The organism is Amycolatopsis sp. NPDC049253 (genome assembly GCF_040678995.1).
In the GTDB taxonomy this organism is placed as follows: Bacteria; Actinomycetota; Actinomycetes; order Mycobacteriales; family Pseudonocardiaceae; genus Amycolatopsis.
Map to the genome: position 1 here is coordinate 1 of NZ_JBFAQX010000024.1, position 54,169 is coordinate 54,169.

Genomic DNA, 54,169 nt, shown 5'->3' on the forward strand with positions numbered 1-54,169 from the left:
CGGAATCAGCGGCTCCGCGAGCGCCCACAACTCATCCGGCACCAGCCGCCGAGACAGATCATCCACAACCCAAGATCATCCACCAAGACCAGCCAAACCCCTACTGAGACACGCTCTAAGGCACCAGCACAGCCTTCCCCGGCGCATGCCCCTCCGCCAGCAACCGCTGCGCGTCAGCCGCCTGCGCCAGCGGGAAAGTCCGCGCCACCCGCACCGAAAGGGTGCCAGCCTCGGCCAGCTCGACCAAGGTCAGCAGGTCCCGCTGATCAAGCCGGGCGAACACCGGAACCGTACCGGGAAAGGAGAACTCCGCGATCGACGCCACCCGCACGCCGGACGACGCCAAGTTCGAAGTGGACGAAAGAGCGCCCCGCCCGACCGTGTCGAGGACCGCGTCGACGCCGGAAGGAACCAGCGCGCGAACCCGCGACGCCAGCCCCGGACCATAGGACACCGGCGAAGCACCCAACGACCGCAGGTACTCGTGATTGGCCTCCGAAGCCGTCCCGATCACCCGCACGCCACGCGAAACCGCCAGCTGCACGGCGAGTGAACCCACACCACCCGCGGCCGCGTGCACCAGCAGCGTCTCACCCGAGGACAACCCGAGGGCCCGGACCGCCTGCAACGCCGTCAGTCCACCCAGCGGCAGCCCGGCCGCCTCGGCCCACGACAGCCGGGAAGGCTTGCGCGCCAACGTCCGGACGTCGACAGCCACCTTCTCCGCGTACCCGCCGTTGCGGTGCGCGACCTCGCCGCGGATGAACCCGATCACCTCGTCACCCGGCGAGAACTCGGGTGCCGCCGGCCCCGCGCGTTCCACCACGCCGGCGACGTCCCACCCCGGCACCGCGGGAAAGTACGTCTCCTGCGCGTCGGCCAGCACGCCGGCCTGCAGCCCGAGGTCCGCGGGGTTCAAGGCCGCCGCCTTCACCCGCACCAGCACCCCGTCGATGTTCATCTTCGGGTCCGGCAGCTCCGCGAGCTCCAGCACCTCGGGCCCGCCGAACCGGTGGTGCACCACGGCTTTCACGACTGCAGCCCCGGCGGGAGCAGGTCGCCCAGCACGTCGTGGCGCGAGATCTTCCACTCGCCGTCGACGCGGCGCAGCTCGGTGTCGTAGTAGCCCGACTCGATCGGCCGCACGCCGTGTCCGGGCAGGGTCTCGAACACCACGTACTGCGCCGACAGGTGCGCCCGGTCGCCCTCGACCTCGATCAGGTGATCCGAGGTCACGTGGTGCCCGGAACCGCCCTCGGGGTGCGGGGCCATGAAGTTCTCCACCGCGTACCGCACGCCGGCGCCGCCGATCAGCGGTTCGCCGACCGGCTCGAAGCTGTCCGGACCGGTCCGGACGTGGATCCGGACCACGGCGTCGTCGGTGAACAGCGCGCCCTGCGCGGCGCCGTCTCGCCGGTCGGTCGCGCGGACATAGCGGGCCAGGACCTCCTGGACCGCACGTTCGTCACTCACGGAAATGGCCTTTCTCTGGGGGACGGCATCCAGAGAACGCCCCCGTGACCCGCGGAACGATGACCGTCGCGGCGACGATCATTACCCTGGAGGTATGGATCGCCTGGAGACGCGCGAGCTCGCCTACTTCGTCGCGGTGGCCGAGGAGCTGCACTTCGCCCGCGCCGCCGAGCGGCTCGGCATCGCGGCGCCGCCGCTGTCGCGCGCGATCGCCCGGCTCGAGCGGCGCATCGGCGTGCGGTTGTTCGACCGCACGAGCCGCCGCGTCTCCCTCACCGAAGCCGGCAAGGTCTTCCTCGCCGAAAGCCGCGCGGCGCTGGCCGCCGTGGATACCGCGGTGCGGCGAGCCCAACGCGCGGCGCGGCCGGCGCGGCTCGTGGTCGCCGTCCGCTCGGGCACCGGCGCGGGCCTGCTGTCCGACCTGCTCGAGGCCTACGCACGCCGCTCCGCCGCTGCGCCGGTCGAGCTACTGTTCACCACCGACCAGACCCGGGCACTGCGCGAAGGTGCCGCCGACGTCGCCCTCTTCTGCGCGTCCGCCGACACCACCGGACTAGCGACCACGGAGCTCGCCGTCGAATCGCCGGTCGCGCTCCTGCCCGTCTCCCACCCGCTCGCGACGCGCGCGGCCGTCCCGCTGGAGGAGCTGCGCCGGATCGACGCCTACCGCGCGTCGTGCCCGCCGGTGTCGCTCGACGAGATCGTCGACCGCGTCGCGCTCGGCGCGCTCGTGGTGGTCGTCGGCGAGAGCGCCGCGAGCCGGATCGGCGACGCCGTGGTGGCCGTCCCGGTCGTCGGCCAGGCCGGCACCACCCTTGTGCTGGGCCGCGCCGAGGGCACCCCGACGCCGGACCTGAAGGCCTTCGAACGCACCGCGAAGGACGTCGCCGCGCGCCGGCTCGCCACCGCCGGCACGGCGTAGCCCGCACACCCGAAGATCGCCCCACACCCTCCGGACCTGCATCTATGCACGTTCGTCGCGAAATCCTTGACTTCAAATTGAGCAAGTGATTTAGTCAATTCACTCGCAGAACGGAGTCACCGATGACCGAAGCGCACCCGAAACCCGGGCTGTCCGAGCAGCTCGTGGAAGGGCTGCTGGCGCTGATCGCCGACGAGCGACTGGCGCCGGGCGACAGCCTGCCGACCGTGCGCGTGCTGGCCGAGCGATTCTCCGTGACCACGCCGACGATCCGCGAAGCGCTGCGCCGGCTGCAGACCACCGACGCGGTGCGCATGCGCCACGGTTCGGGCATCTACGTGGGCGACGGGATCCACCGCACACTCATGCCGAACCCGAACTCAGCGCCGATGAAGGACGAGCTGATCCTCCAGCTCGTCGATGCCAGGCTCACGATCGAGCCCGGCATCGCGGCGCTGACGGCGGTCAACCGCAGCGAGGAAGGCCTGCAGCGCCTGGAACTCGCGCTCGACACGGCCAAGCGCGACAGCACCGACCACCGGCCGCACCTGAACTTCCACCGCGAGCTCGCCGGCGGTTCGGGCAACCAGGTGCTCTTCGAGGTCGTCGACTCGCTGCTCGCCGCACGTGGCCGGGAGCAGAAAGCCCTGCGCGCCCTCATCGAGGACCGCCGGCGCGACTACGAGGAGCACCTCGCCATCTTCGACGCCGTGCGCTCCGGCGACGCGGCCGCCGCGGAGGAACACACCCGCCACCACCTCGAACAACTCCGCACCGAAGTGGCCCGCCAGCTCGGGCGGGCCGAATGACCGGGAAAGACACCATGCCGATCGCACCACGTTCACATCGCCTCGCCGACCTCACCTGGCCCGAGATCGACGACCTGCGCCCGCACGCCCCCGTGGCGATCGTGCCGCTCGGAGCCACCGAACAGCACGGCCACGGGCTCGCGCAGCGCACCGACACCACCCGGGCCGAGGTCGTCGCAGACCTTGTGGCACAACACCTTTCGCCGAAGGTCGTGGTGACCCCGGTGATCCCCGTCGGGGTCTCCGAGCACCACATGGCCTTCCCCGGCACGCTCACGCTGTCGCCGATCACGCTGCAGCAGGTGATCGTGGAGCTCGTCACCAGCCTGCACCGCCACGGCTGGCGCAAGGTCTACGTGCTCACCGGCCACGGCGGCAACAACGCCACGGTCGAGGTCGCCGTCACGCGGCTGCGCACCGACCTGCCCGACCTGCACATCGCGTGGAGCGGGATCACGCCCGTGGTCTCGGACCTCGTGTCGAAGCTGTCCGAAAGCCGGATCGGAGGCCACTCCAGCGAAATCGAGACCTCGCAGGCGATGTTCGCCGACCCGGGCCTCGTGCTCCCCGGGCGGCTCACGCCCGGCAGCTCGACCTTCGACGACCTCGACCAGGCGGGCAAGCTCAGCCGCTCGCGGCCGGGGATCCACTTTCCACAGTCCTATCACGACCTGAGCAAGACCGGCACGCTCGGCGACGCCACCAAGTCGTCCGTCGAGATCGGTGCTCGGCTGGTGGAAGCCACCGTCGAGCGCATCAGCGGCTTCCTGCAGGAGTTCCTCGACCTGCCGGAACGCCAGTCAGCACCCACCCTCACCCGCATTCCCCAGGAGACGCCATGACCGCCCCGACCCGACGCCGTCTCGGAGTGGCCACCCTCGTGCTCGCGGCCGGCCTCACGCTGACCGCCTGCGGTGGCAGCGACGACCAGGCCGCCAACCCGCTCGGCACCGTCACCCCCGGCAAGGTCCACTTCGCCTTCCGCTCCGACGACAAGCCGACGTCGTTCATCGACGGCGGCAAGCCCGCCGGCTTCCTCATCGAGCTCACGCAGGCGATGGCGCAGAAAATGAACCTGACCGCCGACTACACGGCGACCGACTTCGCGAGCATGCTGCCCAACATCCGCAACCACAAGTACGACTCCGCCGCGTTCGGCACGCTCGTCACGCCACCGCGCCAGGAGGTCACCGACTTCACCACCGCGGTGAACTACGGGCAGGCCCAGCTGATCTCCCGCAAGAGCGCACCGCTGTCCAATGTGGATGCTTCGGGCGGCAAGACCATCGCGATCACCCGCGGCAGCGAGCTGATCCCGCTCGTGAAGAAGCGCGTGCCGACCGTGACGGTCAAGGAGTTCCCGAACATCGCGGCCAGCTCCAACGCGCTCACCGCGGGCCAGGTCGACGGGCTGTTCACCGGCGTCGCGACCACGAACGACCTCCTGGAGAAGCACCCGGACTACCAGGCCTCGCCGGCGATCACCAGCGGCATGACGGCGTTCCCCGTGGCCAAGGACAAGCCCGAGCTGAAGAAAGCGCTCGACGAGGCGCTCAAGGCCGTGATCGCCGACGGCACGTACACGAAGCTGTTCGACAAGTGGAACCCCAAGGGCATCGCGATCCCGTCGGACATGCTCAAGGCCTACCCCGGCATGCAGCAGCGCCCCGGCGTCACCGCTGCCGACGGGTCCTGAAAGGACAGTGCCATGGACGGCCTGAAACAAATCTGGGACACGTTCTTCGACCTCGACCTCATCGGCAGCACGCTCCCCACGCTGCTGAAGGAGGGGCTGCTGAACACCCTGTTCCTCACCGTGCTCGCGAGCGCGATCGGCCTCGTGGTCGGCATCTTCCTCGCCAGCGGCCTGATGTCGCGCTTCCGCGTGCTGCGCCTGCCCTGCCGCTGGTACGTCGACATCCTCCGCGGCCTGCCCCACATCCTGAGCATCTACCTCATCGGCCAGGGCCTGCCGCTGGCCGGGCTCACGATGTTCGGCAACTGGACCTACGGCTACGCGGCGCTCGCGATCGGGCTCATGGAAGGCGCTTACATGGCGGAGATCTTCCGCTCGGGCTTCCAGAGCGTCGACAAGGGCATCGTCGAAGCGTCGCGCAGCCTCGGGATGTCGCACACGAAGACCATGCGGCTCATCGTGATCCCGATCGGTTTCCGCCGCGTGCTGCCGGCGCTCACCGGCCAGTTCATCCTGGTCATCAAGAGCACGGCGCTGGTCTACCTGCTCGGCCTCGCCGCCGGGCAGCGGGAGATGTTCGCGATCGCCCAGGACACGTCCACCAACAACGCTTCGCTTTCACCGCTGGTCGCCGCGGGCCTGTTCTACCTGGCGATCACCGTGCCGCTCACCTACGTGGTGAACCGGTGGGACAAGCGGATGCGCGAAGGCCGGCCCGCCGCGCCCACCGCGCCGGCGGCCGTGCGCACCGAGGAGGCACTGGTATGACCCAGGCGAGCACCGCGGCGGCCGACGCCGTGACCACCACCGGGACGACCGTGCGTTACGAGCACATCGACAAGAGCTTCGGCAACACCCCGGTGCTGCACGACATCGTGCTCGAAGCGCCCGGCGGCACCACCACGTGCATCATCGGCCCGTCGGGTTCCGGCAAGTCGACACTGCTGCGCTGCACCAACCTGCTGGAGATCCCGACGGCCGGGCGCATCTTCATCGGGGACGAGGCCATCACCGACAAGGGCGCCGACGTCGACCGCATCCGCACCCGCGTCGGCATGGTGTTCCAGAACTTCCACCTGTTCCCGCACCACACGGTGCTCGACAACGTGACGCTCGCCCAGCAGCAGGTGCTGGGCGTGTCTCGCGACGAAGCTGTGGAGACCGCGCGGGCGAACCTCGCCGCGGTCGGGCTGGCGGCGTACGAGAACCGCCGGCCCTCCCAGCTCTCGGGCGGCCAGCAGCAGCGCGTGGCCATCGCACGGTCGCTGGCGATGAACCCCGAGGTGATGTTGTTCGACGAAGCGACGTCCGCACTCGACCCCGAGCTCGTGAAAGGCGTGCTCGCCGTGATGCGCGACCTGGCTTCCCGCGGCATGACGATGATCGTGGTGACGCACGAGATGCGGTTCGCCCGTGAGGTCGCCGAGCAGGTCGTGTTCCTCGACCAGGGACGGCTCGTGGAAGCCGCCCACCCCACCGAGTTCTTCGAGTCCCCCCGCAGTGACCGGCTCCGGTCCTTCCTCGACGAGGTGCTCTGAATTGAGATTCGCCAAGCTCGCCGCTGTCGCCGCGCTTGCGCTGACCGCCACGGCGGTCGTGCCGCAGACCGCGTCCGCGACCCCCTCCGTGCGCAACTATCCCAAGGTTTCGACGGGCTGCACCGCGCACTCCACCTCCCTGCCGCTCGGGCAGACGGTCACGCAGACCATCACCTCCGGCGGGCTTTCCCGCGACTACCTGATCCACCTGCCCGCGAACTACCAGCCAGGTCACCCGAAGCCCGTGGTCATGGCGTTCCACGGCCGCAAGGGCGACGGCAGCGACATCGAGGAGTTCTCCGGCATCGACGGCCTCGACACCATCGCCGTCTACCCGGTGGGCGCCAAGGGTCTCGACGACCAGCGCGCCTGGCAGAGCGCCCCGTACGCCGCGGAAGGCGTCGACGACGTCCGCTTCGTCGGCGACCTGCTCGACCACCTCCAGGCGACGCTGTGCGTGGACCCGCTGCGGATCTTCGCCACCGGCAAGTCCAACGGCGCCGGCTTCGTGTCGCTGCTGGCCTGCCAGCTGCCGATGCGCATCGCCGCCTTCGCCACGATCGCCGGTGCCTTCTACCCGGGCACCACGGTGGGCTGCTCGTCGAGCGTCCCCGCCCCGATCGTCGACTTCCACGGCACCGCCGACCCGACCATCGAGTACAACGGCGGCACCAGCCACAGCGAGCCCATCCCCTACCTCATGGACTGGGCCCAGAACTGGGCGAACCACAACCACTGCGCCGCGACGCCGGTCAGCACCCCGATCGGCTCCGACGTGATCCAGTTCTCCTGGCAGAACTGCGCCGTCAACGCCTCGGTCACCCACTACCGCATCCTCGGCGCCGGCCACACCTGGCCCGGCGAGCTCGTGGACAGCGGCCCGGGCTCGGCGACGCAGACGGTGAAGGCTCAGCAGGTGATCTGGAGCTTCTTCAACGCCCACACCCTGGGTTCCGGCTTGTTCCGCTGATCTGAAGAAATGCGCGGCCGGGCGCAGCTGCGCCCGGCCGCGCATTTCGTTTTGTCCGGACCTTTGCCGGCACGGGCGGGTGCTCGGCCAGATCTTCCTTGACTCGCGGATCGGTCGAGGAGGGCACGGTCATGAATTCGGACGACCGACGGGCCGGCGCGGGACGGCCCGGGCAAACGACCGCGTCGACCTGACTGCGGGCACCGCCGATGAGGTGACCGGCCCGTCGGGCAAGGTCCCACGCCGACCTGTCCCAGCGGGAGCCGAACTCGGCGGAGCTACTGCGACGCAACGGCTTCACGATCGGGGCGCCGGTGGCTCCGCGGTTGATGATCGCCTTTTCGTGCGCGAGGGCAGCGCGGCGCGCGCCCTGGTGCTCGAAGAACTCCTGGCAAAATGGATCTTGGCATAAGTTGATCCAGGAGGTTGTCGGTCGGCGCGTGAGGAAGGGACAGCAGCCTCCGTGGATCGTCTCCGACGAGTTGCGGGTGCGGATCGAGCTGCGGCTACCGGTCGTCCCGCGACGCACTGACCATCCAGGCCGCCAGCATCCGGATGACCGGAAAGTCCCGTGCGGCATCCTGTTCGTGGTCTGCACCACGATTCAGTACGAGTTCCTGCGGCTGGAACTGGGCTTCGGTTCCGGTATGACGTGCTGGCAGCGCCTACCGCGCCCGAACTGGCTCGACAACACCATCTGATCACCGAAGCGCACGGTATCCCGTTGCAGGTGTCGCTGACCCGGCGGCAACCGCAACGACGTCACCCGGTTTTATACCCCTGATCCAGACGATCCCGCCGGTTCGGGTCCGTCGCGGACGGCCCCGACAGCGACCGGACGCACTGCATGCCGACCGTGGGTATGACCACGACGAGTACCGCAAGCAGGTCCGCGAAGTCGGGATTACGCCGGTCATTGCTCGACGCGGTGAGCAGCACGGCTCCGGACTGGGCGTGTACCGGTGGGGCGTCGGGCCGACGGCAGCCTGCGCACTGACGTCACCCCCGACGATGTGCTGATCCTCATGGGCGGCATCGCCTATTCGGTGCAGCACGGCACCAAAGAACAGGCCGGTCGACTCGTCGACCTCTTCATGGACGCGCTGACCAAAGGCGCGACAGCGAGCTAAACCCACCACCCTGCCCGGCCGGCGCGTCGAACGCACGCACAAGTGCGCCACGCCGGCCTCTCTTCGTCGAGCGGTTCTGCCCGCACTCGTCAGTTCCCCTCCGAGTTTCTGACTCGGCTCCGCCGAGGCGCGCGAGATCGCCGCCCCCTCTCGGTTTTCGCTCGGTCGTTCGGCCGCGCGAAACCGCTCAGTCCAAGAAGCCGGCGCGATCTCGTAACCGCGGTAACCAGGCTGACCTGACCTCGCGGGGGGTGGCCAGGCCGCCACCCCCGCCATGGCTCAAGCCATCAGGTCCCGCACCATCGGCGCCACGCGGGTCCCGTACAGCTCGATGTTGCGCAGCACCGAGCCCCGCGGCAGGCCGGCCAGCCCGTACTTCAGGTCGAACCGCGTGGCCCCCACCGTCTTGAGCGACGCGGCGATCTTGCGTGCGACCGTCTCCGGCGAGCCGACGTGCCAGGCGCCCCGCTCGGAGATCTCCTCCAGGAACTGCTCCCGCGACGGCGGCCGGAACCCCCGTTCGCGCGCGACGCGGGTGAGCACGTCGACGTAGTGCGGGTACAGCTCCTCCATCGCGTCCTCGTCGCTGTCGGCGATGTGACCGGGCATGTGCAGCCCGACCGCCTTCTGCGGTTTGTCCAGGCGGCGCTGCACGTCGCGGAACAGGTCCGCGAACGGCTTGAACCGCGCGGCCGGGCCACCGATGATCGCGAGCATCAGCGACATGCCGTACTTCGCCGTCCGCAGCACCGATTCGGGGCTGCCGCCGACGCCGATCCACGCCGGGATCGGGCCCGTCTCCGTGTGCGGGCACCACTTCCCGGCCGCTCAACGAAGGTCGCAGCCGGCCGGACCACGTCACGGGCTTCTCCTCCAGCAGGCGGGAGAACAGGTCCACCTTCTCGTCGAACAGCTCGTCGTAGTCGCCCAGGTCGTAGCCGAACAGCGGGAACGACTCAGTGCTCGACCCGCGCCCCAGGATCACCTCCGCGCGGCCGTGCGACAGCGCGTCGAGGGTCGAGTAGCGCTGGAAGACGCGCACGGGGTCGTCGGAGCTCAGCACCGTGACGGCGGAGCCCAGCCGGATGCGCGACGTGCGCGCCGCGACAGCCGCCAGCACCACGTCGGGCGCCGAGAGCGGCATGTCCACCGTGTGGTGCTCGCCGATGCCGAAGAAGTCGAGGCCCACGTGGTCGGCGAGCACGCCGTGCTCCACCAGGCCGCGGATGGTCTCGGCGTGGCTGACGGGCGCGCCGCCGTCGTCGGACAGCACGTCCCCGAACGTGTCCAGTCCGAGGGTGACCGAATACTTCGTCATGCCCCGATGTTGTAACCACCACGGCAACCGCACCTCGCCACGCGCTGGGTACCCACACGAGGGGACGGCAGCGGGCGAGCCGCCGAAGGAGAATCGGGTTATGAGCGAGCAGCGCAATACCGAACTCGGGGACTTCCTGCGCTCCCGCAGGGCGGCGTTGACGCCCGCGGAGACCGGGGTCCCGACCTACGGCACCCCGCGGCGCGTCCCCGGGCTGCGGCGGGAAGAGGTCGCGCAGCTCGCGGGCGTGAGTGTGAACTACTACACCCGCATCGAGCAGGGCGAGAGCCACCAGATGTCCGACTCGGTGATGGAGGCCATCGCCAACGCGCTGCGCCTCGACGAGAGCGAGCGGACGCACCTGCTGCGCCTGGCCTGGCCCGCCCAGGTGGTGCGGCGGGAGGCAGGCCCGGAAATGGTGCGCGACTCCGTTCTCGCGCTGGTCGAAAGCAACATCGACCAGGCTGCGGTCATCGTCGGCCGGCGGACCGACCTGCTCGGCGGCAACCGGCTCGGTTTCGCGTTGCTCGGCATCGACCGCGACGCGCGGCCCAACCTGACCAAGCACATGTTCCTCGAGCCCGCGATGCGCGACCTCGTGGTCGACTGGGAGCGCCAGGCCCGCAACGCGGCGTCCTACCTGCGGATGGCCACCGGCGAGGTGACCGAAGACCCGAAGATGGCGGAGCTGATCGGTGATCTGAGCATCCACAGCCCCGAGTTCGCGCGGATCTGGGCCTCGCACCCCGTTGCGGAGTGCCTCCACTCGGTCCGCGAGTACGACCACCCGCTCGTCGGGCGGCTCACCCTCAACGAGGAGAGCCTGCGGATGCCCGACGACTCGGGTCAGCGCATCATCTTCGCCGGCGCCGAGCCCGGCTCGCCGTCGGCCGAGCGCCTGAAGCTGCTCGACTCGCTGGTCTCCTGAGGCCTCACAGCTCGTCGAAGACCAGCACGGTGTGCGTCGAGAGCACGTCCGGCATCGCCTGAAGCCGTTCGAAGACCAGGTGGCGCAGGCTGTCGGCGTCGCTCGTGCGCACGAACAGGATGAGGTCGTTGTCCCCCGAGACGAGCCCGCCATGCTCGATCTCGGGGATGCTCTTGAGCGCGGCGCTCACGGTGCGCCACGAGTTCTGCGTGACCTTGAGGTAGACGTACGCGGCGAGTCCCTGCCCCATCCGGCGCGGATCGGTGACCGCGGCGTACCCGGTGATCACGCCTTCGCGGTGCAGCCGCTCCACCCGGGTGTAACAGCCCGCTCGCGAAATGTGCACGCGCTCGGCCAGCGCGCGCATCGACGCGCGCCCGTCGGCCTTCAGCTCGGCGATGAGTTTCAGGTCGACCTCGTCGAGGGCCGCCGCCATTCGTCCACCCGGCTCGGACATCCCGGCACCTCCCGAAGCCAATAATCCGGCCCAATCTAAGCAGAAGAGCCATTGTTCCACACTTGTCGTCGATACCTGGATCCCTGATCGGCACACAGCGAAGATCGGCGTTAGACGTCTTCCCTGTCCCCCGTCGATCGGAGCTGCCGGTGACCACCACGGAACGCACCGCCGCGTCGTTCTTCCTCCCGAGCGACGAGCCGCTGGGCCTCATCACCGCCGACGGCGCGCCCGTCGCCGACGCCGCCCTGGAGATGCCCGCCGACGACGTGCTGCTGCGCCTGCACCGCGCGATGGTGTCGGGCCGCCGCTTCGACGCACAGGCCACCGCGCTCACCAAGCAGGGCCGCCTCGCCGTGTACCCGTCCGCGCGCGGCCAGGAGGCCGGCGAGATCGGCTCGATCCTCGCGTTGCGTCCGCAGGACTGGCTCTTCCCGACCTACCGCGACTCGATGGCCGTGGTCGCGCGCGGCGTCGACCCGGTCGAGGTCCTCACGCTGCTGCGCGGCGACTGGCACTGCGGCTACGACCCATACCAAACCAACGTCGCGCCCCAGTGCACGCCGCTGGCCACGAACACGCTGCACGCCGTCGGGTTCGCCCACGCCGCCAAGACCAAGGGCGAGGACACCGTCGCGCTCGTGCTGCTCGGCGACGGCGCCACCAGCGAAGGCGACACGCACGAGGCGCTGAACTTCGCGGCCGTGTGGCAGTCGCCGGTGGTGTTCCTGGTGCAGAACAACTGTTACGCCATCAGCGTGCCGCTCTCGAAGCAGACCGCGGCGCCTTCGCTCGCGCACAAGGGCGTGGGCTACGGCATGCCGTCGGTGCTGGTGGACGGCAACGACGCGGCCGCCGTGCACGCCGTGGTGGAGCAGGCTGTCGCGCGCGCCGCCGCCGGTGGCGGGCCGACGCTGATCGAGGCCCTCACCTACCGCATCGAGTCGCACACCAACGCCGACGACGCGTCCCGCTACCGCGACCGCGCCGAGGTCGAAGCCTGGCTCACCCGCGACCCGATCGCACGGCTCGAGCGCTACCTCACCGACCGCGGCCTGCTCGACGACGCCGCGCGCGAAGAGATCGCCGCGCGCGCCGAGACCGAAGCCGCGTCCTTGCGCGAGCGCATGAACGTGGACACCGTGCTCGACCCGGCGGACCTGTTCCGCCACGTATACGCCGAGCCGACGGCCGCGTTGCGCCGCCAGGCCGAGGACCTCACCGCCGAACTCTCCTTCGGAGCCGAAGAATGACCGCGACCCTGGAGCCCGCTCAGGCTCTGAAGCCGGACACCGTGACCATGGCCGGCGCGCTCAACCGCGCCCTCGCCGACGCGCTGGCCGAGGACGAGCGCGTGCTCGTGTTCGGGGAGGACGTCGGCACGCTCGGCGGCGTCTTCCGCGTCACCGACGGGCTCGCCGCCCGCTTCGGCGAGACGCGCGTGTTCGACACCCCGCTCGCCGAGTCGGGCATCGTCGGCACGGCCATCGGCATGGCGATGAACGGCCTGCGGCCCGTGGTGGAGATGCAGTTCGACGCGTTCGCCTACCCGGCGTTCGAACAGATCACCAGCCACCTGGCGAAGCTGCGCAACCGCACGCGCGGCGCCGTCGAGCTGCCCATCGTGATCCGGATCCCCTACGGCGGGGGCATCGGCGGCGTCGAGCACCACTGCGACTCCTCCGAGGTCTACTACACGCACACGGCCGGCCTGCGCGTCGTCACGCCGGCTTCGCCTGCCGACGCGTACGCGCTGCTGCGCCAGGCGATCGACAGCCCGGACCCGGTGATCTTCCTGGAGCCCAAGCGGCGGTACTGGGAGAAGGAGACCGTGCTGCTCGACCACCGATCGTCCACTCTGGACCGTGCGGTCGCGCGGCGCCCGGGCACCGACGTCACGCTGATCTCCTACGGCGGCGCGCTCGGCACCACGCTCGAAGCCGCCGCGGCCGCCGAGGAAGAGGGCTACAGCGCCGAGGTGATCGACCTGCGCAGCCTCGCGCCCTTCGACCTCGACACGGTCGCCGCTTCGGTGCGGCGCACCGGACGCGCGGTCGTGGTGCACGAGGCGAGCCGGTTCTGCGGTTACGGCGCCGAGGTCGCGGCCCAGCTCTCGGAGACGTGCTTCCACTACCTGGAGGCACCCGTGCTCCGCGTCGGCGGGTTCGACATCCCTTACCCCGCACCGAACCTGGAGAAGCACCACCTGCCGAACGTCGACCGCGTGCTCGACGCGATCGAGCGGCTGCAGTGGGACGACGCCGCTCCGCTCACGAACACGGAGGCGTGATGGCCGTCTTCAAGCTGCCCGACCTGGGCGAGGGCCTGACCGACGCCGAGATCGTCGCGTGGCACGTGGCCGTGGGCGACACCGTGACCGTCGACCAGACGGTGGTGGAGGTCGAAACGGCCAAGGCGAGCGTCGAGGTACCGGTGCCGTTCGCCGGCCGGGTCACGACGCTGCACGGCGCGGCCGGCGACGTGCTGACCGTCGGCAGTCCGCTGATCACCGTGGAGGAGGCACCGGCGTTTCTCGAGCCGGGAGTGGTGACACCGACGCCGTCCGCGTCCTCTTCGGAGGGCAGCGGCAATGTCTTGATCGGGTACGGCACCGGCACGACCCAGGCGCGGCGGACCCGTCGCGCGCGGGGCACGCGACGGCCGGCGGCTGCCGCCGTGCCCGCGCCGCGGCCGGTGAACGAGCGCGTGCGCGTGGTGTCACCGCTGGTGCGGCAGCTCGCCAAGCAGTCCGGTGTGGACATCCACGCGCTCGCCGGTTCGGGTACCGACGGGCTCATCAGCCGGGCCGATGTCGAGCGAGCGATCGCCGCGACCGTGGAGCCGGCCGCTCCTGCCGCCGCTGACGAACGCCGCATCCCGTTGCGCGGCGTCCGCAAGACCGTCGCCGACAAGCTCACCCGCTCGCGCCGCGAGATCCCGGAGGCCACGGTGTGGGTCGACGTCGACGCGACGGCCCTGCTCGAAACCCGCGCCGCCCTCAACGCCGACACCGCCGCCCCGAAGATCAGCCTGCTCGCGTTGCTGGCCAAGTTCACCGTCGAGGGCCTGCGCCGTTTCCCCGAGCTCAACGCGCACCTCGACGGCGACGAGATCGTGATCCCCTCGGCCGTGCACCTCGGGTTCGCCGCGCAGACCGACCGCGGCCTCGTGGTCCCCGTCGTGCCCGGCGCGCACGAGCTGTCCGTGGAACAGCTCTCCGGCGCCCTCGCCGAACGCACCGAGCGCGCCCGCTCCGGCTCACTCGCCCCCGCCGAGCTCACGGGCGGCACCTTCACGATCAACAACTACGGCGTGTTCGGCGTCGACGGTTCCGCCGCGATCATCAACCACCCCGAGGTCGCGATCCTCGGGATCGGCCGGATCATCGACCGCCCGTGGATCGTCGAGGGCCAGGTCGTGCCGCGCAAGATCACCGAGCTGACGCTGGCGTTCGACCACCGCGTCTGCGACGGCGGCACGGCGGGCGGGTTCCTGCGGTTCATCGCGGACTGCGTGGAGTCACCGCTGCGGCTCCTGCGCGGCTTGTAGCACTGCTCAGGCGAACTTGATCTCACTGAGGTCGATCGACACCAGCAGCGGTTCCGGAACCGGCTTGCCGTCCTCCCCGGCGGGGTAGACGCGGCGCTTGGTCGGGACCACGATGCCGTCGACCTCGCGGTGCTCCGAGGAGTAGTGCGCCGCGGGGCCGCCGGCGACCACCTCGGCGTCGTAGTCGTGGCGGCGGATGAGGCCGTCGGCGTCGAAGTAGAACGTCTGCACCTTGCTGTGCGTGGTGATGTCGTCGGGGAACTCCACCCGCAGGCCCCGCACAAGCGTGCCCACCCCAGCACCCATGACCGACCACATCCCCGGCCGAAGCAGCGTCCCTGCCGCCTGGCGCCCCGGCCCGCCCGGGGCCGCCGCCCGGCGTGCGATCGCGGAGCCGGCCGCGTTCACCGGCGCCGAACGCGTCGACGTCTCCGGTCGCGTACCCGAACCGTGGCGGGCCACACTGATCCGGAATTGACGTTTTCCTTGCGCGACTTGATCATGCGCCGAGCCTCCCCCTCGCCGTACCGTAAAGCTTAGCTTTGACAAGTATTACCGCGAGAAAGGACCATCCGCCATGTGGGCGCCCCTCACCGTTGCGCTGCTGATCGGCTTCGTCGGGAACCTGACGCTGGACCGGGCCGGGGCCGCGATCGTGTTCCTCGTGCTCGCGGCGGCGACGGTCGCCACCGCGGTCGGGCTGCGCCGGCGCACTGCGGCCTGAGTCAGGCGCGCACGGGCTTGCCCGGCAACGCGCCGGGAACGATCGAGCCGGCGCGAACCACCGGGGCGCCGTTCACGAGCACGTGTTCGATCCCCACCGACGGCCGCGTGCCGTCCACATAGGACGCCTGGTCGGCGATCCGCGCGGGGTCGAACACCACCACGTCGGCGTCGCTGCCGGCGCGCAGGCGGCCCTTGCGCCGCAGGGCGGGCACGGCTTCGTCCAGGACCTGCGCGGGCAGCAGGGAGCAGCGCGCCACCGCTTCGGACAACGTCAGCTTCCCGCTTTCGCGGTGCAGCCGGCGGATGGCGCGCGAGAACGTGCCCGCGCCGCGCGGGTGGCCGAGCGCGCCGGGCGGAAGGGGCCACGTCAGCGGATCCGGCCGCGCACCCGTCCACGTCAGCGGCATGGCGTCGCTCGCGATGGCGGTGCCCTCGAAGAGCAGGGCGCGCTCCAGCGCCGGGTCGTTCGCGTCGAGGAAGTGCAGCAGCGCGAGCGCGCCCGGCGTGCTCGCGCGGACCTCGGCGAGGCGGGCGGCGTCCGCGATGCGCTCCCCCGTGCCGACGAGCACGAGCGAGTCGGGCCGGATGCCTTGGCGCGCCAGGACTTCCGGAGCCAGGAACGCCGCGCCGACGGCCGTCGAGCCGGCACCGTAGGGATACGCCTCGGTGGTCACCTCGGCGCCTTCCATCCGGCAGCGCTCCACGAGCCCGAGCACGCGGTCGACCTGGCGCCCCGACGTGCTGTTCACGTGGCAGTAGTGCAGGTGCACACCGGTTTGCCCGGCGACGCGTGCGATCTCCTCGGCGCCGTCGACGGGCACGTCCGGGTCGGCTTCGACGAGCGGGCGCGCGTGCGTGAACGCGGGCAGCCCGGCCTCGGCGGCCAACTCCGCCACGGCGACGAACTCGGCCGGGTCCAAGTGCGGCGCGTAGCCGGCGAGCACACCGATGCCCAGCGCACCGTCGGCCAGGTCCCGCGACAGGTGCTCGAAGATCCGCGCGCGCTCGGCCGCCGACGCCTCGGCGCGCCACGCGGGCACGCCCAGGTACGTGAGCACCGTGTCCGGCGGGCCGTCGAGCGGCGCGCCCGCGAGCACGGCCATGCGCGCCAGCGCCCACGACGTCGAGTAGCCGTAGTTGATCGGCCGGCCCTCCGCCGCGGCCCGCGCGTACGCCGCACCGACCGGGGTGATGCCGGCCTCCAGCTCCAGCGCCGTGGTGACGCCGTCGAGCGCCTGCAGCCGCTGTTCCGGAATCGCCTGGCCGTGGCTGTGCAGATCGACGAAGCCCGGCGCGACGACGAGGCCGGTCGCGTCGATCGTCTGCTCGCCGCGAAGCGGTGTTGCGGACACCACACTCACCGTGCCGCCGGTGATTCCGACATCGGCCACCGAATCGAAGCCGCTCTCCGGGTCGAGCACGCGACCGCCGCTGATCACGAGCGGATAGCTGTCCTGCGAGGTGGTCACGATTCGCTCCTGGAAGTGGGCGACGGCACGCACAAGGTACTGCTCTTCACCCGACCGTGGGAATGACCCTCACCCCAGGTTTGTTGACATGTCCGCAGAGCGGTGACTAAATTGCGGACGCGTCATCAAATACCTCTGGATCAAGACCTGACCAGTGCGACTGAACCGATGACCACCCCTCGAACCAGGAAAGTCGGACATGACCAAGATTGCGATCATCCTCGGCAGCACCCGTCCGGGCCGCAACGGCGAAGCCGTGGCGAAGTGGGCCCTCGACATCGCGAAGCAGCGCGGCACCGCCGAGTACGAGCTCCTCGACCTCCTCGACTACGAGCTCCCGCACCTCGACGAGCCGCTGCCGGCGGGCATGAACCAGTACTCGCAGGCGCACACCAAGCGCTGGGCCGAGAAGATCGCCGAGTTCGACGGCTTCGTCTTCGTGACGGCCGAGTACAACCACGCCGTCCCGGGCCCCCTGAAGAACGCCATCGACTTCCTGGCCGCCGAGTGGGCCAACAAGGCCGCCGGTTTCGTCAGCTACGGGGCCAACGGCGGCGTCCGCGCCGTGGAGCAGCTGCGTCTCGTGCTCGGTAACCTGCAGGTCGCCAGCGTGACGAGCCAGGTCGCGCTGTCGCTGTTCACCGACTTCGAGAACATGTCGGTGTTCAAGCCGGCCGAGATGCACACCGGCTACCTCAACACGACGCTCGACCAGGTCGAGGCGTGGAGCAAGGCGCTCGCCACCGTTCGCACCGCCTGAGTCCGCGTGTTTGGCCTCCCGCCCACGGGGTAGCCAGTGGGCACCAGCCGACAAGCAAGGGAGGCGACACCATGACCGACAAGGCCGAGAACAAGGCGGAAGAGCTCAAGGGCCGAGCCAAGGAGGCCGTCGGCGACGCCACCGGCAACGAGCAGTGGCAGGCCGAAGGCAAGGCGGAGCAGGGCAAGAGCAACTTGAAGCAGGCCGCCGAAAAGGTCAAGGACGCCGTGAAGGGCGTCAAGGACTGAGTTCCGGGAAAGCCCAGGGTCACGTGGCCCTGGGCTTTCTTGTGCCCACCGAACTTGCGCATCACGCAGACTTTGCGTGTTGCGCAAGTTTGCGCTAGCTTGGGGACATGACCGAACGGCCGAGCCTGCGTGAACGGCGCCGCCAGGAGACCCGCTCCGCGATCTCCTGGGCCGCGATCCGGCTCGCCGTCGAACGCGGTCTGGCGCACGTGACCATCGAGGACATCGCCACCGAGGCCGGCGTTTCGCCGCGCACCGTGAACAACTACTTCTCCAGCAAGGCCGAGGCCATCGCGGCCCGGCACCACGACCGCGCCCAGGGCATCGCCGACCTGCTGCGCGCGCGGCCGGCCGGCGAACCGCTCTGGGAAGCCGTCACCGAAGCCGCGCTCGCCCGGTTCGAGGCCGACCGCGCCGAGTCCACTCCGGATCCGCTGTGGACACAGGGCGTGCAGCTGATGATCGCCGAACCCGCTCTGCAGGGCGAGTTCCAGAAAGCCAACGTCGCCGCCGAAATCGCGCTCGCCCAGGCGATCGCGGACCGCACCGGCACCGACGCCGAACGCGACCTCCACCCCGTGCTCGTCGCAACCGCCGCGGGTGCGGCCATCCGCGCGGCCATGGTGCACTGGATGCGCGCCGAACCACCCGTTTCCTTCAGCTCGGTGCTGCGCGCGGCCTTCGGCGCGGTGACCGTCGACCTTCCCTGATCTCCGAGCTTTTCCGATTCGCCAAGGAGAAACCATGCCCGCGATCGACGTCGTGATCGCCGGCGGTGGGCCCAACGGGCTCATGCTGGCGTGCGAGCTCAGCCTGGCCGGCGTCCGGCCCCTCGTGCTGGAGCGCCGCACCGAACGCAGCGAAGAACAGCGGGCCAACGGCCTCGTCGGCCAGGTCGTGCCGCTGCTGCACCGCCGCGGCCTGTACGAGCGGCTGAACGGGGCGGCCGAACCCAAGCCCGCGCCGCACTACATGTTCGGCGCGTTCCCACTCGACCTCGCCCGCCTGCCGGTCAATCCCGTGTACCTCCTGCCGTTGCCGCAGCGTGAGCTGGAACGCGCGCTCGAGGAGCGGGCGCTCTCACTGGGCGTGGAAATCCGGCGTGGGCACGAGGTGGCCGGGTTCGAGCAGGACGATTCGGTGAGCGTCGCCGTTTCGGGACCCGCCGGCGAGTACACTGTGGACACACAGTTCCTGGTGGGCGCGGACGGCGGGCGCAGCACCGTGCGCAAGCTCGCCGGCATCGATTTTCCGGGTGTCACCCGGGAGAACATGGTGTCCTACACCGCGCACGTGAGCGTGCCGGACTCCGTGCGCGACCCGGCGACGGGCGGGCTGCGGCTCGACGGCGTCGGCGCGGTGGCGCCGTTCCGGCACTTCCGCACGGAGACGGGGCTGTTCGTGTTCGCGCCGTTCCCGAACTCCGCGCCGCTGGTGGCCTCGTCCGAACGCGGCCGGCCGCAGGTGCCCGACGACGTGCCGGTGACGCTCGAGGAGGTTCGCGAAAGCGTGCGGCGGGTCTTGGGCGCCGACCTGCCGCTGGACGCGCCGTCCGGTCCCGGGCCGCACCAGCTGCGCCGGGTGTCCAGCGGGAACACGCGCCTGGCGGAGAAGTTCCGCGCCGGGCGTGTGCTGCTCGTCGGTGATGCCGCGCACGTGCACTCGGCGATCGGTGGACCGGGCCTGAACCTGGGGCTGCAGGACGCCGTCAACCTCGCGTGGAAGCTCGCCGCCGAGGTGCGCGGCTGGGCGCCGGCCGACCTGCTCGACACCTACGACGCCGAACGGCGGCCGGTCAGCCGCCGCGTGGTGATGCACACGCAGGCGCAGGGCGCGCTGACCGCGCCAGGCCCGGAGGTCACGGCGTTGCGCGAGCTGTTCGAGGAGCTCCTCGGCCACCAGGACGTGACACAGCACCTCGCGGACCTGTTGTCGGGCGCGGACATCCGCTACGGCGACGACCCGCACCCGCTCGTCGGCCGGTGGGCGCCGGACCTGGCTTCGGATGGCGTCTCGGCGGCCTACCGCGCGGCGCGGCCGGTCCTGGTCGACCTGACCTCGGACGGCTCGGTCTCCTCGGCCGCCGCCGCGTGGGCCGACCGCGTGGACACGGTCACCGCTGCGACGGGTGTCGACGCGACAGCGCTGCTGATCCGCCCCGACGGCTACGTCGCCTGGGCTTCCTCCGACGCCCGGCCGGACGTGAGCGCGCTGGAGAAGGCGTTGACGCGCTGGTTCGGCACCGTCACCGCAGCCGGGTGACGGCGACGTCGACGCACGCGGACGCCGCCAGCCGGCCTTCGGGCGTCACGAGGTTGCGCGTCGCCACGGTGAACGCGGTGCGCAGGCCCTTCCGGTGCGTGTTGTCGAGGGTGGCCATCTGGTAGTAGCTGTCGTGGCAGGTCTGCCAGACCTCGTCGGGCGTGCCACCGAAGTCGACGACCATCCGGTCCCACGCCACGGGTTCGAAGCCCGCCGGCGTGAGCAGCTCGTCCAGACCTTCTCGCGTGCGGGTCCGGGGGTCGCCGGCCGCCGGCACCCGGCGTTCCTCGGGCACCACGGCGAACAGCGGCCGCGCGACCTTGAGGAAGATCTCCAGCGCCTCACGCCCGCCGCCACCGACGCCGATCGCCAGCGTGCCGCCCGGAGCCAGCACGCGGGCGGCCTCCGCGACGACCTGCTCGACGTCGGTCATGAGCATCAACGCCATGAACGACACCACGGTGTCGAACTCGCCGTCCTCGAACGGCAGCTCCTGCGCCCGCCCCTGGCGCAGATCGGCTTCGGCCAGCTCGGGCCGGCGCCCGGCCGACGCCAGCTGCCCGGACGACAGGTCGACGCCCGCGAGCTTCGCCACCCCGCGGCTGCCGAGCTCGGCGAGCAGCGCGCCGTCACCGCAGCCGAGGTCGAGCACAGCCTTGGCGGTGGCGACGCGGTCGGCGAACACCTCGTACACGGTCCGCCCGTCGCCCGTCACGCGGCCGCGCCCGGCCAGCTCGGACGCGGCGTCCGGGCGGGCGTCGTGGTAGCTGCGCAGGAACTCCTCGGCGGACGTCATGGCGAGACGTTAGCGCGGATCGTCACTCCGCCAGGCGCGTTCGGGCGATGTTGAGCCGCACGGCCGCGGGCAGGATCCCGTCGGCGGTCAGCAGCCCGCGCGTCGCCTCGGTGAACTCGGCGCGCAGTCCGGCGAGCTGGGCGTCGTCGAGCGTCGAGGCGGGGTAGAGCGTCTCGCAGCACGTGACCCACACCCGGTCCGGCGGCGCGGCGAAATCGACCACGATCTGTTCCCACGCAACGGGTTCGAACCCCACCGGCGCGAGAACCTCGTCGAACCCTCCGCGGTGCGCGTCCGCCGGTCCCCGTCGATCGGCGGCCTGCGGTCCGGGGGCACCGCGTCGAACCTCGGCTTGGCGAGCTCGAAGAACACCTCCGTGGCCCCGATCGCGCCGCCCCCGCCGACCACCGCCGCGAACACCCCACGCGGCTCGAAGACCCGCGCCACCTCCGCCACGACCTGCTCGAGATCGGCCATGAGCATCAACGTCATGTGCGACACGACGGCGTCGAACGTTCTGTCCGCGAAGGGCAGTTCCTGCGCTCGCCCTTGCTCGAGCCGGGCGGCTCCGAGCTCCGGCCGCTTTCGCGCCAGCTCCAGCTCCCCCGCGGACAGGTCGATACCGGCCAGGTTTTCGGCGCCCTGCCTCGCGAACGTCGCCAGCAGCGCCCCGTCACGGCCTCGATCAGCACCGATTGCGAATCCGGCTTGCGATCGTGGTACTCGCGCAGCCACAGCTCCCCCCGGCGTCGGCATGTTCCCGACGTCAGAGCGGAAGATCCTGGCGTCGCCGCGTTTCGACGATCCGCATGTTCAGCCCTGCGCGCAATCGGCCGTCCTCGGCCAGGTCGCGGGTTTCCTCCAGAAACGCGGTTTCGAGCCGCTTCAGCTGGGTGGGGTCGAGGGTGTCGACCGGGTAGAACATCTCGCAGCAGCGCGCCCAGACCTCGGCCTCGGGCCCGCCGAGGTCGAGGTCGATCAGATCCCACGAGACGGGCTCGAAACCGGCCCCGCCGAGCAGCTCGTCGAGGCCTTCGCGCCGCCGCACGCGCGGGCTGCCACCGATGCGGACTCGGCGCTCTTCGGGAACCTCGTCGAACAGCGGGATCGCCAGTTCGATGAACACCTTCAGCGCTCCCGTGACTCGACCGGCGATGGCCGCGGCGAACAGCCCGCCGGGCGCCAGGACGCGAGCCGCTTCGGCGATGACCGCGTCGGCGTCGGGGAGAAGCATCAGCACCATGTGCGAAACGACGGCGTCGAACGACCCGTCCGCGAACGGCAACTCCTGCACGCGCGCGATCCGCAGGTCGGCCTTCGCGAGTTCGGGCCGGGTGCGCGCCACGTCGAGGTGCGCCGCGGACAGGTCCACACCAGCCAAGATCTCGGCGCCCTCGATCGCGGCCAGCAGCGACCCGTCGCCACAGCCCAGGTCGAGCACGCGCCGCGCGCCCGGCAACCGCGCGGCGAGGACCTCGTAACTCGTCCGCCCGTCACCGACCACCCGGCACGAATCGATCAGCTCGGACATCACATGGGGTTTCCGGTCGTGGTACGCGGCCATGACGGCTTCGGCGGGTGTCGTCACCCCGTGACCGTAGCGGGATTTGATACCTCTCTCCCATGAACGACAACCACGTGGTCCTGGGCATCGACATCGGCACGACCGCCGTGAAAGTCGCCGCGTTCCGGACGGACGGCCGGGCGCGCGCGGTGCACAGCGTGGGCTACCCGATCACCCGGCCGCGGCCCGGCTGGGCGGAGCAGGACCCCGAGGACTGGTGGCGAGCCACCGTCACCGCGATCGGCGCCGTGCTCGCCGAGCTGCCCGGCGTCGGCATCAGCGGGGCGGGAATCGTGAGCCAGGTCAACACCCACCTGCTCGCCACGGAAAACCTGACGCCGCTGACGCCGGCCGTGATCTGGCAGGATCAGCGGTGCGCCGAGGTCGCGAGGGAGCTCGACGCGCGGTTCACCCCTGAGGACAAGCTGCGGATCTGGGGCGGGCCGGTGGCGCTGGACGCGTCGTTCGCCGGGGCGCGGGCGGCGTGGTTCGCCGAGCACGAACCGGACAAGTGGGCGCGGGCGCGATGGATCCTGAGCCCCAAGGACTTCATCGGCGCGCGGCTCACCGGACGCGTGGCCACGGACAAGCTGTCCGGAGTCCGGATCGCGGGCGCCCACGGCTATCTGCCCGAGGCCGTCGCCCTCGTCGACGGGCTGGGTAAGCGGCTGCCGGAGCTCCTCGAGCCCGAAACGCCGCTGGGGCCGGCAAAGCTCCTCAACGGCGCGCCTGTCGTCGTGGGAACGATGGACGCGTTCGGTGCGGTGTTCGGGACACGCACGACCGAGCCGGGCCGCGGCATGATCTCCTGCGGCACGTCGCTGGTCGTCGCGGGCGCGTCACGTCACGGCGCCACCCAGAAGGGCATCGTGACGTTCCCGCCGCGCGGCGACCTCCACGTCCATGCCGGCCCGACGCAGGCCGCGGGCGAGGCCGTCCGGTGGTGGGCCCAGGCGTCGGGGCAGACCGTGCCCGAGGTGTTCACCTCGGGCACCGACGGCAAGCCCGGGATCGTGTTCACGCCGTACCTGCAGGGCGAACGCGCACCGCTGTGGGACGCCGACGTGCGCGGCAGCTTCCTCGGCCTGACCTCGTCGGCGACGCGAGCGGACCTCTCGCGCGCGGTGCTGACGGGCGTCGCGTTCTCCGCGCGACACGTGCTGGAGCAGGTGGAGCAGGCGTGCGGGTTCCGCCTGCCGTCCCTCACGTTCTCCGGCGGTGGCGCGCGCAGCGACCTGTGGACGCAGCTGCACGCCGACGTCCTCGGCCGTCCCGTCGAACGCCTCCGCGTGCGCGACAGCGCCGCGCTCGGGGCCGCGCTGCTGGGGGCCGTCGGCGTGGGTCTGCAGCCGGACGTCGAGACGGCGGCCGCCGCGACCGTCGCCGTGGAGCGCGTGTTCGAGCCGCAGACGGACCTGACGCGGCTGTACGAGGCGTACCGCGCTTCGTACGAGGGGCTCGCGAAGGTGCACGAGCTGCTGCGGTGAACCGTCACCACGCCGGGTCCGTGTCCCCCGGCGTGGACGAAGAACAGCCGGCCCGGACTACGACGTGCTCGCCGCGATCATCGGCTTCCCGCCGCGCGACCCTGATGTAATGGAGGAATGAGGACGATCCGCTACGGCGGCGAACCCAGCCAGTTCGTCGAGCTGCACGGCGACAACCCCGTGCGCGGCACGGCTTTCCTGCTCCACGGCGGCTGGTGGCGCGCCCAGCGCGACCTGCACCTGATGGACCCGCTCGCCGCCGACCTCGGCGCCGCCGGCTGGCTCGTCGCGAACATCGAGTACCGCCGCATCGACGGCGACACCGGCGGCTGGCCCCAGACGCTCGACGACGTCCTCGCCGCCATGGCCGCCGTCCCGGTCGCGGCAGGCCTGCCGACGATCGCCGTCGGCCACTCCGCGGGCGGTCACCTGGCCCTCCTCGCCGCCCCGTCCGTGAAACCGTCCGCCGTCATCAGCCTCGCCCCCATCACCGACGTCCCTCGCAGCGCCGCCGAAGGCCTCGGCGAAGGCGCCGCGAGCCTGTTCCTGCCGTCCCCGGACCCGGCCGCCTCGCCCCTCACGCGCCTGCCGCTCGGTGTGCCGCAGCTGATCGTCCACGGCGACGCCGACGTCCGCGTCCCCGTCGACCACAGCCGCGGCTACGTCGAGGCCGCCCGCAGCGCCGGCGACGACGTCACCTTCACCGAGCTCCCCGGCGTGGACCACTTCCGCGTGATCGACCCCGCCGACGAACCCTGGCAGCACGCCCGCACCTGGCTCACCACGAGGTTCGGCTAGCTAGCGGCCAAAATCGGTGGGCACGACGGCGCCCGACCGCTATCGTTCCGGGGACCGTGACTCGACACCGGGAGGTGAGACCCATGAACGCTGTTTCGATGTGGGTGCTCCCCTCGTCGTCACGGTCGGGCGACTGACGTAGGGGTTGCCGGGAGCGCCTTGATCAGGCACTCCCGAAAGGTGACCACCATGAACACTCTGCGTTTCACCGCGGGCCGACCCGCGGTGGAGATCACCCGCGTCGCGCCGAGGCTGTGGCACGCGCTGGACGACGACCGGGTCACCGGTCGCGCCGAGGCCACCACGCGCCCCGACGGGCGGGTCTTCCTCAGCGTCGACGCCTGGCACCGCTCCGTTTTCGACCAGCTCGTCCGCACGATGCTCACGACGCTGCCGGAACCGCTCCACACCGTGGTCGACGAAACCGATCACGAACTGCTCGCCGCCTGGCGCGAGGCCGGCCTGACGATCCGGCGGCGCGAGTGGGAGTACGTCGTGCCCACCGATCCGCGCGTCACCGGGCCGGCGCTCCCGCCGGAGGGCGTCACCCTCGTGCCCGCCGGAACCGCCGAAGACGGCCCGTTGCGGGAGCTGGACCGCGTCGTCCGCGCGGAGGTCGAAGCGACGGTCGGCTGGCAGGAGATGCCGGCCGAGGTACTGGTCCGGCCCGGCGACACCATCATCGACCCGGCGAAGTACGCCGTGGCCGCCGAAGCAGGCGAGTACGTGGGCCTGGTCCGGGTCGTCCAGGTGACGCGCCTGCCCCGGATCGGGCTGGTCGCCGTCCGCACCGCCCGGCGGCGCCGCGGCATCGCCCGGGCGCTGCTGGTCCATTCGCTCGGCGCGCTGCACGAGGCGGGGATCGAGCGGGCGTCGGCCGAGGTGAACGAGGCCAACGAAGCGGCGACCGCGTTGTTCGAGGGCCTCGGGGCCCGGCGGGCGAACAGCACCCTGGAGCTGGTGCGCCATGGCCGGTAAGGGCGGGATCGAAGTCGAAGGAACCGTGGTGGAGTGCCTGCGCGACGCCCGGTTCAAGGTCGAGCTGTCGAACGGGCACCACGTGCTCGCCCACATCAGTGGCAAGATCAGGAAGAACTACATCAAGATCGTGCCGTACGACCGGGTCCTGGTGGAGCTGAGCCCGTACGACCTGACCCGGGGCCGGATCCTGTTCCGGTACCGGAACTAGGGCCGCGACGTTCCCGTCGGCGAGCCGGCGCATCCGCGCGCCGGCCGCCGCGGGACCGTCCGAAGTGGACTCCGCGGCGCCGGTTTGCCCGAACACACCACCGGCCTGGGCAGGAAGCGCGGAAGGTCAGACGTTCGCTTCCACGAACTGGTGGCCCTCGGTGTTCTCGACCACGATCGAAGCGACCTGAGACGGGTCGACGAGGGCGGATCCGTAGAGGTCCGCACCGTCGTGAGCCGCCTTCTGGGACACGAGCCAGCCGCCGGCGATTTCGCGGTCGCCGCTCTTGCTGATCACGACCAGGCGGCACTTCTCGCCCGCCGGAATGCCGGTGACGGCGGCCTCGACGCGGACCCAGCCGGCGGCCGGGACGATGCTCGCGGTGAGCCGCGTCCCGCCCGAGGCACCGCTGAGGAACTTCGTGCCGGGCACGGTGCTGGACGCGGTCGTCGGCACGGGCGCGGGCGGCGGCGGAACGGCGACGGCCGGGCCCGCGGGCGAACCCGCCTTGCCCACCACGACACCGACGCCCATCGCGGCGGCGGCGACCACGACGGCGGCCGTCGCGGCCAGGAACCGGCCACGGCCGGCCGAGCTGCGAGCTTCCGAACGCACCTGGCGCAGCGTGCGCTGCAGCAGCAGGTCACCGCCCTCCGGCGGCCCGTCGAGCAGCGCCTCGGGCGGCACATCGCCCAGGAACTCCTGCATCTCGCGCAGCGACTCGATCTCCGCGCGGCAGTCCGCGCAGCCGGCGAGGTGCGCCTCGATCGTCTGCTTCTCCTCCGCGGAGACGTCACCGGCGACGTAGCCGGCGAGGTCCGCGTGGTCGGGGAAGTCGCTGAACCCGCTCATCTACGCCGCCCCCACCCGCTGATCCGCGAACTTCTCCCGCAATGCCCGTAAACCGTAGTACGAGCGGGATTTCACCGTGCCGGCCGGGATTCCCAGCTGCTCGGCGGCCTCGGTCACGGTGCGACCGTGCAGGTACATCTGTTCCAGGACTTCGCGGTGCTCGGGCGAGAGGCCCTCGAGCGCCGACAGGACCACCATCGAGTCCACGACGTGGTCGGCGTGGTCGTGCTCCACCGGCACGGTGGTCGGCGACTCCGCGACCTCCGCCGGGCGAGCGTCGCGCGCGCGGACCTTGTCGATCACCAGGTTGCGGACGACGGTCAGCAGCCAGCCGCGCACGGAACCCTTGCCGTTGACGAGGCTCTCCGGGTTGCGCCAGGCGCGCACCAGGGCCTCCTGCACGACGTCCTCGGCGGCCGCGCGGTCGTTGAGGAGTCTCGTGGCGTAGGCGAGCATCGCCTTTCCGTGCTCCTCGAACAACGAGCGGACGAGCGCCTCGTCGGCCACCTGTTGGCGGTGACGAGTCCTCAACCCGGCCATTCCGGACCACCCTCCCCGAACCGGCAAGATCATCCTTGCCCTGCTGCGCAGAACTGTAGGACAGCACCCGAGGCCGTCCACACGAGGTGCACGATCGGCGACCACCACCCACAGTGGCCGCTTCGCACCCCGCGACAGTCAACCCTTCCCCTGAACGGACGATTGCCAACACCGGGGGCAACCGACACCTTCGGCCACGGACGGTGCCCGTTCGTCCCCCGGCGGACCCGGTTTCAACGCGCTCGCCGACCTCGCCACCACGGTGGGTGACGGAAGCGTCCCGCGCGTCCTGTCGCGCCCCGGCCCCGCGCTCAGCCGATCGGACCAGTCACCGGGACGAGCGTCACCGTGGCCGTTTTGCCGCCTTGACCGGCGACCGTGACGCGCAGTTTGTCGCCCGGGTGGTGGGTGTCCATGAGGGCGATCAGCGCCGTCGCCGAGGTGACCGGCTTGTCGTCGATGCCCACCACGAGCAGGTTGGGCTTCAGGCCCAGCTTGGCCGCCGGCCCGCCCGCGACCACGGACTTGATCAGCGCGCCCGTGCCGTTGCCGCCGTCGACCACGGTGAGGCCGACGAACGCGCTGGGTCCGATGTGGATGGTGTCGGACGCCTTGCCCTCGAGGATGCGCTTCGCGATGTCGGCGGCTGTCGTGATGGGGATCGCGAAGCCCTCGTGCGGGCGCAGGCCCTCGTCGAACACGTATCCGGCGTTGGCGGCCGTGTCGACGCCGATCACGTGGCCCTGGGTGTCGGCCAGCGGACCGCCGGAGTCGCCCGACTGGATGTCGGCGTCGACCTGGAGCAGGCCGGTGAGCGTCTCGGTGGCGCCGGTGACCTCGTCCGCCGCCGTGACCTGCCGGTCGAGCGCCGTGACCTTGCCCGGCGACGCGCTGGGCGGCCCGCCCAGGCCGCCCGCGTTGCCGATCGCCACCACTCCGTCGCCGATCTTCACCGCGCCGGACTCGCCCAGCGTCGCGGTGACCAGGCCCGACGCGTCTTTCAGCTTGAGCAGGGCGATGTCGTGACTGCGGTCGTAACCCAGCACCGTGGCGTCGTAGCCGCGGCCGTTGCCGACGTCGGTCACGCGCATCGCGGTGGCGCCCTCGACCACGTGGTTGTTGGTGAGCACCAGGCCGTCGTCGCTGAGCACAATGCCCGTACCCGCCGCGCCGCCGCCCTCGAGCCCCAGCTCCACGTCGATGTCCACCACGGCGGGGCTCACCTTCGCGACCACCGACGCGACGTCGAACGCCGGCTGCGCCCGCACCGGGGCCGGCGGCGGCGCGGGCGGCGTCTTCGGCCCCCACGCGTAGTGGCCGACCGCCACCCCGACGAGCGCCAGCAGCACCACCAGTCCGAGTGAGATCAGCACGGCGCGCAGGGGGCGCTTGCGCTTCGGCGGCTCCTGCGGGGCCGGCGGCGGGGCCGGGACCTGCGGGAGTGCCTCTTGCTGCTGGTGCGCCCACGGCGCCCCGAGGGGGGCGTCGGTGTTCTGGCTCATTCTCGGTTCCCTGCCGCTCGCATCGGACAGCACACGTGCATTGTTCACACCGCCTCGATCGGGGAACAGTACTGGCAGGCCCGCTGGGGTGTGGGTTACGTTCGAAGTGATCTTCCCAGCCTGCTCCTCTCACCAGGTCGGCACACGCCGGCGGCTGTGCACTGGGATCACCGCCCCCGGCGCCCGACCGCCCGGCCGTCGGGAGTGCGGTGCGCTCACCGCACTCCCGACGGCCCTGGTCCACGGCGTCCTTAGTGGACACTTTCGCCGATCCGCTGAATCCGCGGGTCTGGTGCCTCCTCGGGTGCGGACGTACCGTCCGAAGCGAGACCGAGGAGAGGTGGGCCATGCCCGAACACTTCAAGATGCTCATCGGCGGTCGCGCCGTCGACGCGATCAGCGGCAAGACGTTCGAATCCCGCAACCCCTACACCGGCGAACCCTGGGCCGTGCTCCCCGACTGCGCGCCCGAGGACGTCGACGCCGCCGTGCGCGCGGCCCGCGCCGCCCTCGACGGCGAGTGGGGCTCCGCGACGGGCTTCACCCGGGCCGCGCTGCTGCGCCGGCTGGGTGACCTGATCGGCGAGAACGCCGAACGGCTGGCCCGCCTCGAGGTCAACGACTCCGGCAAGCTCCTGCGCGAGATGCTCGGCCAGCTCACCGCCCTGGGCGGCTGGTACCACTACTTCGCCGGCCTGGCGGACAAGATCGAGGGGCGGCAGATCCCGTCGCCCAACCCGAACTACCTCGTGTACACGAAGCGCGAGCCGGTGGGTGTGGTCGCGGCGATCACTCCGTGGAACTCGCCGCTGTTGTTGCTGACGTGGAAGCTGGCGCCGGCGTTGGCCGCCGGGTGCACCGTGGTGGTGAAGCCTTCCGAACACGCGCCCGTGTCGACGCTGGGGTTCGCCGCGTTGGTCACGGAGGCCGGTTTTCCGCCTGGGGTGGTGAATGTCGTGACCGGTCTTTCGCGCGAGACGGGTGCCTCGCTGGCCGGCCACCCGGGCGTGGACAAGGTCGCGTTCACGGGATCGACGGCGACCGGCCGGGCGGTCGCGCGGGCGGCGGCGGAGAACCTGGTGAAGGTCACTTTGGAACTGGGCGGCAAGTCGCCTCAGGTCGTGTTCCCCGACGCGGACCTGGAGGCGGCCGCGAACGGGATCGTGGCGGGCGTTTTCGCGGCCACCGGGCAGACGTGCATGGCGGGTTCGCGGTTGATCGTGCACGCGGACGTCCACGACGAGCTGGTGCGGCTGGTGGCTCGGCGCGCCGCCGCGATTCGGCTGGGCGATCCGACCGCCGCGGAGACCGAGATGGGACCGGTGGCGAACGAGCCACAGTACGAAAAGGTGTTGTCGTACTTGGAAACCGCGCGGGCCGAGGGGGTGACGGTCGCGTATGGGGGTGTCGCGGATCCCGGTTTGGGTGGGCTGTTCGTGCAGCCGACGGTGCTGACCGGGGTCACCCCGGAGTCGACGGTTTACCGGGAGGAGGTGTTCGGGCCCGTTCTGGCGGCGTTGACGTTCACCGAAGAGGACGAAGCGGTGAAGCTGGCCAATGACACGCCGTACGGACTGGCGGGGGCGGTGTGGACCAAGGACGTGCACCGCGCACATCGGGTCGCGGGCCGGATCCGGGCCGGGACGGTGTGGGTGAACGCCTATCGGGTGGTGGCGCCGTCGGTTCCGTTCGGCGGCTTCAAGAATTCCGGGCTGGGGCGCGAGAACGGGGTTCACGCGGTGGACGAGTACCTGGAGGAGAAGGCCGTCTGGGTGGAGCTGACCGGAGGGACGCGGGACCCGTTCACGCTGGGTTGAGTCCATTGTGGACTCTAGCTTGAAAACCCGGTGCGCCGGCGAGTCGGTCCTGGCAGGATGGCGGTGGTGTCCGGGACGATTGCGTGCGACGAGTCCGGCTCCGAGGGCGTCAACCTCATCGGGGCGAACACGGCCGTCTTCGCGCACGCCGGCGTACGGGTGGGCGCTGGGGAGGCTGCGGACTGCGTCGGCGAGCTTCGGTCGCGAATCGGTTCGCCGGCCCTGGAGTACAAGGCGAACCACCTGCTGCGCGCCAAGAACCGCGCGGCGCTGGTGTGGTTCTTGGGCCCGTCGGGGCCCTTGGCGGGGCGGGCCGGGGTCGTACTGGTGGACAAGGCCTTGTTCGTCACCGGAAAGGTCGTGGACCTCCTCGTCGACCGGGTGCCCTACCCCGGCTGCCTCGCCCGCCGACCGGACTCCCGCGCCGTCACCCTCCACCACGACGGCCCCCGACTTCACGGGGCGCGGTGGAGTGAGTTCCTGCGGTCGTTCACCGCTCTGCTGCGAACCTCGCAACGGCGGGGGCCGGGGTTGACGCCGTCGGAGTTCTTCACCCAGGACGAGGTGCTGAGTTCTCTCGCCCGGGTGCCTGAGTGGGGCGCGGACGTGTCCTGTTCGCAGGTGCAGCAGCGCTGGTCGCAGCACCAGCGCGAGTCAAACCACGTCGAGCGCCCACGGATCCGGCCGCCGCAACGCGAGTCGGTCGACCCGCGGATCGACCCACCACCGGCTCGCGAGCACCTGACCGAACTACGAGATCGGCTCCTCGCCGATCCATCGCTGGTCCCGCCACTCGACCCCCTGATGCCGGCCCTCGTCGACACGATCACCCACTGGCACCCCACCACCGTCATCCACGACGAACAGCCCTCACTCACCCCCGCACGCCTCGCCACCCTCCTCGGCCCCACCCGCGACATCCGCTTCGTCGACTCCCGCGCCGACCCGCGCGTCCAACTCGCCGACTTCCTGGCCGGCGTCACCCGCCGCCTGGCCGAAAACGCCCTCCACCACCGCGGGGATCCGGAGCTCACCGCCCTGCTGCGCCCCTACCTGCTCCCGACCTCAATCTGGGCCGGCGCGCTGTGAAGGGCACCGCTACGGCGACTCTCGGACACATCGCGAAGATCAGTGGGCCGCGCGGTGAGTCTGTGGAACACCCGCCGCTGCCGCCTCGGTGGACCGGTCGAGGGGTCCTTTCGCGACGCCGTCGTCTCCACCGAGTCACACCTCGCGCAACGCCTGCCGGGACTCCGCTCACCAACGCGACCGCATCGCCGAGGGCCGCTCGGGGGGACCGACACCAGCCCCTACATCACCCCGACCACCTGCCGAGGTCGGTCCGCACCGCGAGCGCGTCGCGAAGAGACCGACCGTGCTGCCGAGTTCAACGCCGCGAAACCACCCCGGCCACTTGCCGAACCTGGGGCCAGCAACCGAAGCACGTCACCGAGGGACCGCTCGCAACAGCCAAGATCAGCTGCGACACCACCACGACCACCGGCCGCCCCGGACCGACCGGCAACCCGAGCACGTCGCCGCTGGACCGCTCGCGACGACCACCACCCTGTGAAATCACCCGGGTCACCGACCGAGATCGGCCGGCAACCCAAACGCGACGTCTGGAGACCGCGCGCGACGGCCGGCCGTGAAACCACCCCTGTCACCGACCGGCTGAAACCCCGCTCAGCAACCCCAGCTCGACGTGACCAGTCCCGTCACCGCCAGGTTCAGTCTCGCGGCGTGACGATGTGGACGGCGGCCTCCTCGGCGGACGCGGCGCCGCCGTCGATGCCGGCGTCGGAGGCGTAGAGCTCTTCGTCGGTGTCCGGGCCGAAGCCCGCATCCTGGGCGACGAGGCGGCCCGCGCGGGCGTCGCCGACTTCGTCGTCGAGGAGCTCGCCGTCGGTGTCGGTGGTGTCGCCGAGGTCGTCGCCGTCGTCGTAGGCCAGGTCCGGCAGCTCGCGCGCGAGGCGGCCCTCCCAGCTCTCGCCGGCCAGCTCCTCCGCGGCGGTCATGCCCCACTCGCGTACGGCCAGCGGCTTCTCCGGCGGCGAGTAGCCCTCGTCGTACGGGTCGCCGTCCTCGAGGGTGTCTTCGGGGTCGAGCACGCCGGTGTCGGCGTTGTCCTCGATGTCGTCGTCCACGAACGGCTCCTCTCTCCAGGCCTCCGCGTGCAGATTACGCACCGCTGCCAGTGTCCCTCGACCGGTGGGTCGCGGCCAAGATCGCTACCCTCGGGCGCGCCTACGGAGGTGGAGGGGTCAGTGACAGAGTGGAGCGGGCCGACGTTGCTGGCCCTGTTCGGCGGGTTCGGGCTGGCGTTCGTGCTGGTGGTGCCCTACGCCGTGCTCAGCTACCGCCGCCGCGGCGAGTTCGGCCCGGGGCGCGCGATCGCCGCGCTGGGGTTTCTCGTGTACTGCTGCGCGTTGATCACGTACACGCTCGTGCCGACGCCCGTCGTCGACGCCGCCTTCTGCGCGAGCCACGAGTCGCTGCGTCACCCCGTCGTGAACCCGCTGCAGTTCCTTTCGGACATGAAGCAGTTCCACACCGGACTGCTCGGCAATCCGGCGCTGCGGCAGGTGCTGTTCAACGTCGCGCTGTTCGTGCCGTGGGGCGTGTTCATGCGCCGCCTGTACCGGAAGGGCCCGGGCTTCGCGATCGCCACCGGGTTCCTCGTGTCGCTCTTCATCGAGACCACGCAGCTCACGGGCGTCTGGTTCCTCGTCGACTGCCCCTACCGCCTCTTCGACACGGGCGACCTCCTGTCCAACACCCTCGGCGCCGCGGTCGGCGCCCTGGCCGCCCCGGTGCTGGGCCGCCCCCACGAACGCCTCGACGCGAAGGCCCCCCGCCCCGTCCGCAGCGGGCGTCGCCTGTTCGGCATGCTGCTCGACCTCATCGCGGTGACGCTGCTCGGCGTGGCGTTGAACGTCGTCGTGGTCGCCGTCCAGCTCCTGCGCGACCCGGACAGTCTTCGTGGCCCCGGCAATCCTCTCGTGAACGCCGTGCTCGGCGAGTGGCTGCCCGCGCTGGTCCTGCTGCTGGCGGTACCCCTGGCCGGCAAAGGCGCGACACCCGGACAGCGCGCGGTGCTCCTGACGGCGGTGAACTCCAATGACGAAAAGCCTTCGGTGCTGCAGATGCTGGTGCGGTTCGTCTTCGGGTCGGGCGGGTACTTCGTCGCGCTCGGGGTTGCCATGGCCAGCGCTCAACCTTCGACGTTCACCGGGCTGTGGATCGTGGTGAGCGGCCTGTTCGCGATCTTCACACGCGGGCATCGCGGGCTGACGGGGTTGCTGGCGGGGTTGCGGGTTGTGGACGCACGTCGTGAGCGGGAACGGGTTTCAGCCTGACTTCACCGAGTGACGCGGCTCCACCACGTTTCGGCGTAACCTCGCCCACGTGGCGCGGCACATCCTCCTTCCGCCGGCTCTTCCTCGGCAATTCGGTATCACTGCTCGGCTCCAGCGTCACCAACGTCGCGCTGCCGTTGGCGGCCGGGCTGACGTTGCCGGCCTCGTCCGTCCGCATGGGACTCCTCGGCGCCGCGGCTCTCCTGCTGCACTTCCTGCTCGGCCTCCACACCGACGCCTGGGTGGACCGCCTGCCGTACCGGCGCCTGCTCGTGACGGCCGATATCGCGCAACTGGTACTCATCGGCTCGGTGCCCGTCGAGGCAGCGTTCGGGGTCCTGAGCTTGGTGCAACTGCTGGTTGTCGTGTTCCTCGCCGGCGTCGCGAATCTCTTCGAAGTGGTTGCCGCACAGTCCCGACAATGGTGCCACGCGGCCGTGTTTCCCACCGACAACGCCTTGATACCCAGCTCCACCACCATGGGCTGCGCTCTCGACGGCGCCTTCCTTGCGCGGATGTCGTTCCGAGGCAACGTAGCCGCACGAGGAGTCCTCGGAACCTCATGTCAAGGGGTATCCCGCGCTTGTCCACAGGTCCCTCCCGAGCACCCGCAGTTGTCCACAGATTCGCCGTCGACCGATTTTTGGGGCCTGGCAAGGATAGAGGGCGGGGCTTGTCTGGCGAGTCGCGGATGGGATTGCACACGGCGCAGGGTCGAGAACACCGATCGGCTGTTGCGGTTGATGGCAATGGGTCTAGCCCGCGCAACGGTCCGATCAGACTGCGCGCAGTCGTCCGGGGCGGAATTGCGCGCGACGGCGGCCCTCTCGCCGGGGTCCACGGCGTGCACGAGCGAGGGGCGCCCGCGTCGTCGGTTCGGTCATCGCTGCGGGTGGGGCCGCCGCCGCCATGGCGGGACAGGTGATGCGCGGCGTGCGGCTGTACGGCGTGAACCAGCAGACCCTCCGCCAAACCCTCATCGCGCCCGAACTGCTCTCCCGTGCCACCGCGACGTGGCGGTTCCTCGTCTACGGAATGCAACCGTTCGGCGCCCTCGCCGGCGGATTCAACCCTGATCGCCGGCGCGGCGGTGATGGCGGTGGCGACGGCGTCCGCCGCACGGTTGAGTCGTGAGCGGTCAGCTGGAGTATGCCTCCAGTTCCACAATCCGCGAATACGCGTGATCATTCGAATCCAACGTCACGATCTGCACCCCATCGGCCTGCACCGCCGGGAACGTGGACGTCACCGAGCCCGAGGTGTTGCCCCGCACCGAAGCCACCGTGACCCAGGCGCCGCCCACGTGGGCCTGGACGTCGAAGTCGCGCAGGCCGTATTTCGCGGCCGGGTACTTGGTGGAGTCGAGGGTGTCGGTGACGACGCGGCCGACCGCGCCGGCGGCGGGCAGGGTCACGGCGTAGTTGTCCGGGAACACGGACTTCGTGCCGTCGTTCCAGCCCGTGGTGGTGGACCAGTGGTCGCCGTCCGCATCGCCGTCGACGGCGCCGCACGGGGAGAAGCTGCCGTTGGTCGACGACGGCGTGGCTTGTTCGCCGAGGAGGAGGTTGTCGCCGGGGCCCTTGGGCGGCAAGGGAAGGACGTCGACCGGGACGGACAAGCGCGAGCGGTCCACCGACAAGTCCACGGTGTAGTGGCCGGGGCGCGCAGTCCGCGGCACGGTGACCCCGACCCGAACCGACACCGGCTGGCCCACAGGCAGCCACGACGAGAACACCCGCCGGTCGAGCGCCAGCGGCGAACGCGCGGAAAGCTCCATGTCCGCGTACACCGAGCCACGGCCGTTGTTGGTCATGCCGACGGTGAGGGCGCTCGGCAGGCACGGCAGGCCGACGACCTGAACCTGCCCGGGGGTGGCGGACAGCGCCAGAGTCGGCGTGGCCGGGCTGCTCTGGGCGGCGGTCGCCAGTGCCACACCGAGCACGACCGCGCCGGCGGCCACCGCGAGGTGACGTGGCTGCATGGGGGAACTCCTGTCAGTGGACGTGGATGGCGGGGACGCGGTCTTCGACGGTGAGCTTCGCGCGCGTGGTGACCTTGCCGTCGCGGATGGAGACCTTGTCGACCACGCGGTAGTCGGCGGTCCACTCGCGCGGGGTGACCTCGCAGCGCACGTAGCCGCGCTGGAAGTTGCCGAACTTGACGTGCGGGTTCTCGTCGAGGATGGTCTGGCCGCCGGCGTCGAGGTCCATGCCGTCCTGGCCCGACGTGATCGACGTGCCGACGAACTCCGTCGCCACGACCGGCGAGCTCGGGTCCGCGTAGTCGGGCCGCAGCTCCGAAGCGACGCTGCGATGCAGGTCGCCCGCGATGCTCACCAGGTTGCGCACCTTGCGGTCCTGCGCGCCGCCGAGGATGCGCTTGCGGGAGGCGACGTAGCCGTCCCACGTATCCATCGGCACGAGCACCGGCGGGCCCGCGGCGGTGTCGAGCTGCGCGATCGCGGTCTGGTGCGCGAGCACCTCCCAGCGCGCGGAGCGCTGCGCCATGCCGTCGAGCAGCCACTTCTCCTGCGCGGCACCGGTGATCGTGCGGTTCGGGTCGAGCGAGTCCGGGTTCGGGGCCTTGGTGCCGTCGCCCGCGGCCTGGTCGTCGCGGTACTGGCGGGTGTCGAGGACGTTGAAGCGGATCAGATCGCCGTACTGGAAGCGGCGGTACATCTGGATGTCCGGACCGGTCGGCAGCTGCGAGACGCGCACGGGCTGGTGCTCCCACCACGCGCGGAACGCGTTGGCGCGCCGCACGAGGAACTGCGCGACGGGGTCGTTGTTCTCGGAGATGTCGCCGGCCCAGTTGTTCTCGACCTCGTGGTCGTCGATCGTGACGATCCACGGCGCGGCGGCGTGCGCGGCCTGCAGATCGGGGTCGGTCTTGTAGAGGGCGTAGCGGCCGCGGTAGTCGTCGAGCGTCGTGGTCTCGCGCTGGAAGTCCACGGCCATGTCCTGCTTGCGCAGCCCGCCGTCGGCGCCCACGCCGTACTCGTAGATGTAGTCGCCGAGGTGGAAGACCACGTCGTGGTCCTTCGCCGCCATGTCGCGGTAGGCGGTGTAGAAGCCCTCGTACCAGGCCTGGCAGCTCGCGTACGCCAGCGAGACGGCGGCCACCGACTGGTGCGCGGTCGGCGACGTGCGGGTGCGGCCGACCGGGCTGGTGTGCCCGCCGACGTGGAAGCGGTAGAAGTAGTGCCGCCACGGCCGCAGCCCGCGGACGTCCACGTGCACGCTGTGCGACTCCTCGCGCCGGGCGAGCGCGTTGCCGGAGCGCACGACGCGGCGGAACCGCTCGTCCTCGGCCACCTCCCAGCGCACCGACACCGGACGGTCGTTCATGCCGCCGAACGGTTCCAGCGGCTTCGGCGCCAGGCGCGTCCAGATGACGACCGCGTCGGGCAACGGGTCGCCCGAAGCGATGCCGAGCGTGAACGGGTAGCCGGGTACGCGGTCGGTGTCCACGGTCGTGGCGCCGGAGGCGGTGATGCCGGGCAGCGTCCCGGCGAGCGCCAGCGCGGCGGCGGCTCCGGTGACGGTGAGGAACTTGCGTCGCGTCGGGTTGTCCACGTCGCTCCGATCCAGTGCGGTCCCGACGGCGCTCCTGCCCGCGGGAGGGCGGACGGCCGCACGCGTGCGGCACATGGGTTGTGCTCACCGTCGACGGCTTCCCCAGTCATTCTTCGCCGGTGGAGCGGGTGTTGAAACGTCTCAACGCGGGCCGGATCGTGCGTGGTTCGTCCCGCGATGGGCACGTTATCCGGCTGCCGGCGCGCCGTGAACGATCACGGCGGTGAATTCGAGCTGAAGTCTGGGGGAGGTTGTCAGCGGTAGCGCTGAGTGACCATCGGAGACGACGAATAGTGCCACCGGAATTGTTTTCCGGCGGCACTATTCGTGGTTTTCAGGGCAGAAGAACAACACGCAGCTGGCCTTGTTGTCGAAGCCGTTGTTCGAGAAGTCGGTGTCCACCGAATTCTTCTTGGCCTCGTAACCCTGGTCGCCACCGCAGTTGCCGGAGCCGTGGAGCTTCACGACGTGGCTCGTGTTGTTCTTCATCGAACTCGCGCCGTTGGTCACGAAACCGTTGCCTCCCGCCCACTTGGTCCTGGACAGGTCGATCGCGCCCGCGCGGTAGGCGACATCGACGTGCTGCCCCTTGTAGTCGTCGTCCTCGAACAGGCAGAAGTGCGCGGAGGCGCAGGTGCCGGCCGCACTGGCGGACGGGGCCAGCGCGAGCATCGAACCGGCGCCCACGAGCACGCTCAGAACCAGCGAAATATGCTTCTTCATTCAATCGAATTTCGATGGAGAAAACCCGGCCGAAGGACCGGACTCGAACAGGAGGGAACGCCCCCGGACGCGTATGGCGAACTTCCCAGGAATTCCCGCCAGCGCGAAAAACTACAGCGATCGCACTTCGGCACACACCGCCGAAAGGGTGATCATCACCAACCAGTCGGTATGGTTTTTCGATGATCGGGAAAGTGCCCCTTCGCCTTCGCCGAGTGTGACGCTCGGTGGGATGGTGTCGCATTCCCGCCAGGTTTTGTCGGTGCCGCCGGGCAGACTGACGGGCGTGTACGAGGACATCGAACGCTGCGTGCGCGCGGTGCAGTCGAAGGACGCCCGGTTCGACGGGTGGTTCTTCACCGCTGTGGTCACCACCGGTATCTACTGCCGCCCGAGCTGCCCGGTCGTGCCGCCGAAGGTCGAGAACATGCGCTTCTACGGCAGCGCGGCGGCGGCGCAGACGGCCGGGTTCCGCGCGTGCAAGCGCTGCCGGCCCGACGTCACGCCGGGGTCGCCGCTGTGGAACGAGCGCGCCGACGTGGTCGCGCGCGCCATGCGGCTGATCGCCGACGGCGTGGTCGACCGCGAGGGCGTGGGCGGGCTCGCGGCGCGGCTCGGATACAGCGTGCGGCAGGTCGAGCGGCAGGTGCACGCGGAGCTGGGCGCCGGGCCGCTAGCGCTCGCGCGGGCGCAGCGCGCCGAAACCGCGCGGCTGCTGGTCGAGACCACCGAGATGCCGATGGGCGACATCGCGCACGCCGCGGGGTTCTCGAGCATCCGGACGTTCAACGACACCGTGCGCCAGGTGTTCGCCCTGACGCCGAGCGAGCTGCGGTCGCGGGCGTCCGGCGCGCCGTCGTCGCCGGGGTCGCTTTCGCTGCGGCTGCCGTTCCGCGCGCCGCTGTGCCCGGACAACCTCTTCGGCCACCTGGCGGCCACCGCCGTGCCGGGCGTCGAGGAATGGCGTGGCGGCGCGTACCGGCGCACCCTGCGTCTTCCGAACGGCCACGGCATCGTCTCGCTGGCGCCGACGCCCGACCACATCGCGTGCCGCCTCAGCCTCACCGACCTGCGCGACCTGTCGGCCGCCATCAGCCGCTGCCGGCGCCTGCTGGACCTCGACGCGGATCCCATCGCGGTCGACGCTCAGCTCTCCGCGGACCCGGCGCTGGCCCCGTTGGTCGCGAAGAACCCCGGGCGCCGGGTGCCGCGCACGACGGATCCGGAGGAGTTCGCGATCCGGGCGGTGCTGGGTCAGCAGGTGTCCACCGCCGCCGCCCGCACCCACGCCGCCCGCCTGGTCACGGCCCACGGCACCCCCGTCGACGACCGTGAGGGCGGCCTGGGTTTTCTCTTTCCCACGCCGGCCGATCTCGTGGACCTGGATCCTTCGTCGCTCGCGATGCCGCAGTCTCGCCGTCGGACGCTGTTGGGCCTCGTCGCCGTTCTCGCCGCGGGCGACCTCGACCTTTCGCCCGGTGGGGACTGGGCTCGCGCCCGCGCCGAGCTGTCGGCGCTGCCGGGGTTCGGGCCGTGGACGGTGGAGACCATCGCGATGCGGGCGCTGGGAGATCCGGATGCGTTCGTGCCCACGGACTTGGGGGTGAAGCTGGCCGCGGCGGCGCTGGATCTGCCGACGTCGCCTTCGGCCCTGACCCGGCATGCGGCGGCCTGGCAACCGTGGCGCGCCTACGCGGTGCAGTACCTGTGGGCGACGGGTGATCATCCGATCAACTACCTGCCCGCTTAGCTGCCCGGAAACCTGAGCCCTGGGTGTCTAGGCTGCGGGGCGAGGTAATCCAGAAGGGCCGTGGCGACGGCGTCGGGCGCTTCGAGCCAGGGGACGTGACCGACGCCCGGCAGGCTGACGCGCGTCGCCGTCGGGAGGGCGGCGTGGAGGGCGTCCACGGCCCAGCGGGGGCGGATGTCCTGGTCACCGTCGACGATCAGGGTGGGAGTCGGCAGGGCGCGGCAGGCCGCGACGAGCTCGGCTTCGGTCGGGGACCGGCGTTTCTCCTCGGTGTTGATGGCGGCGTTGCAGTCGTAGTTGATCGGGAACCACGGTGTGGCCATCCGCTCGGCGTGGGAGCGGGCGGTCGAGGGGTCGGGGAAGTCCGCGGTCCATTGCAGGACAGCGACTTCTCGGTCCTCGGCCGGCGTCCGGGCGCGAGAGTTCAGCTCCCTGAGCCGCGGCAAGTCCCGGCCGAGACGGGCGTCGAGGTTGCGCTCGTAGGCCGGATGCCAGGCGCGGCCCAGGCCGGTCCCGGACACGTAAACCAGCTTGGTGACGTGGGCCGGGTGGGCCAAGGCGTAGCGCAGCGCCAACGTCGCCCCCCAGGAATGGCCCAGGACAGCGGCGCGGGACAGCCCATAGTAGCGGCGGACGGCGTCCAGGTCGGCCATCGTCTGCGCGACCGAGTACGGCCCGCGGCGCTCCGAGCGGCCGCACCCGCGCTGGTCCCACCGGATCACACGCAGGCGAGTGGCCAGCGCGGCAGCGAGGTCACCGAACATGTCCCACAGGCCCGGCCCGCCGTGGCACAGGATGACCGGCTCGCCCCCACCCTCGCCGACGACCGTCGTCCAGAGGCGACAGCCGTCATCCGCCGGGATCAGATCCCCGGGGTGGTCCGTGCGGTCCGGTTCCGCGGGATTCACCTGGATAGCGGTGGGACGTTCCACCCCGCTCAGCCTCGGGCTATCCGCGCGATACGGCGCCGGGCCACCCACGCTCAGCTCCGCACGGTCCACGCGTTTCGAACCCGTAGGACCAGCGTGGTCCAGCCCCGGCGGCTCTACGCGGTTCGAACCCACGTGGTCCACGCCGTCCGCTCCCGCAGAACCCGGCCCGTTCGAACCCACACGGTCCGCGCCGTCCGCTCCCGCAGAACCCGGCCCGTTCGAACCCACATGGTCCACGCGATCCACACCCACGGCACCCACCCTGCCCGAACCAGCGCCGTCCACGCAGCCCAGTTCTGCGGAACCCCGCCGTCCACGGTCCAGTTCCGCACGGCCCACGCCGTTCGAACCCGCGCCATCCTCGCGATCCAGCCCCCACCGAACCCGCCCAGCCCGAACCGGCGCAGTCCACGCGGTTCAGCTCCGCAGGGTCCACGCGACCCGAACCTGCACCATCCACGCGATCCCGTCCCCTGGACCCACGCGGTTCGAGCCCGCTGTGTCGGCAGGGGTCGGTCCCCGGTGATCCGTGCGGTGCAGTATTGCCCCAGCCGCCCCCGACGCGGCTGGGGCCAGGGCGCGGATTACACGGCACTCACCTCCGCGCCGGCGAGGGCGCTCACTTGAACAAGCCGTTCAGAGCGCCGAAATCCATCCCGGAGGCCAGTTCGTCGTAGGTGCCCGTGCCGAGGATTTCCTGGGTCGCGCGGAGGGCGACGGCGTAGGCGCTCTGGGCCAGTGCCGTGCCGACGGTGACGCGGCGGACGCCGGCGGAGGCGAAGTCCGACACCGACGGAGCGCCGGGCCCGGCCATGACGGCGACCGGGAGAGGGGACGCGGCCGTCAGTTCCCGAAGCACCGCCAGGTCCACCAAGCCCGGCACGAAGATGCTGTCCACGCCGGCCTCGGCGTATGCGTGGGCGCGCGCGACGACGTCGTCGAAGCGGCCCTCCGGCTCGCCGATGCCGAAGAGGTACACGTCCGTCCGGGCGTTGATCCACAGCTCCGGCAAGCCGGCCGACGCAGCGGCCGTACGGCCTGCCTCCAGACGTGCGGCCTGGGCCTCCGGCGAAAACAGCGAGAGCGTGCCCGCCCGGGAGTCCTCCAGGTTGACGCCGACCGCGCCGGCGCCGATGACCTCCGCGACGGTCGCGGCGACGTCCGCGGGGTCCGGGCCGTAGCCGCCTTCGATGTCGGCGGTGACCGGCACCGAGACGGCCCGGGCGATCTGCCGCACCGCGCCGGTCATCTCCGAGCGCGTCAAACCCTGGCCGTCACCGCGGCCGAGCGCCCACGAGACGCCGCCGCTCGTGGTGGCGATGGCCTTCGCGCCGGCGTGCTCGACGACGGCCGCGCTGCCGGCGTCCCACGCGTTCGGCAGCACCACCATCGGCTGGGCGTGCAGCTCTCTGAACGCCTTTGCCTTGACCTGCAACGATTCCATGCGATCCTCCCAGTCGAATACCAACAGGGGAGGACGCTAGCAGCGGGCACCGACAAAAAACTCAGCTCGACCGGGATCTGGCTCAGCCCGATCGGGGTGAACGGGCCGCCGGCGGTCGAAGCCGCCACGGGCCCGGGCCGCCTCAGGCCGCCAGGTCGAGGACGACGCGGAAGCGCGCCTGACCGGACATCATGCGCTCGTACGCCTTCGGGGCGTCGGTCCACGGGACGATCTCGTTCATCGGCCGCACGCCGCGAGCCTCGGCGAAGGCGAGGCCGTCCTCGTTCTCGATGGCCGAACCGGTGAGGCTGCCGGCCACCGTACGCGTGCCGAAGATCAGGTCCGTGGTGCCGATCGACAGCGGGTCGGGCGCCGCGCCGACGACCACCAGCCGCCCGCGCGGCGCGAGCCCCGTGACCAGCAGTGACATGGACGCACCACTCGAGGCCGTCGCGACGATCGCCGCCGCGCCGCCCAGCTTCTGCAGCGCCGCGCCGGGGTCGCCGGCGGTGCTGTCGACGTACTCGTCCGCACCGAGACGCGTGGCCAGCTCGGCCTTGTCCGTGCCGCGCGCGATCGCGGCGACGCGGTAGCCCAGCGCCTTCGCGTACTGCACGCCGAGGTGGCCCAGCCCGCCGATGCCCTGCACCGCGACCAGCGACCCGGGCCGCGCGTCGAGCTTGCTCAACGCGCTGTACGTGGTGATCCCCGCGCACAGCAACGGCGCAGCGTCCGAAGAGGACAGTCCATTCGGGATGCGCACGAGACCGGTGGCGCGGGCGTAGGTGTATTCGGCGTAACCGCCGTCGACGTGCGTGCCGGTCCACGGCTGGTCGGCGCAGTTGACGAAGTCGCCGCGGCGGCAGTACTCGCACTCGCCGTCCTGCCCGCCCAGGTAACCGATGCCCACGCGCTCGCCGACGTGCCACGCCCGCACACCCTCGCCGACGGCGTCGATCACCCCGACGATCTCGTGCCCGGGCACCCGCGGCACATCCGGGTCGGCACGCATCCCCTCGACCGCCAGCACGTCGGAGTGGCAGACGCCGCAGTACTCCACTTTGACCCGGACCTGCCCGTACGACGGCGCGACGAGCTCCCGCTCGCTGAGCGCGAACTGGCGGCTTCCGGTGACTTCCAGAGCTCGGTAAGTTGTCATGAGCTGAATATGACCGGTCGTCTTAGATGCTGTCAAGGACCGCCGGAGAATCAGGCACCCAGGTTTTTCAGGGCAGGTCGAAGCCCAGTTCCTTGGCCGCGTCGGCCGGCGTCGGCTGCGCCCACCGCTGCGCCACGGACTGGTGCGTCGACAGCGAACGCAGCTCCGCGCGGTCGAGGTAGAGGACACCGCCCAGGTGGTCGGTCTCGTGCTGGACGATGCGCGCGGGCCAGCCCGCGAACTCCTCGTCGACGGTCGCACCCGTCTCGTCCTGCGCTTCGAGCCGGACCCGCAACGGCCGTGCGACCACGGCCTGCCAGCCGTTCACGCTCAGGCAGCCCTCGAAGAACGCGACCCGCTCGGAGCCGAGCGCCGTGTACCGTGGGTTCACCAGCACGCGGAACGGCAACGGCCCGATCCCACGCGCCGCCAGCACCTCGGGCGGGGTGTTCGGCCGCTCGTAGTCCTCGATCACGGCGAGCTGCACCGGAAGCCCGATCTGCGGCGCCGCCAGCCCGACGCCGGGCGCCGCGTGCATCGTCTCCTTCATGCCCTCGATCAGCCCGGCGAGCGCGGCTTCACTCAGCTCGCCTTCATAGGGCGACGCCGCCGTGCGCAGCACCGGGTCACCGGCCTGGACGATGGGCCACGGGAGCGGCTGGGCGAGCAGTTCGTCCACCAGGTCGGCGAGCACGCTGGGGGCACCTTCCTACAGCAGGGAGCCGAACACCACGTCGAAGAAGTCGTCCAGCGGGGCGACGCTCTTGGCCACCTTGGTACGGATGATCGCACCCTCCCAAGCGTCGAGCACGAACCGCCCGAGCAGCTCCGGGTCCTTGTCGCCCTTGACCTCGCCGGCGGCCTGCGCCTGGCGGATGGAGTCGGTGATGCTGTCCGACCAGTGCGTGAGGCTCTCCCCGACCTGCTTGCGGATCACGGGACTGTGGTCGGCGCGCTCGGAGCCCATGTTGCCGATGAGGCAGCCGCGGGTGAACTCGTTGTCCACCAGCACGTCGCGCATCACGGTGAACCGCGCGCGCAGCGTGTCGAGCGGACCGAGGTCGCCGTGGCCGTCGCGCCAGCCGGAGCTCTCGGCGTAGCGGGCGACCACCTCGGCGCCGAGGTCTTCCTTGCTCTTGAAGTGGTTGTAGAACGACCCCTTGGGCACGCCGGCCGCCCGGGTGATGGTGTCGACGGAACACGCGGCGAAGCCGTAGCGGTGGAACTCGGTGACCGCGGTGTCGACGATCACCTCACGAACGCTGGGACGTGGCATCTGTCGATTATATGACCGGTCGTCTCGACTGTCGACCAACCGCTCTCGCACCCGCCTGATCGCTTCCGGCATGCTGGGCTGCGTGGCCTACGACGTGAACGCGATCCGCAAGCACTTCCCCGCCCTTGCCGAAGGGGCTGCGCACTTCGACGGGCCCGGGGGCTCGCAGGTGCCGGACGTGGTGGGGGAAGCCGTAGCGGCCGTCCTCTGCTCCGCGATCGCCAACCGGGGCACCGTTACACCGGCCGAGCGGCGGGCGGACGGGGTCGTCCGGGCAGCCCGGCAGGCTGTCGCGGATCTGCTGGGCGCGCAGGCCGAGGGCGTGGTCTTCGGGCGCAGCATGACGCAGGTGACGTACGACTTCTCGCGCGCGCTGGCCAAGACGTGGGAGGCCGGGGACGAAGTCGTGGTCACGCGGCTCGACCACGACGCCAACATCCGGCCGTGGGTGCAGGCGGCGGCTGCGCGCGGGGTCACCGTGCGGTGGGCCGACTTCGACCCGGCGACGGGTGAGCTGCCGGTCGAGGCGGTGACGTCGTTGCTGACCGGCAGGACGCGGCTGGTGGCCGTGACGGCGGCGTCTAACCTGCTCGGCACGCGGCCGGACATCGCGGCGATCACGGCGAAGGTGCGCGAAGCCGGGGCGCTCAGCTACGTCGACGGGGTGCACCTCACGCCGCACGCCACCGTGGACATCGCCGAGCTCGGGGCCGACTTCTACGCCTGCTCCGCGTACAAGTTCCTCGGCCCGCACCTCGGCCTGCTCGCCGCCGCGCCCGAGCTGCTGGAGACGCTGCGACCGGACAAGCTCGTGCCGTCCAGCGACGCCGTGCCGGAGCGGTTCGAGCTGGGCACGCTCCCCTACGAGCTGCTCGCCGGCACCACCGCGGCCATCGACTTCCTCGCGAACCTGGTGCCCGCCGAGGGCACGCGGCGCGAGCGGCTCGCCACGTCGCTGGCCGCGCTCGAAGTGCACGAGCGGGAGATGCTGCAGCGCCTCGACGACGGGCTCGCCGCACTGCCGCAGGTCGTCCGCCACGGCTCCCCCGGCCGCGAACGCACGCCGACCGTGCTGTTCTCCGTGACGGGCCATGAACCCAAGGCCGTGTACGAGCACCTCGCGAGCCACAACGTCAACGCGCCGGCCGCGAGCTTCTACGCCATCGAGTGCTCCCGCCACCTCGGCTTGGGCGACACGGGCGCCGTCCGCGCGGGCATCGCGCCGTACACGACGGCGGCCGAGGTCGACCGGCTCGTCAGCGCGGTGGCGGAGCTGTGACGGCCGCCCCGCGCACGTAGACCGCGCGGATGTCGTGGACGGCCGCCGGGTCGGCGCACGAAGGACATCCGGCGGCCTGACCGGCGGTCCGCGATGCCGAGGGTGGCGCCGATCGTGATGTGCCGCGCGGCGTCGACTACCGGCCGCGGCCGCACTGAGGCGGCGTTGACCGGCTGAGTTCCGTTGTGGAACTCTCGGGGCATGAGCATCGACGTCGTGGCCGGCGAAGCCGTCACCACCGTGACGATCAACCGTCCGGACAAGCGCAACGCGCTGACCACGGCCCTGTACTCGGCCCTGGCCGAAGCGCTGGAGACGGCGGCCACGCCGATCGTCGTCCTCACCGGCGCCGGCGGCACGTTCACCGCGGGCAACGACCTGGGCGACTTCCTCGCGCACGACGATTCCGCCGCCGGCGACGACACGCCCGTGCGGCGGTTCCAGGAGGCGCTGCTCGCCACGCGCGCGGTGGTGGTCGCGGCCGTCGACGGCCCGGCCGTCGGCATCGGTGCGACGCTGCTGCTGCACTGCGACCTCGTGTACGCGACCGAGCGCAGCTACCTGCAGTTCCCGTTCACGTCGCTGGGGCTGGTGCCGGAGTTCGGCAGTAGCTTCGTGCTGCCGCGCCTGGTCGGCCCGCAGCGTGCCGCCGAGCTGCTGCTGTTCGGCGACCGCGTGCCGGCCCCCGAGGCGCACCGACTGGGGCTCGTGAACGAGGTGCTGGCGGACACGGCGGCGCTGGAGACCCGCGTCGCCGACCGGACGGCCGCGTTGGCCGCGCAGCCGGCTTCATCGCTGGCGCTGACCCGCGAGTTGCTGCGCGATACCGAGAGCACGAGTGTGCGCGAGCGGATGGACGTCGAGTCGCAGCACTTCGGGAAGCTGCTGCACGACCCGGCGACGGTCGCCAACCTGCGCGCGAAGCTCGGCCGCCGCTAGCAATCCGACCAGAAGTAGGCGGGAATCCAGCAGGACGTGACCACGTCCGGCAACTGTTCCCGCCGTGACTGTGGTCGGATTGGTAACCGACAACGCATCAGGCGAGCTTGCGGCGGCGCTTGTCCACGGCGCCGTCCAGCAGCGGCCGCAGCTCCTCGACGATCGAGTCGAGCGGGGCGACGTCGTGCTCGGCGCGCGCGAGCACGATCGCGCCCTCGAGAGAGCTGATCATCAGCACGGCCAGCGAAGCGGCGCGTGCGGCAGATACGCCCATCTGCTCCAATGCTTCGACGAGCGGTTTACGCCATTCGGCGAACGCGCCGGCCGCGCTCTCCCGCAGCTTTTCGCTCATCGCGGCGGAATCGGCGACCGTGGCGACGATCGGGCAGCCGTTCCCGAATCCCTGGTCTGCGAATTCGGCGCGCCACGGCGCGACCATCGCGGCGAAGAGGTTGCCCGGCGTCGCGTCTTCCAGCGATTCGGCATTGCGGCGCACGCGGCGCGCGGCGTACCGGCCCGCCCAGGCGACCGCTTCGGCGACGAGCTGCTCCTTACCCCCGGGGAAGTAGTGCTGCAGCGACCCCCGCGGCGCGTTCGCGTGGGCCACCACGTCCCGCAGGCCCGTACCGCCGACGCCCTGCGTCCGCAGCAGCTGCGCGGCGCTGAACACCATCCGGTCCCGCGCCGGCCTCTCCGACTCCGCCACCGACGACCTCCTTCATGACACCGGTCATGCTAGTCGGCACGACCCGTTCGAACTCCTTCTCGCCCCGCTCGAACGTCAGGACCGGGCGGAAGCCGTGCGCGCGCAGCAGGCCCTCGGCCGGCGTGTTGCCGACCTGGACGGTGGCGTGCAGAGTCCAGCCGGCCCAGCGGACGTCGTCGGTCACGCCGCGCACGAGCGCGCTCGCGATGCCGCGGCGACGCCAGGCGTCGGCCACGAGCACGCCGAGCTCGGCCCGGCGCTCGCCTTCCGGCACGAGGTTGACCAAGCCGACCGCGACATCGCCGACCTTCGCGACGAGGGCCTCGCCGGCGAGCAGGAACGCGCGGTAGCGCGCCAGGATCCAGTCCGGCGCCGGGCGCCCGGGCAGCATGAAGCGCCACGCGAGGCTCTCCGGCGAGCACGCTCGCACGAGGCTCTCGACGGCGCCGGCGGTCGCCGGCTCGACGGTCGTTATGACAGCTGTCATGACCCATGGGTAGCACGGTTTCCCTGATCGACTCACTATGACCGCCGTCATAGTGAGCGCTCACGCTGCCGACACGACCGGCCTCGACCGAGACCCACACCGCCCAGCCGAACGGTGGGACATGACCGGTTCCGGGTAATGCGATTTCACTTCCCGTGTCCACCATCACCCGGTGCGCTGAAAAATGCCGGCAATTCATGCGTCGAACACAATCCGTCGAGCCGTGAGCCTTATCGGGTGAAAACCGTTCCCAGAACCTTCCGACCTTGCGATTCTTCCCTATCTTCTAATCGAATCTTCTCGAAACAGTGCACGAAGGGGACGCGGTCATGACCCAGTCGATCGAAGCTCCGGCGAAGGAATTCTGCGTCGACTGGGAGATGGAGGGAAACGACGGCGGCCGCGTGAACGTCACGCTGTCGGGTCAGGTGAGCCTGCTCGACGGCAACCGCTTCTACAAGGTCGACGGCGTGCTCTACATCGCCGAAGGTGCGGAGTACTGCCGCCAGGTCGGCAACCCGCGCCTCCACGTCCGGCGCAACGGAGTGGAAGCGAGCGGCCGGCACTGGGGCTGGGAAGCGATCAGCTCGCGCAAGACCGCCAACCGCCTCTGCACCATGGACGGATACTTCGTGCGCACCGGTTACTGGGCCCCGTCCGACCGGTCGATCCAGCTGAGCATCGTGGCGGAGCACGGCATCACACGACGCAAGTCGTACAGCACCACCGCGACCGTCCGGCTCGTCGACTGACACCGGTTTCCGGGCTCCGCATTCAACGCACGGCGAGCATCGGGCAAGTCGATCACGACGCGAAGTGACGGCGTTCACCCACAAGTGGGGTGACCACCTTGAGCGTGCTGAGGAACACACTGTTTTCCCAGGAAAACCAAAGAAAACGTTGTGCTGGACACAGCGCGCGCGGGCGTGTAAGAGGACCATGGTGTTCATGCGGAACAAGGCCCGGGCTGGCAGACCACCTCTTCTCTTCACTCGTTTCTTGCGACGACTGGGGTTCGCGCGCAATCCGCTCGTGCGGCGCTCCGACCGGATCGAGGGTCTCCTCGCCGGCCTGGCCGCGCTGATCGCGATCTTGGCGCTCCCGCTCGTGGTGCTGCTCGGCAAAGCCGATGCCTCCCACGAGACCGCGGCGTCGGACGCGCAGCTTCAGGCGCGCCACCAAGTGACCGCGACCGTGCTCGCGCCCGCGCCGAAGCCGGCGTCGACGGGCGACAGCGCCCCGATCTCCCACAGCTCTCGCGTGCTCGCCAGCTGGCGGCTGCCGAACGGCTCGCCGCAGACCGGCGTCGTGACGGTGCCCGCGGGCGCCGGCAACCCCGGTTCGCAGGCGCCGATCTGGCTGGACGACAACGGCAAGCAGACCACCGCCCCGCTCACCCACGCCGACGCGGTGACCAACGGCGTGCTCGTGGCCACCTTCACGTGGCTGTGCGCGATCGGCCTGCTGGCCGGCGCGTTCTGGATCGCCCGGCGCGTACTCGACCACCGGCGCGCGGTGCGCTGGGCCGACGAATGGGCGCAGCTCGCCGGCCCGGAGGCAGTTCGCTGAATCCGGCTGCCTCCGGGCCCGGCCGGCGGACCGGCGGAGCGACACCCCCAGCGCCGCCCCGCGGCAGTGCAACGCCTACCGCTAAGCCTGTGTTGGCGAGTTAACTAACAGCTAACTCGCGCTGCTCACAGTCTTGTGCAGGGGAGCTCTGATTGTCAACTGTCAGCTAATCTGGGATAGTCGACCTAGCTGAGAGCAATCAGTCGCTGACCGGAGGGGGCGGACATGTCCAGTGACTCGAGTGATGACACTCGGCCGACGTTGGCCGCCAGGCTCGACGATCTGTTCCGCACGGTGCGTCCGCAGGGCAAGCACTGGACGAACGCCGAGGTGGCCGCCGAGCTGAAGCGCGAGTCGCCGGAGCTGAAGGTCGGCTCGGTGTACCTGTCGCAGCTGCGGTCGGGCAAGCGCACCAACCCGTCGCAGGAGCTGCTGGCGGCGCTGGCGAAGTTCTTCGGGGTGTCCGTCGCGTACTTCTTCGACGAGAAGGTGGCGGGCGACGTGCTGGGCGAGCTGGCCGCCCTCGAGGCGATGCGGCAGGCCGGCGTGCGTGCGGTCGCGATGCGCGCGGCGGGGATGCGTGAGGAGAACCTGCAGGCGATCACCACGATCATGGACCAGTACCGCCAGATGCAGGGCCTGCCGCCGGTCAGCGACGAAGCGGCGGGCTGAGCATGGCGGAGGAGCGTCGAGACCAGCTCAAGCGGATGCGCGAAGAGGGCGCGCGGCGGATCGCCGAGCTGGACCTGCCGGAGGGTTGCGACCTCCCGACGCTGTGCGAACGGCTGGGCACCATCCGCGAACGGCCCATCACCCTCGTGCCGATGCCCATGCCGGCCTCCCACCCGTGCGGCATGTGGGTCGCGGCGCAACAAGAAGACCTCATCTTCTTCGACGCCAACACCACCGGCGCACACCAGGAGCACATCATCTTGCACGAGCTCGGTCACATCATCTGCTGCCACCGCGGCTCGGGCCTGCTCGACGACGAGAGCGCCCGGTCCCTGTTCCCCAACCTCGACCCGGACATCGTCCGCGACATGCTGATGCGCGCCACCTACGACGACGCCCAGGAGCAGGAGGCGGAGATCATCGCCTACCTGCTCTCCGAGCGGATGGGCGTCGCACCGGCTCCGGCTCCGGCCGCGAAGATCCCGGCGGCGGAGGAGAAGCCGATCGACCGGATCGAACGGATGCTGCTTTAGGCGCTCGTGAGCTCCGGGCTGGCTGCGCACTTTGAGGAGCTTGGTTTCGCGCGGCTCCGTGGGTCGGGGATGCCCGGCTCCCGGCGAGTTCGGATGGGCGCAACACCAGTGGCCGCGCCGGCAAGAACCGGCGCGGGCGCTCACCGCTGAGCCCGCAGCCGGGCGAGTTCCGTGGCCACCGTTGTCGTCGTGTACTGCAGTTGTGTGGGGTCGTGGTCGGTGGTGAGGAAGAAGCGCAGGCGGGTTTGGGATTCGTCGACGGCCGGGTGGAGGATCGGGTCGACGATGATGCCGCGGTCGTAGAGGGTGCCGGCCAGGCGGAGGGTCGTGGTGGAGTCGCCGATGACGCAGGGGACGATGGGGGTCGCGGAGGCCGAGCCGGTGGGCAGGCCCGCCGCCTGGGCCAGCCGCAGGAACGAGCGCGAGTTTTCGCGGAGCCGCGCCAGGCGCGAGGGTTCCGCGCGCAGGACGCGCAGGGCGGCGAGCGAAGCGGCGGCGCTGGCGGGCGTGAGGCCGACGCTGTAGACGAAGCCCGGCAGCGAGTAGCGCAGCCACCGGACCGTGCGCGACGAGCCGGCCAGGTAGCCGCCGCAGCCGGCGAGGGACTTGGAGAGCGTGCCCATCCAGAGGTCGACGTCGGACCGCTCGACATCGAAGTGCTCGCCGACGCCGGCGCCCGTGGTGCCGACCGTGCCGATGCTGTGGGCCTCGTCGACCATCAGCAGGGCGCCGTAGCGCTTCTTCACCTCGATCAGGCCCGGCAGGTCGGCGAGGTCGCCGTCCATGCTGTACGCGCCCTCGACCACGATGAGCACGCGGCGGAAGCGCGCCCGCGTGCGGCGCAGGATGTCTTCGAGCTGCGCGACGTTGTTGTGCGGGAACGGGCGGCGCGTCGCGCCGGAGAGGGTGCAGCCCTGCAGGATGCTGTCGTGCGCGAGCGAGTCGTGGACGATGAGGTCGCCGGGGCCGACGAGGTGGCCGATGGCGCTCACGTTGGTGGCGTGGCCGCTCACCAGCGCGAGGCAGTCGTCCGTGCCGAGGAACGCCGCCAGCTCCGACTCCAGCCGACGCGTGAGGTCGCGGTCGCCCGCGAGCAGGCGGCTGCCCGACACCGAGCTGCCATAGCGTTCCACGGCGTCGTGCACCGCAGCCGTCACTGCGGGGTGGCCGGACAGCCCCAGGTAGTTGTAGCTGGAAAACGACAGGTACTGCCGGCCGCCGACGGTCGTCGTGCTGGTCAGCAGCCCCTGGTGCTTGCGGAAGTACGGGTTCGGCACGCCGAGGTCCGAGAACTCCCGCAGCCGCGCGTCGATCGCCGCGGCCTCGGGGAAGTCGTCGATCGACGCCGTGGCCGGGTCGAACGCGAAGGTCTCCGAAGCCGGCAGCGCGGGCACCGGCACCGCCGGCGTGATGAGCCCCGCGACCGCACCGACCGTGACACCGCGTTCCTGCTCGATCCCGAACCGCTGTCCGGGGAAGCGCTTACGGAGGTTGGCTTCCAGCTCCGTCAGCATGAGGGAGTCGAACCCGAGATCGTCGATCAACGCCTGCCCGGCGCACAGGTCACCGACCGGGAACGCACTCGTGCGCGCGACCTCCTCCAGCACCACGGCCAGCACGTCCCGCGAAGCCGGAATCCCCGGTGACTCAACGAGTTCCACCGCCACCGAACCACTCAGAGGCGGCAACGACCGTGCCTTCGCCCGCTTCGCCTCGTCGACGACCCAATGGTTACGCGGGCTCAGCGGGCTCGGCGGCAGCGTGCACGGCGGCGTCCGGCCGATCGCGGGCCGCAGCCCGGCGCCGGTCACCGCCAGCGCGGCCAGCTCCGGCAGCGGCAGCTCCGGCGCGGGCACCTCGGCGCCCGGCGCCACGACACCCGCGTACGTCGCCGGCGCCAGCTCCCCCGTCGACCCGGATTCCAGCGCGACGGACGCCGCCACCAGCTTCGACACCGCATCGGCGGCGTCGTCGGCCACCACGGCGAGCCGTTCGGCGAGCAACGTGCGGCGCGCCAAAGTGGACGCCACCGCGGCCGGCGGCAAGGGCTCGCGCGAGAGGACTTCCGCGACCTCACGCGCGTGCCGGGCCAAGCCCGCGCGGTCGCGCGCGGTCAGCAGCAGCAACTGCGGGACGGCCGGAGAAACCGTTGGTGCCACGGGAGATTCCTCGATCACCACGTGCGCGTTCGTCCCGCCGAAGCCGAACGCGCTCACCCCCGCGCGGCGCGGGCCATCGGCCCTCCACGGCGTCATCTCGCCGGCCACCCGCAGCCCGGCCTCGTCCAGCGCCAGGTGCCCGGCGGGCTCGAAGTCCGGCTGCGGCAGAATCTGTCCCTTGTGGACCGACAGCACCGACTTGATCAGCCCGGCGATCCCGGCGGTCCCGAGTGAATGCCCCACCACGGACTTCGCAGCGCCGAGGTACGCGGGCGTGGTCGCATCGCGGCGCAGCTCGCCCAGCGCGTTGATCTCCACGTCGTCGCCCACCGACGTCGCCGTGCCGTGCGCTTCCAGGTACCCGACGGAGCCGGGCTCCACGTCGGCGTCGCGGTACGCGCGCCGCAGCGCCAGCAGCTGGCCCGCCTCCTGCGGCATCATGCCGCCCTTGACCGTGCCGTCGTTGGACAGCCCGACGCCGCGGATCACCGCGTAGATCCGGTCGCCGGCGGCCTGCGCGTCGGCCAGCGGACGCAGCACGAGCACGCCGGCGCCTTCACCCAGCACGAACCCGTCGGCCCGGCTGTCGAACGGCCGGCACTCGCCGGTGCGGGAAACCGCGCCGATACGGCACAAACCCACCAGCAGGTCCGGCGTGAGCACCAGCTGCGCGCCACCGGCCACGGCGATGCGGCAGCGGCCCGCCCGCAGCGCGAACACCGCGTTGGCCACCGCCGTGAGGCCGCCGGAGCAGGCGGCGTCGAGTGCGTAGCTCTCGCCGTGCAGGTCGAACACCGAGCTGATCGA

58 protein-coding genes and 4 pseudogenes (1 of these 62 cut by a window edge) are annotated in these 54,169 nt (G+C 70.9%); 34 read left to right on the plus strand and 28 right to left on the minus strand.

The genetic code is table 11. From position 1 onward, the window contains the following. Positions 1-115 precede the first annotated feature (115 nt). Together AB0K15_RS36045 and AB0K15_RS36050 are read right to left on the minus strand one after the other, a co-directional pair. Positions 116-1,033, minus strand: a complete 918-nt coding sequence (locus tag AB0K15_RS36045) for an NADP-dependent oxidoreductase (RefSeq protein ID WP_364061024.1) — start codon at positions 1,031-1,033, stop codon at positions 116-118. Continuing rightward, positions 1,030-1,473: a nuclear transport factor 2 family protein gene (locus AB0K15_RS36050; protein WP_364061027.1), complete on the minus strand. Its 444-nt coding sequence runs from the start codon at positions 1,471-1,473 to the stop codon at positions 1,030-1,032. Before AB0K15_RS36050 ends, AB0K15_RS36045 begins: the two co-directional genes overlap by 4 nt. A gap of 94 nt (positions 1,474-1,567) precedes the next feature. Between AB0K15_RS36050 and AB0K15_RS36055 the strand changes: the two genes are divergently transcribed. The 10 genes and pseudogenes from AB0K15_RS36055 to AB0K15_RS36100 all read left to right on the plus strand — a co-directional run bounded on the left by AB0K15_RS36055 (position 1,568) and on the right by AB0K15_RS36100 (position 8,538). After that, positions 1,568-2,395, plus strand: coding sequence for a LysR family transcriptional regulator (locus tag AB0K15_RS36055; RefSeq protein WP_364061030.1), 828 nt, complete (start codon positions 1,568-1,570; stop codon positions 2,393-2,395). A gap of 122 nt (positions 2,396-2,517) precedes the next feature. Continuing rightward, entirely contained in the window at positions 2,518-3,204 is a 687-nt protein-coding gene (locus AB0K15_RS36060; RefSeq protein WP_364061033.1) for an FCD domain-containing protein, read from the plus strand. A 14-nt stretch (positions 3,205-3,218) separates the two neighbouring features. Beyond that, complete coding sequence (locus AB0K15_RS36065; RefSeq protein ID WP_364061036.1) at positions 3,219-4,046, plus strand: creatininase family protein; 828 nt, start codon at positions 3,219-3,221, stop codon at positions 4,044-4,046. Next, positions 4,043-4,900: a transporter substrate-binding domain-containing protein gene (locus AB0K15_RS36070; RefSeq protein WP_364061039.1), complete on the plus strand. Its 858-nt coding sequence runs from the start codon at positions 4,043-4,045 to the stop codon at positions 4,898-4,900. Before AB0K15_RS36065 ends, AB0K15_RS36070 begins: the two co-directional genes overlap by 4 nt. A gap of 12 nt (positions 4,901-4,912) precedes the next feature. After that, positions 4,913-5,668, plus strand: a complete 756-nt coding sequence (locus AB0K15_RS36075; RefSeq protein ID WP_364061042.1) for an amino acid ABC transporter permease — start codon at positions 4,913-4,915, stop codon at positions 5,666-5,668. Then, positions 5,665-6,438: an amino acid ABC transporter ATP-binding protein gene (locus tag AB0K15_RS36080; RefSeq protein WP_364061045.1), complete on the plus strand. Its 774-nt coding sequence runs from the start codon at positions 5,665-5,667 to the stop codon at positions 6,436-6,438. Before AB0K15_RS36075 ends, AB0K15_RS36080 begins: the two co-directional genes overlap by 4 nt. Before the next feature lies 1 nt (position 6,439). Beyond that, entirely contained in the window at positions 6,440-7,408 is a 969-nt protein-coding gene (locus AB0K15_RS36085) for a PHB depolymerase family esterase (RefSeq protein WP_364061048.1), read from the plus strand. A 440-nt stretch (positions 7,409-7,848) separates the two neighbouring features. Continuing rightward, positions 7,849-8,076, plus strand: a pseudogene (locus AB0K15_RS36090) (transposase); the annotation flags it as partial. A 53-nt stretch (positions 8,077-8,129) separates the two neighbouring features. After that, positions 8,130-8,380 (plus strand): annotated as a pseudogene (locus tag AB0K15_RS36095) (transposase); the annotation flags it as partial. Continuing rightward, the gene (locus tag AB0K15_RS36100) at positions 8,371-8,538 is read left to right on the plus strand and encodes a hypothetical protein (RefSeq protein ID WP_364061398.1); all 168 of its coding nucleotides are present in this window, start codon (positions 8,371-8,373) and stop codon (positions 8,536-8,538) included. The pseudogene AB0K15_RS36095 and the gene AB0K15_RS36100, both read left to right, overlap by 10 nt. Before the next feature lie 279 nt (positions 8,539-8,817). On the opposite strand, the gene AB0K15_RS36105 is transcribed toward AB0K15_RS36100, so the two are convergent. Both AB0K15_RS36105 and AB0K15_RS36110 read right to left on the minus strand, forming a co-directional pair. Continuing rightward, entirely contained in the window at positions 8,818-9,288 is a 471-nt protein-coding gene (locus AB0K15_RS36105) for a hypothetical protein (RefSeq protein WP_364061051.1), read from the minus strand. Positions 9,289-9,382: 94 nt separating this feature from the next. Continuing rightward, a pseudogene (locus AB0K15_RS36110) lies at positions 9,383-9,856 on the minus strand (LLM class flavin-dependent oxidoreductase); the annotation flags it as partial. A gap of 100 nt (positions 9,857-9,956) precedes the next feature. Here AB0K15_RS36110 and AB0K15_RS36115 point away from each other — a divergent pair. Continuing rightward, complete coding sequence (locus AB0K15_RS36115; protein ID WP_364061054.1) at positions 9,957-10,784, plus strand: helix-turn-helix transcriptional regulator; 828 nt, start codon at positions 9,957-9,959, stop codon at positions 10,782-10,784. 4 nt (positions 10,785-10,788) lie between these two features. On the opposite strand, the gene AB0K15_RS36120 is transcribed toward AB0K15_RS36115, so the two are convergent. Beyond that, on the minus strand, positions 10,789-11,241 hold the full coding sequence (locus tag AB0K15_RS36120) for an Lrp/AsnC family transcriptional regulator (RefSeq protein ID WP_364061057.1): 453 nt from the start codon (positions 11,239-11,241) through the stop codon (positions 10,789-10,791). A gap of 149 nt (positions 11,242-11,390) precedes the next feature. Here AB0K15_RS36120 and pdhA point away from each other — a divergent pair, with 149 nt between their 5' ends. From pdhA to AB0K15_RS36135, 3 genes are read left to right on the plus strand one after another with little or no spacing between them, the layout of a single operon-like run. After that, positions 11,391-12,494, plus strand: coding sequence for a pyruvate dehydrogenase (acetyl-transferring) E1 component subunit alpha (gene pdhA / locus AB0K15_RS36125; RefSeq protein WP_364061060.1), 1,104 nt, complete (start codon positions 11,391-11,393; stop codon positions 12,492-12,494). Then, positions 12,491-13,531, plus strand: coding sequence for an alpha-ketoacid dehydrogenase subunit beta (locus AB0K15_RS36130; protein ID WP_364061063.1), 1,041 nt, complete (start codon positions 12,491-12,493; stop codon positions 13,529-13,531). The genes pdhA and AB0K15_RS36130 overlap by 4 nt, the downstream gene beginning before the upstream one ends. Next, a complete protein-coding gene (locus tag AB0K15_RS36135) occupies positions 13,531-14,790 on the plus strand; it encodes a dihydrolipoamide acetyltransferase family protein (RefSeq protein ID WP_364061066.1) in 1,260 nt (419 codons plus the stop codon). Before AB0K15_RS36130 ends, AB0K15_RS36135 begins: the two co-directional genes overlap by 1 nt. Before the next feature lie 6 nt (positions 14,791-14,796). Here the strand turns inward: AB0K15_RS36135 and AB0K15_RS36140 are convergent, their stop codons facing one another. Next, positions 14,797-15,084 carry a hypothetical protein gene (locus AB0K15_RS36140; RefSeq protein WP_364061069.1) on the minus strand — a complete coding sequence of 96 codons (288 nt, stop codon included), beginning with the start codon at positions 15,082-15,084 and terminating at the stop codon, positions 14,797-14,799. 283 nt (positions 15,085-15,367) lie between these two features. Between AB0K15_RS36140 and AB0K15_RS36145 the strand changes: the two genes are divergently transcribed. Continuing rightward, entirely contained in the window at positions 15,368-15,514 is a 147-nt protein-coding gene (locus AB0K15_RS36145; RefSeq protein WP_364061072.1) for a hypothetical protein, read from the plus strand. Between the two features lies 1 nt (position 15,515). On the opposite strand, the gene AB0K15_RS36150 is transcribed toward AB0K15_RS36145, so the two are convergent. Further along, on the minus strand, positions 15,516-17,018 hold the full coding sequence (locus AB0K15_RS36150; protein WP_364061075.1) for an amidohydrolase family protein: 1,503 nt from the start codon (positions 17,016-17,018) through the stop codon (positions 15,516-15,518). 166 nt (positions 17,019-17,184) lie between these two features. On the opposite strand from AB0K15_RS36150, the gene AB0K15_RS36155 reads away from it, so the two are divergent. From AB0K15_RS36155 to AB0K15_RS36170, 4 genes are all read left to right on the plus strand, one after another. Further along, complete coding sequence (locus tag AB0K15_RS36155; protein WP_364061078.1) at positions 17,185-17,745, plus strand: NAD(P)H-dependent oxidoreductase; 561 nt, start codon at positions 17,185-17,187, stop codon at positions 17,743-17,745. A 71-nt stretch (positions 17,746-17,816) separates the two neighbouring features. Further along, the gene (locus AB0K15_RS36160; protein ID WP_364061081.1) at positions 17,817-17,993 is read left to right on the plus strand and encodes a CsbD family protein; all 177 of its coding nucleotides are present in this window, start codon (positions 17,817-17,819) and stop codon (positions 17,991-17,993) included. A 107-nt stretch (positions 17,994-18,100) separates the two neighbouring features. Beyond that, a complete protein-coding gene (locus tag AB0K15_RS36165) occupies positions 18,101-18,703 on the plus strand; it encodes a TetR family transcriptional regulator (RefSeq protein ID WP_364061084.1) in 603 nt (200 codons plus the stop codon). Positions 18,704-18,737: 34 nt separating this feature from the next. After that, complete coding sequence (locus AB0K15_RS36170; protein WP_364061087.1) at positions 18,738-20,255, plus strand: FAD-dependent monooxygenase; 1,518 nt, start codon at positions 18,738-18,740, stop codon at positions 20,253-20,255. Here AB0K15_RS36170 and AB0K15_RS36175 read toward each other — a convergent pair. The 4 genes and pseudogenes from AB0K15_RS36175 to AB0K15_RS36190 all read right to left on the minus strand — a co-directional run bounded on the left by AB0K15_RS36175 (position 20,239) and on the right by AB0K15_RS36190 (position 22,639). Continuing rightward, a complete protein-coding gene (locus AB0K15_RS36175; protein ID WP_364061090.1) occupies positions 20,239-21,051 on the minus strand; it encodes a class I SAM-dependent methyltransferase in 813 nt (270 codons plus the stop codon). The two genes, AB0K15_RS36170 and AB0K15_RS36175, sit on opposite strands and share 17 nt — an antisense overlap. 22 nt (positions 21,052-21,073) lie before the next feature. Next, a complete protein-coding gene (locus AB0K15_RS36180; protein ID WP_364061405.1) occupies positions 21,074-21,307 on the minus strand; it encodes a hypothetical protein in 234 nt (77 codons plus the stop codon). A 215-nt stretch (positions 21,308-21,522) separates the two neighbouring features. Further along, positions 21,523-21,807, minus strand: a pseudogene (locus AB0K15_RS36185) (class I SAM-dependent methyltransferase); the annotation flags it as partial. 10 nt (positions 21,808-21,817) lie between these two features. Continuing rightward, complete coding sequence (locus tag AB0K15_RS36190; protein ID WP_364061093.1) at positions 21,818-22,639, minus strand: class I SAM-dependent methyltransferase; 822 nt, start codon at positions 22,637-22,639, stop codon at positions 21,818-21,820. 35 nt (positions 22,640-22,674) lie between these two features. On the opposite strand from AB0K15_RS36190, the gene AB0K15_RS36195 reads away from it, so the two are divergent. From AB0K15_RS36195 to infA, 4 genes are all read left to right on the plus strand, one after another. Beyond that, positions 22,675-24,102, plus strand: a complete 1,428-nt coding sequence (locus AB0K15_RS36195; protein WP_364061096.1) for an FGGY-family carbohydrate kinase — start codon at positions 22,675-22,677, stop codon at positions 24,100-24,102. 117 nt (positions 24,103-24,219) lie between these two features. Beyond that, the gene (locus AB0K15_RS36200) at positions 24,220-24,900 is read left to right on the plus strand and encodes a prolyl oligopeptidase family serine peptidase (RefSeq protein ID WP_364061099.1); all 681 of its coding nucleotides are present in this window, start codon (positions 24,220-24,222) and stop codon (positions 24,898-24,900) included. 189 nt (positions 24,901-25,089) lie between these two features. Further along, positions 25,090-25,878, plus strand: a complete 789-nt coding sequence (locus tag AB0K15_RS36205; RefSeq protein ID WP_364061102.1) for a GNAT family N-acetyltransferase — start codon at positions 25,090-25,092, stop codon at positions 25,876-25,878. Beyond that, the gene (gene infA / locus AB0K15_RS36210; RefSeq protein WP_364061105.1) at positions 25,868-26,089 is read left to right on the plus strand and encodes a translation initiation factor IF-1; all 222 of its coding nucleotides are present in this window, start codon (positions 25,868-25,870) and stop codon (positions 26,087-26,089) included. The genes AB0K15_RS36205 and infA overlap by 11 nt, the downstream gene beginning before the upstream one ends. A gap of 126 nt (positions 26,090-26,215) precedes the next feature. Here infA and AB0K15_RS36215 read toward each other — a convergent pair whose 3' ends face one another. From AB0K15_RS36215 to AB0K15_RS36225, 3 genes are all read right to left on the minus strand, one after another. Then, complete coding sequence (locus AB0K15_RS36215; RefSeq protein ID WP_364061108.1) at positions 26,216-26,941, minus strand: zf-HC2 domain-containing protein; 726 nt, start codon at positions 26,939-26,941, stop codon at positions 26,216-26,218. Next, on the minus strand, positions 26,942-27,481 hold the full coding sequence (locus AB0K15_RS36220) for a sigma-70 family RNA polymerase sigma factor (protein WP_364061111.1): 540 nt from the start codon (positions 27,479-27,481) through the stop codon (positions 26,942-26,944). A 311-nt stretch (positions 27,482-27,792) separates the two neighbouring features. Next, positions 27,793-28,983, minus strand: coding sequence for a S1C family serine protease (locus tag AB0K15_RS36225; protein WP_364061114.1), 1,191 nt, complete (start codon positions 28,981-28,983; stop codon positions 27,793-27,795). A gap of 347 nt (positions 28,984-29,330) precedes the next feature. Between AB0K15_RS36225 and AB0K15_RS36230 the strand changes: the two genes are divergently transcribed. Further along, positions 29,331-30,800 carry an aldehyde dehydrogenase gene (locus tag AB0K15_RS36230; protein ID WP_364061117.1) on the plus strand — a complete coding sequence of 490 codons (1,470 nt, stop codon included), beginning with the start codon at positions 29,331-29,333 and terminating at the stop codon, positions 30,798-30,800. Between the two features lie 57 nt (positions 30,801-30,857). Further along, positions 30,858-31,889, plus strand: coding sequence for a DUF3800 domain-containing protein (locus tag AB0K15_RS36235; protein ID WP_364061120.1), 1,032 nt, complete (start codon positions 30,858-30,860; stop codon positions 31,887-31,889). 641 nt (positions 31,890-32,530) lie between these two features. On the opposite strand, the gene AB0K15_RS36240 is transcribed toward AB0K15_RS36235, so the two are convergent. Beyond that, complete coding sequence (locus AB0K15_RS36240) at positions 32,531-32,947, minus strand: DUF5709 domain-containing protein (protein WP_364061123.1); 417 nt, start codon at positions 32,945-32,947, stop codon at positions 32,531-32,533. Positions 32,948-33,067: 120 nt separating this feature from the next. On the opposite strand from AB0K15_RS36240, the gene AB0K15_RS36245 reads away from it, so the two are divergent. Further along, positions 33,068-34,159 carry a VanZ family protein gene (locus tag AB0K15_RS36245; protein WP_364061126.1) on the plus strand — a complete coding sequence of 364 codons (1,092 nt, stop codon included), beginning with the start codon at positions 33,068-33,070 and terminating at the stop codon, positions 34,157-34,159. 98 nt (positions 34,160-34,257) lie between these two features. On the opposite strand, the gene AB0K15_RS36250 is transcribed toward AB0K15_RS36245, so the two are convergent. Beyond that, positions 34,258-34,590, minus strand: a complete 333-nt coding sequence (locus AB0K15_RS36250) for a hypothetical protein (RefSeq protein ID WP_364061129.1) — start codon at positions 34,588-34,590, stop codon at positions 34,258-34,260. A gap of 478 nt (positions 34,591-35,068) precedes the next feature. Between AB0K15_RS36250 and AB0K15_RS36255 the strand changes: the two genes are divergently transcribed. Continuing rightward, positions 35,069-35,293, plus strand: coding sequence for a hypothetical protein (locus AB0K15_RS36255; RefSeq protein ID WP_364061132.1), 225 nt, complete (start codon positions 35,069-35,071; stop codon positions 35,291-35,293). A 4-nt stretch (positions 35,294-35,297) separates the two neighbouring features. Here the strand turns inward: AB0K15_RS36255 and AB0K15_RS36260 are convergent, their stop codons facing one another. The 4 genes from AB0K15_RS36260 to AB0K15_RS36275 all read right to left on the minus strand — a co-directional run bounded on the left by AB0K15_RS36260 (position 35,298) and on the right by AB0K15_RS36275 (position 38,757). Then, positions 35,298-36,140 (minus strand): hypothetical protein, encoded by an 843-nt coding sequence (locus tag AB0K15_RS36260; RefSeq protein WP_364061135.1) that lies wholly within the window; start codon positions 36,138-36,140, stop codon positions 35,298-35,300. A 13-nt stretch (positions 36,141-36,153) separates the two neighbouring features. Beyond that, positions 36,154-37,734 carry an alkaline phosphatase D family protein gene (locus tag AB0K15_RS36265; protein WP_364061138.1) on the minus strand — a complete coding sequence of 527 codons (1,581 nt, stop codon included), beginning with the start codon at positions 37,732-37,734 and terminating at the stop codon, positions 36,154-36,156. Positions 37,735-38,055: 321 nt separating this feature from the next. Next, the gene (locus tag AB0K15_RS36270; protein WP_364061141.1) at positions 38,056-38,457 is read right to left on the minus strand and encodes a peptidase inhibitor family I36 protein; all 402 of its coding nucleotides are present in this window, start codon (positions 38,455-38,457) and stop codon (positions 38,056-38,058) included. Between the two features lie 111 nt (positions 38,458-38,568). After that, on the minus strand, positions 38,569-38,757 hold the full coding sequence (locus AB0K15_RS36275) for a hypothetical protein (protein ID WP_364061144.1): 189 nt from the start codon (positions 38,755-38,757) through the stop codon (positions 38,569-38,571). Between AB0K15_RS36275 and AB0K15_RS36280 the strand changes: the two genes are divergently transcribed. After that, positions 38,744-40,207, plus strand: a complete 1,464-nt coding sequence (locus tag AB0K15_RS36280; RefSeq protein WP_364061147.1) for an AlkA N-terminal domain-containing protein — start codon at positions 38,744-38,746, stop codon at positions 40,205-40,207. The genes AB0K15_RS36275 and AB0K15_RS36280 overlap by 14 nt on opposite strands. Here AB0K15_RS36280 and AB0K15_RS36285 read toward each other — a convergent pair. From AB0K15_RS36285 to AB0K15_RS36305, 5 genes are all read right to left on the minus strand, one after another. Beyond that, on the minus strand, positions 40,204-41,139 hold the full coding sequence (locus tag AB0K15_RS36285) for an alpha/beta hydrolase (RefSeq protein WP_364061150.1): 936 nt from the start codon (positions 41,137-41,139) through the stop codon (positions 40,204-40,206). The two genes, AB0K15_RS36280 and AB0K15_RS36285, sit on opposite strands and share 4 nt — an antisense overlap. A 619-nt stretch (positions 41,140-41,758) precedes the next feature. Beyond that, complete coding sequence (locus AB0K15_RS36290) at positions 41,759-42,583, minus strand: isocitrate lyase/phosphoenolpyruvate mutase family protein (RefSeq protein WP_364061153.1); 825 nt, start codon at positions 42,581-42,583, stop codon at positions 41,759-41,761. 142 nt (positions 42,584-42,725) lie between these two features. Beyond that, a complete protein-coding gene (locus tag AB0K15_RS36295; protein ID WP_364061156.1) occupies positions 42,726-43,742 on the minus strand; it encodes an alcohol dehydrogenase catalytic domain-containing protein in 1,017 nt (338 codons plus the stop codon). A gap of 67 nt (positions 43,743-43,809) precedes the next feature. Next, a complete protein-coding gene (locus tag AB0K15_RS36300) occupies positions 43,810-44,436 on the minus strand; it encodes a peptide deformylase (protein WP_364061159.1) in 627 nt (208 codons plus the stop codon). Between the two features lie 15 nt (positions 44,437-44,451). Further along, positions 44,452-45,018 (minus strand): TetR family transcriptional regulator C-terminal domain-containing protein, encoded by a 567-nt coding sequence (locus AB0K15_RS36305; protein WP_364061162.1) that lies wholly within the window; start codon positions 45,016-45,018, stop codon positions 44,452-44,454. 82 nt (positions 45,019-45,100) lie between these two features. On the opposite strand from AB0K15_RS36305, the gene AB0K15_RS36310 reads away from it, so the two are divergent. Continuing rightward, a complete protein-coding gene (locus AB0K15_RS36310; protein WP_364061165.1) occupies positions 45,101-46,297 on the plus strand; it encodes a cysteine desulfurase-like protein in 1,197 nt (398 codons plus the stop codon). 201 nt (positions 46,298-46,498) lie between these two features. Then, positions 46,499-47,236: an enoyl-CoA hydratase-related protein gene (locus AB0K15_RS36315; protein ID WP_364061168.1), complete on the plus strand. Its 738-nt coding sequence runs from the start codon at positions 46,499-46,501 to the stop codon at positions 47,234-47,236. 97 nt (positions 47,237-47,333) lie between these two features. On the opposite strand, the gene AB0K15_RS36320 is transcribed toward AB0K15_RS36315, so the two are convergent. Together AB0K15_RS36320 and AB0K15_RS36325 are read right to left on the minus strand one after the other, a co-directional pair. Continuing rightward, positions 47,334-47,846, minus strand: coding sequence for a TetR/AcrR family transcriptional regulator (locus tag AB0K15_RS36320; RefSeq protein ID WP_364061171.1), 513 nt, complete (start codon positions 47,844-47,846; stop codon positions 47,334-47,336). Next, positions 47,788-48,429, minus strand: coding sequence for a GNAT family N-acetyltransferase (locus tag AB0K15_RS36325; RefSeq protein WP_364061174.1), 642 nt, complete (start codon positions 48,427-48,429; stop codon positions 47,788-47,790). The genes AB0K15_RS36320 and AB0K15_RS36325 overlap by 59 nt, the downstream gene beginning before the upstream one ends. 329 nt (positions 48,430-48,758) lie before the next feature. Here AB0K15_RS36325 and AB0K15_RS36330 point away from each other — a divergent pair, with 329 nt between their 5' ends. From AB0K15_RS36330 to AB0K15_RS36345, 4 genes are all read left to right on the plus strand, one after another. Continuing rightward, positions 48,759-49,181 carry a hypothetical protein gene (locus AB0K15_RS36330; RefSeq protein ID WP_364061177.1) on the plus strand — a complete coding sequence of 141 codons (423 nt, stop codon included), beginning with the start codon at positions 48,759-48,761 and terminating at the stop codon, positions 49,179-49,181. Positions 49,182-49,428: 247 nt separating this feature from the next. Beyond that, entirely contained in the window at positions 49,429-49,998 is a 570-nt protein-coding gene (locus AB0K15_RS36335; RefSeq protein ID WP_364061180.1) for a hypothetical protein, read from the plus strand. A 225-nt stretch (positions 49,999-50,223) separates the two neighbouring features. After that, on the plus strand, positions 50,224-50,670 hold the full coding sequence (locus AB0K15_RS36340) for a helix-turn-helix transcriptional regulator (protein ID WP_364061183.1): 447 nt from the start codon (positions 50,224-50,226) through the stop codon (positions 50,668-50,670). A gap of 2 nt (positions 50,671-50,672) precedes the next feature. Then, complete coding sequence (locus AB0K15_RS36345; RefSeq protein WP_364061186.1) at positions 50,673-51,203, plus strand: toxin; 531 nt, start codon at positions 50,673-50,675, stop codon at positions 51,201-51,203. A gap of 140 nt (positions 51,204-51,343) precedes the next feature. On the opposite strand, the gene AB0K15_RS36350 is transcribed toward AB0K15_RS36345, so the two are convergent. Further along, positions 51,344-54,169, minus strand: partial view of an aminotransferase class I/II-fold pyridoxal phosphate-dependent enzyme gene (locus tag AB0K15_RS36350; protein WP_364061189.1) — the 3' portion only. It continues 573 nt past the right edge of the window; the window shows 2,826 of its 3,399 coding nt (coding positions 574-3,399); its start codon lies beyond the right edge, outside the window; it ends in the stop codon at positions 51,344-51,346.

What these genes read in the sequence shown, in the direction of transcription:
- AB0K15_RS36055 (WP_364061030.1), top strand. Translation starts at nt 1,568, where the DNA reads ATGGATCGCCTGGAGACGCGCGAGCTCGCCTACTTCGTCGCGGTGGCC.
- AB0K15_RS36060 (WP_364061033.1), top strand. Translation starts at nt 2,518, where the DNA reads ATGACCGAAGCGCACCCGAAACCCGGGCTGTCCGAGCAGCTCGTGGAA.
- AB0K15_RS36065 (WP_364061036.1), top strand. Translation starts at nt 3,219, where the DNA reads ATGCCGATCGCACCACGTTCACATCGCCTCGCCGACCTCACCTGGCCC.
- AB0K15_RS36070 (WP_364061039.1), top strand. Translation starts at nt 4,043, where the DNA reads ATGACCGCCCCGACCCGACGCCGTCTCGGAGTGGCCACCCTCGTGCTC.
- AB0K15_RS36075 (WP_364061042.1), top strand. Translation starts at nt 4,913, where the DNA reads ATGGACGGCCTGAAACAAATCTGGGACACGTTCTTCGACCTCGACCTC.
- AB0K15_RS36080 (WP_364061045.1), top strand. Translation starts at nt 5,665, where the DNA reads ATGACCCAGGCGAGCACCGCGGCGGCCGACGCCGTGACCACCACCGGG.
- AB0K15_RS36115 (WP_364061054.1), top strand. Translation starts at nt 9,957, where the DNA reads ATGAGCGAGCAGCGCAATACCGAACTCGGGGACTTCCTGCGCTCCCGC.
- AB0K15_RS36120 (WP_364061057.1), bottom strand. Translation starts at nt 11,241, where the DNA reads ATGTCCGAGCCGGGTGGACGAATGGCGGCGGCCCTCGACGAGGTCGAC.
- AB0K15_RS36130 (WP_364061063.1), top strand. Translation starts at nt 12,491, where the DNA reads ATGACCGCGACCCTGGAGCCCGCTCAGGCTCTGAAGCCGGACACCGTG.
- AB0K15_RS36135 (WP_364061066.1), top strand. Translation starts at nt 13,531, where the DNA reads ATGGCCGTCTTCAAGCTGCCCGACCTGGGCGAGGGCCTGACCGACGCC.
- AB0K15_RS36145 (WP_364061072.1), top strand. Translation starts at nt 15,368, where the DNA reads ATGTGGGCGCCCCTCACCGTTGCGCTGCTGATCGGCTTCGTCGGGAAC.
- AB0K15_RS36155 (WP_364061078.1), top strand. Translation starts at nt 17,185, where the DNA reads ATGACCAAGATTGCGATCATCCTCGGCAGCACCCGTCCGGGCCGCAAC.
- AB0K15_RS36160 (WP_364061081.1), top strand. Translation starts at nt 17,817, where the DNA reads ATGACCGACAAGGCCGAGAACAAGGCGGAAGAGCTCAAGGGCCGAGCC.
- AB0K15_RS36165 (WP_364061084.1), top strand. Translation starts at nt 18,101, where the DNA reads ATGACCGAACGGCCGAGCCTGCGTGAACGGCGCCGCCAGGAGACCCGC.
- AB0K15_RS36170 (WP_364061087.1), top strand. Translation starts at nt 18,738, where the DNA reads ATGCCCGCGATCGACGTCGTGATCGCCGGCGGTGGGCCCAACGGGCTC.
- AB0K15_RS36175 (WP_364061090.1), bottom strand. Translation starts at nt 21,051, where the DNA reads ATGACGTCCGCCGAGGAGTTCCTGCGCAGCTACCACGACGCCCGCCCG.
- AB0K15_RS36195 (WP_364061096.1), top strand. Translation starts at nt 22,675, where the DNA reads ATGAACGACAACCACGTGGTCCTGGGCATCGACATCGGCACGACCGCC.
- AB0K15_RS36200 (WP_364061099.1), top strand. Translation starts at nt 24,220, where the DNA reads ATGAGGACGATCCGCTACGGCGGCGAACCCAGCCAGTTCGTCGAGCTG.
- AB0K15_RS36205 (WP_364061102.1), top strand. Translation starts at nt 25,090, where the DNA reads ATGAACACTCTGCGTTTCACCGCGGGCCGACCCGCGGTGGAGATCACC.
- infA (WP_364061105.1), top strand. Translation starts at nt 25,868, where the DNA reads ATGGCCGGTAAGGGCGGGATCGAAGTCGAAGGAACCGTGGTGGAGTGC.
- AB0K15_RS36215 (WP_364061108.1), bottom strand. Translation starts at nt 26,941, where the DNA reads ATGAGCGGGTTCAGCGACTTCCCCGACCACGCGGACCTCGCCGGCTAC.
- AB0K15_RS36220 (WP_364061111.1), bottom strand. Translation starts at nt 27,481, where the DNA reads ATGGCCGGGTTGAGGACTCGTCACCGCCAACAGGTGGCCGACGAGGCG.
- AB0K15_RS36225 (WP_364061114.1), bottom strand. Translation starts at nt 28,983, where the DNA reads ATGAGCCAGAACACCGACGCCCCCCTCGGGGCGCCGTGGGCGCACCAG.
- AB0K15_RS36230 (WP_364061117.1), top strand. Translation starts at nt 29,331, where the DNA reads ATGCCCGAACACTTCAAGATGCTCATCGGCGGTCGCGCCGTCGACGCG.
- AB0K15_RS36235 (WP_364061120.1), top strand. Translation starts at nt 30,858, where the DNA reads ATGGCGGTGGTGTCCGGGACGATTGCGTGCGACGAGTCCGGCTCCGAG.
- AB0K15_RS36255 (WP_364061132.1), top strand. Translation starts at nt 35,069, where the DNA reads ATGGCGGGACAGGTGATGCGCGGCGTGCGGCTGTACGGCGTGAACCAG.
- AB0K15_RS36260 (WP_364061135.1), bottom strand. Translation starts at nt 36,140, where the DNA reads ATGCAGCCACGTCACCTCGCGGTGGCCGCCGGCGCGGTCGTGCTCGGT.
- AB0K15_RS36270 (WP_364061141.1), bottom strand. Translation starts at nt 38,457, where the DNA reads ATGAAGAAGCATATTTCGCTGGTTCTGAGCGTGCTCGTGGGCGCCGGT.
- AB0K15_RS36275 (WP_364061144.1), bottom strand. Translation starts at nt 38,757, where the DNA reads ATGTCCTCGTACACGCCCGTCAGTCTGCCCGGCGGCACCGACAAAACC.
- AB0K15_RS36290 (WP_364061153.1), bottom strand. Translation starts at nt 42,583, where the DNA reads ATGGAATCGTTGCAGGTCAAGGCAAAGGCGTTCAGAGAGCTGCACGCC.
- AB0K15_RS36295 (WP_364061156.1), bottom strand. Translation starts at nt 43,742, where the DNA reads ATGACAACTTACCGAGCTCTGGAAGTCACCGGAAGCCGCCAGTTCGCG.
- AB0K15_RS36305 (WP_364061162.1), bottom strand. Translation starts at nt 45,018, where the DNA reads ATGCCACGTCCCAGCGTTCGTGAGGTGATCGTCGACACCGCGGTCACC.
- AB0K15_RS36315 (WP_364061168.1), top strand. Translation starts at nt 46,499, where the DNA reads ATGAGCATCGACGTCGTGGCCGGCGAAGCCGTCACCACCGTGACGATC.
- AB0K15_RS36325 (WP_364061174.1), bottom strand. Translation starts at nt 48,429, where the DNA reads ATGACAGCTGTCATAACGACCGTCGAGCCGGCGACCGCCGGCGCCGTC.
- AB0K15_RS36330 (WP_364061177.1), top strand. Translation starts at nt 48,759, where the DNA reads ATGACCCAGTCGATCGAAGCTCCGGCGAAGGAATTCTGCGTCGACTGG.
- AB0K15_RS36340 (WP_364061183.1), top strand. Translation starts at nt 50,224, where the DNA reads ATGTCCAGTGACTCGAGTGATGACACTCGGCCGACGTTGGCCGCCAGG.
- AB0K15_RS36345 (WP_364061186.1), top strand. Translation starts at nt 50,673, where the DNA reads ATGGCGGAGGAGCGTCGAGACCAGCTCAAGCGGATGCGCGAAGAGGGC.